The 55,551-nt window shown below is 69.3% G+C and carries 54 protein-coding genes and 1 pseudogene (2 of these 55 running past the window's edge); 24 read left to right on the plus strand and 31 right to left on the minus strand.

Annotation, left to right across the window (positions count from 1 at the left end):
• From NL115_RS05510 to NL115_RS05520, 3 genes are all read right to left on the minus strand, one after another.
• Window positions 1-1,631 carry the 5' portion of a heavy metal translocating P-type ATPase gene (locus tag NL115_RS05510; RefSeq protein WP_254832197.1) on the minus strand. Its footprint begins 892 nt before the window's first position, so only the first 1,631 of its 2,523 coding nucleotides appear in the window; its start codon is at window positions 1,629-1,631; its stop codon lies beyond the left edge, outside the window.
• Window positions 1,632-2,429, minus strand: coding sequence for a sulfite exporter TauE/SafE family protein (locus NL115_RS05515; protein ID WP_254832198.1), 798 nt, complete (start codon window positions 2,427-2,429; stop codon window positions 1,632-1,634).
• 64 nt (window positions 2,430-2,493) lie between these two features.
• Window positions 2,494-2,688, minus strand: a complete 195-nt coding sequence (locus tag NL115_RS05520) for a DUF8131 family protein (protein WP_254832199.1) — start codon at window positions 2,686-2,688, stop codon at window positions 2,494-2,496.
• A gap of 107 nt (window positions 2,689-2,795) precedes the next feature.
• Here NL115_RS05520 and NL115_RS05525 point away from each other — a divergent pair, with 107 nt between their 5' ends.
• The 8 genes from NL115_RS05525 (at window position 2,796) to NL115_RS05560 (ending at window position 10,291) form a co-directional block, all read left to right on the plus strand.
• Complete coding sequence (locus NL115_RS05525) at window positions 2,796-3,614, plus strand: halocyanin domain-containing protein (RefSeq protein ID WP_254832200.1); 819 nt, start codon at window positions 2,796-2,798, stop codon at window positions 3,612-3,614.
• 7 nt (window positions 3,615-3,621) lie between these two features.
• A complete protein-coding gene (locus NL115_RS05530) occupies window positions 3,622-4,194 on the plus strand; it encodes a cytochrome c oxidase subunit II (protein ID WP_254832201.1) in 573 nt (190 codons plus the stop codon).
• Window positions 4,194-5,966: a b(o/a)3-type cytochrome-c oxidase subunit 1 gene (locus tag NL115_RS05535; RefSeq protein ID WP_254832202.1), complete on the plus strand. Its 1,773-nt coding sequence runs from the start codon at window positions 4,194-4,196 to the stop codon at window positions 5,964-5,966. The genes NL115_RS05530 and NL115_RS05535 overlap by 1 nt, the downstream gene beginning before the upstream one ends.
• A gap of 111 nt (window positions 5,967-6,077) precedes the next feature.
• Complete coding sequence (locus NL115_RS05540; protein WP_254832203.1) at window positions 6,078-6,260, plus strand: hypothetical protein; 183 nt, start codon at window positions 6,078-6,080, stop codon at window positions 6,258-6,260.
• Window positions 6,261-6,973: 713 nt separating this feature from the next.
• Window positions 6,974-7,672, plus strand: coding sequence for a potassium channel family protein (locus NL115_RS05545; RefSeq protein ID WP_254832204.1), 699 nt, complete (start codon window positions 6,974-6,976; stop codon window positions 7,670-7,672).
• 2 nt (window positions 7,673-7,674) lie between these two features.
• The gene (locus NL115_RS05550; protein ID WP_254832205.1) at window positions 7,675-7,905 is read left to right on the plus strand and encodes an Lrp/AsnC family transcriptional regulator; all 231 of its coding nucleotides are present in this window, start codon (window positions 7,675-7,677) and stop codon (window positions 7,903-7,905) included.
• A gap of 82 nt (window positions 7,906-7,987) precedes the next feature.
• Complete coding sequence (locus tag NL115_RS05555; protein WP_254832206.1) at window positions 7,988-9,361, plus strand: aryl-sulfate sulfotransferase; 1,374 nt, start codon at window positions 7,988-7,990, stop codon at window positions 9,359-9,361.
• Between the two features lie 48 nt (window positions 9,362-9,409).
• Window positions 9,410-10,291, plus strand: a complete 882-nt coding sequence (locus NL115_RS05560) for a DUF4097 family beta strand repeat-containing protein (RefSeq protein ID WP_254832207.1) — start codon at window positions 9,410-9,412, stop codon at window positions 10,289-10,291.
• Between the two features lie 48 nt (window positions 10,292-10,339).
• Here NL115_RS05560 and NL115_RS05565 read toward each other — a convergent pair whose 3' ends face one another.
• Complete coding sequence (locus tag NL115_RS05565; RefSeq protein WP_254832208.1) at window positions 10,340-11,275, minus strand: acyltransferase; 936 nt, start codon at window positions 11,273-11,275, stop codon at window positions 10,340-10,342.
• A gap of 210 nt (window positions 11,276-11,485) precedes the next feature.
• On the opposite strand from NL115_RS05565, the gene NL115_RS05570 reads away from it, so the two are divergent.
• Together NL115_RS05570 and NL115_RS05575 are read left to right on the plus strand one after the other, a co-directional pair.
• A complete protein-coding gene (locus tag NL115_RS05570; protein WP_254832209.1) occupies window positions 11,486-12,550 on the plus strand; it encodes an aldo/keto reductase in 1,065 nt (354 codons plus the stop codon).
• Window positions 12,551-13,062: 512 nt separating this feature from the next.
• Window positions 13,063-14,385 carry an MFS transporter gene (locus NL115_RS05575; RefSeq protein ID WP_254832210.1) on the plus strand — a complete coding sequence of 441 codons (1,323 nt, stop codon included), beginning with the start codon at window positions 13,063-13,065 and terminating at the stop codon, window positions 14,383-14,385.
• A 48-nt stretch (window positions 14,386-14,433) separates the two neighbouring features.
• Here the strand turns inward: NL115_RS05575 and mfnA are convergent, their stop codons facing one another.
• The 10 genes from mfnA to NL115_RS05625 all read right to left on the minus strand — a co-directional run bounded on the left by mfnA (window position 14,434) and on the right by NL115_RS05625 (window position 27,005).
• Window positions 14,434-15,519, minus strand: a complete 1,086-nt coding sequence (gene mfnA / locus NL115_RS05580; protein WP_254823779.1) for a tyrosine decarboxylase MfnA — start codon at window positions 15,517-15,519, stop codon at window positions 14,434-14,436.
• A gap of 146 nt (window positions 15,520-15,665) precedes the next feature.
• The gene (locus tag NL115_RS05585; protein ID WP_254832211.1) at window positions 15,666-16,469 is read right to left on the minus strand and encodes a DUF7537 family lipoprotein; all 804 of its coding nucleotides are present in this window, start codon (window positions 16,467-16,469) and stop codon (window positions 15,666-15,668) included.
• A 102-nt stretch (window positions 16,470-16,571) separates the two neighbouring features.
• A complete protein-coding gene (ppsA, locus tag NL115_RS05590; protein ID WP_254832212.1) occupies window positions 16,572-18,878 on the minus strand; it encodes a phosphoenolpyruvate synthase in 2,307 nt (768 codons plus the stop codon).
• A 298-nt stretch (window positions 18,879-19,176) separates the two neighbouring features.
• Window positions 19,177-19,335: a hypothetical protein gene (locus NL115_RS05595; RefSeq protein WP_254832213.1), complete on the minus strand. Its 159-nt coding sequence runs from the start codon at window positions 19,333-19,335 to the stop codon at window positions 19,177-19,179.
• Between the two features lie 7 nt (window positions 19,336-19,342).
• Window positions 19,343-19,729: a SipW-dependent-type signal peptide-containing protein gene (locus tag NL115_RS05600; RefSeq protein WP_254832214.1), complete on the minus strand. Its 387-nt coding sequence runs from the start codon at window positions 19,727-19,729 to the stop codon at window positions 19,343-19,345.
• The gene (locus tag NL115_RS05605) at window positions 19,722-21,173 is read right to left on the minus strand and encodes a signal peptidase I (protein WP_254832215.1); all 1,452 of its coding nucleotides are present in this window, start codon (window positions 21,171-21,173) and stop codon (window positions 19,722-19,724) included. Before NL115_RS05605 ends, NL115_RS05600 begins: the two co-directional genes overlap by 8 nt.
• Window positions 21,170-22,156: a hypothetical protein gene (locus NL115_RS05610; RefSeq protein ID WP_254832216.1), complete on the minus strand. Its 987-nt coding sequence runs from the start codon at window positions 22,154-22,156 to the stop codon at window positions 21,170-21,172. The genes NL115_RS05605 and NL115_RS05610 overlap by 4 nt, the downstream gene beginning before the upstream one ends.
• Window positions 22,157-22,466: 310 nt before the next feature.
• Window positions 22,467-24,269, minus strand: coding sequence for a SipW-dependent-type signal peptide-containing protein (locus NL115_RS05615; protein ID WP_254832217.1), 1,803 nt, complete (start codon window positions 24,267-24,269; stop codon window positions 22,467-22,469).
• A gap of 97 nt (window positions 24,270-24,366) precedes the next feature.
• Window positions 24,367-26,007 carry a vWA domain-containing protein gene (locus NL115_RS05620; protein ID WP_254832218.1) on the minus strand — a complete coding sequence of 547 codons (1,641 nt, stop codon included), beginning with the start codon at window positions 26,005-26,007 and terminating at the stop codon, window positions 24,367-24,369.
• Between the two features lie 92 nt (window positions 26,008-26,099).
• Window positions 26,100-27,005: a SipW-dependent-type signal peptide-containing protein gene (locus NL115_RS05625; protein WP_254832219.1), complete on the minus strand. Its 906-nt coding sequence runs from the start codon at window positions 27,003-27,005 to the stop codon at window positions 26,100-26,102.
• A gap of 369 nt (window positions 27,006-27,374) precedes the next feature.
• Between NL115_RS05625 and NL115_RS05630 the strand changes: the two genes are divergently transcribed.
• Window positions 27,375-27,917, plus strand: coding sequence for a DUF7344 domain-containing protein (locus tag NL115_RS05630; protein WP_254832220.1), 543 nt, complete (start codon window positions 27,375-27,377; stop codon window positions 27,915-27,917).
• A gap of 26 nt (window positions 27,918-27,943) precedes the next feature.
• Here NL115_RS05630 and NL115_RS05635 read toward each other — a convergent pair whose 3' ends face one another.
• On the minus strand, window positions 27,944-28,603 hold the full coding sequence (locus tag NL115_RS05635; protein ID WP_254832221.1) for a helix-turn-helix domain-containing protein: 660 nt from the start codon (window positions 28,601-28,603) through the stop codon (window positions 27,944-27,946).
• 148 nt (window positions 28,604-28,751) lie between these two features.
• Between NL115_RS05635 and NL115_RS05640 the strand changes: the two genes are divergently transcribed.
• From NL115_RS05640 to NL115_RS05650, 3 genes are all read left to right on the plus strand, one after another.
• Window positions 28,752-29,930 (plus strand): hypothetical protein, encoded by a 1,179-nt coding sequence (locus NL115_RS05640; RefSeq protein WP_254832222.1) that lies wholly within the window; start codon window positions 28,752-28,754, stop codon window positions 29,928-29,930.
• A gap of 63 nt (window positions 29,931-29,993) precedes the next feature.
• On the plus strand, window positions 29,994-30,170 hold the full coding sequence (locus NL115_RS05645; protein ID WP_254823792.1) for a DUF5786 family protein: 177 nt from the start codon (window positions 29,994-29,996) through the stop codon (window positions 30,168-30,170).
• 390 nt (window positions 30,171-30,560) lie between these two features.
• A complete protein-coding gene (locus NL115_RS05650; protein ID WP_254832223.1) occupies window positions 30,561-31,670 on the plus strand; it encodes a glycosyltransferase family protein in 1,110 nt (369 codons plus the stop codon).
• A gap of 69 nt (window positions 31,671-31,739) precedes the next feature.
• Here NL115_RS05650 and NL115_RS05655 read toward each other — a convergent pair whose 3' ends face one another.
• Both NL115_RS05655 and NL115_RS05660 read right to left on the minus strand, forming a co-directional pair.
• Window positions 31,740-33,185 carry an aryl-sulfate sulfotransferase gene (locus NL115_RS05655; protein ID WP_254832224.1) on the minus strand — a complete coding sequence of 482 codons (1,446 nt, stop codon included), beginning with the start codon at window positions 33,183-33,185 and terminating at the stop codon, window positions 31,740-31,742.
• A 198-nt stretch (window positions 33,186-33,383) separates the two neighbouring features.
• The gene (locus NL115_RS05660; protein ID WP_254832225.1) at window positions 33,384-34,301 is read right to left on the minus strand and encodes a PhzF family phenazine biosynthesis protein; all 918 of its coding nucleotides are present in this window, start codon (window positions 34,299-34,301) and stop codon (window positions 33,384-33,386) included.
• An 829-nt stretch (window positions 34,302-35,130) separates the two neighbouring features.
• Here NL115_RS05660 and NL115_RS05665 point away from each other — a divergent pair.
• The gene (locus NL115_RS05665; protein WP_254832226.1) at window positions 35,131-35,958 is read left to right on the plus strand and encodes a hypothetical protein; all 828 of its coding nucleotides are present in this window, start codon (window positions 35,131-35,133) and stop codon (window positions 35,956-35,958) included.
• Here NL115_RS05665 and NL115_RS05670 read toward each other — a convergent pair.
• The 3 genes and pseudogenes from NL115_RS05670 to NL115_RS05680 all read right to left on the minus strand — a co-directional run bounded on the left by NL115_RS05670 (window position 35,950) and on the right by NL115_RS05680 (window position 38,398).
• Window positions 35,950-36,270 carry a DUF952 domain-containing protein gene (locus NL115_RS05670; RefSeq protein WP_434084014.1) on the minus strand — a complete coding sequence of 107 codons (321 nt, stop codon included), beginning with the start codon at window positions 36,268-36,270 and terminating at the stop codon, window positions 35,950-35,952. The two genes, NL115_RS05665 and NL115_RS05670, sit on opposite strands and share 9 nt — an antisense overlap.
• A gap of 21 nt (window positions 36,271-36,291) precedes the next feature.
• Window positions 36,292-37,608: pseudogene (larC, locus tag NL115_RS05675) on the minus strand (nickel pincer cofactor biosynthesis protein LarC); the annotation flags it as partial.
• A 55-nt stretch (window positions 37,609-37,663) separates the two neighbouring features.
• Window positions 37,664-38,398, minus strand: coding sequence for a DUF547 domain-containing protein (locus tag NL115_RS05680; RefSeq protein ID WP_254832227.1), 735 nt, complete (start codon window positions 38,396-38,398; stop codon window positions 37,664-37,666).
• Window positions 38,399-38,498: 100 nt separating this feature from the next.
• On the opposite strand from NL115_RS05680, the gene NL115_RS05685 reads away from it, so the two are divergent.
• Entirely contained in the window at window positions 38,499-39,281 is a 783-nt protein-coding gene (locus tag NL115_RS05685) for a DUF1405 domain-containing protein (protein WP_254832228.1), read from the plus strand.
• A 10-nt stretch (window positions 39,282-39,291) separates the two neighbouring features.
• Here NL115_RS05685 and NL115_RS05690 read toward each other — a convergent pair whose 3' ends face one another.
• On the minus strand, window positions 39,292-40,212 hold the full coding sequence (locus NL115_RS05690; RefSeq protein ID WP_254832229.1) for an HFX_2341 family transcriptional regulator: 921 nt from the start codon (window positions 40,210-40,212) through the stop codon (window positions 39,292-39,294).
• 107 nt (window positions 40,213-40,319) lie between these two features.
• On the opposite strand from NL115_RS05690, the gene NL115_RS05695 reads away from it, so the two are divergent.
• Window positions 40,320-40,469, plus strand: a complete 150-nt coding sequence (locus NL115_RS05695) for a hypothetical protein (RefSeq protein ID WP_254832230.1) — start codon at window positions 40,320-40,322, stop codon at window positions 40,467-40,469.
• 21 nt (window positions 40,470-40,490) lie between these two features.
• Here NL115_RS05695 and NL115_RS05700 read toward each other — a convergent pair whose 3' ends face one another.
• Window positions 40,491-40,838, minus strand: coding sequence for a tRNA-binding protein (locus NL115_RS05700; RefSeq protein ID WP_254832231.1), 348 nt, complete (start codon window positions 40,836-40,838; stop codon window positions 40,491-40,493).
• Between the two features lie 239 nt (window positions 40,839-41,077).
• On the opposite strand from NL115_RS05700, the gene dnaG reads away from it, so the two are divergent.
• A complete protein-coding gene (gene dnaG, locus NL115_RS05705; protein WP_254832232.1) occupies window positions 41,078-42,553 on the plus strand; it encodes a DNA primase DnaG in 1,476 nt (491 codons plus the stop codon).
• Here dnaG and NL115_RS05710 read toward each other — a convergent pair.
• From NL115_RS05710 to NL115_RS05720, 3 genes are all read right to left on the minus strand, one after another.
• Window positions 42,530-43,036, minus strand: a complete 507-nt coding sequence (locus NL115_RS05710; RefSeq protein WP_254832233.1) for a GNAT family N-acetyltransferase — start codon at window positions 43,034-43,036, stop codon at window positions 42,530-42,532. The two genes, dnaG and NL115_RS05710, sit on opposite strands and share 24 nt — an antisense overlap.
• Window positions 43,033-44,376: a DUF92 domain-containing protein gene (locus tag NL115_RS05715; RefSeq protein ID WP_254832234.1), complete on the minus strand. Its 1,344-nt coding sequence runs from the start codon at window positions 44,374-44,376 to the stop codon at window positions 43,033-43,035. Before NL115_RS05715 ends, NL115_RS05710 begins: the two co-directional genes overlap by 4 nt.
• Before the next feature lie 168 nt (window positions 44,377-44,544).
• Window positions 44,545-47,112 (minus strand): PAS domain S-box protein, encoded by a 2,568-nt coding sequence (locus NL115_RS05720; RefSeq protein WP_254832235.1) that lies wholly within the window; start codon window positions 47,110-47,112, stop codon window positions 44,545-44,547.
• 187 nt (window positions 47,113-47,299) lie between these two features.
• Between NL115_RS05720 and NL115_RS05725 the strand changes: the two genes are divergently transcribed.
• On the plus strand, window positions 47,300-47,908 hold the full coding sequence (locus NL115_RS05725; protein ID WP_254832236.1) for an undecaprenyl diphosphate synthase family protein: 609 nt from the start codon (window positions 47,300-47,302) through the stop codon (window positions 47,906-47,908).
• Window positions 47,909-48,013: 105 nt separating this feature from the next.
• Window positions 48,014-48,340, plus strand: a complete 327-nt coding sequence (locus NL115_RS05730; RefSeq protein WP_254832237.1) for a DUF5783 family protein — start codon at window positions 48,014-48,016, stop codon at window positions 48,338-48,340.
• Window positions 48,341-48,359: 19 nt separating this feature from the next.
• Here NL115_RS05730 and NL115_RS05735 read toward each other — a convergent pair whose 3' ends face one another.
• Together NL115_RS05735 and NL115_RS05740 are read right to left on the minus strand one after the other, a co-directional pair.
• Complete coding sequence (locus NL115_RS05735; RefSeq protein WP_254832238.1) at window positions 48,360-49,178, minus strand: ABC transporter permease; 819 nt, start codon at window positions 49,176-49,178, stop codon at window positions 48,360-48,362.
• A complete protein-coding gene (locus NL115_RS05740; protein WP_254832239.1) occupies window positions 49,175-50,161 on the minus strand; it encodes an ABC transporter ATP-binding protein in 987 nt (328 codons plus the stop codon). Before NL115_RS05740 ends, NL115_RS05735 begins: the two co-directional genes overlap by 4 nt.
• Window positions 50,162-50,329: 168 nt before the next feature.
• Between NL115_RS05740 and NL115_RS05745 the strand changes: the two genes are divergently transcribed.
• On the plus strand, window positions 50,330-51,847 hold the full coding sequence (locus tag NL115_RS05745) for a sodium:solute symporter family transporter (protein WP_254832240.1): 1,518 nt from the start codon (window positions 50,330-50,332) through the stop codon (window positions 51,845-51,847).
• A gap of 118 nt (window positions 51,848-51,965) precedes the next feature.
• The gene (locus NL115_RS05750; RefSeq protein ID WP_254832241.1) at window positions 51,966-52,136 is read left to right on the plus strand and encodes a hypothetical protein; all 171 of its coding nucleotides are present in this window, start codon (window positions 51,966-51,968) and stop codon (window positions 52,134-52,136) included.
• A gap of 106 nt (window positions 52,137-52,242) precedes the next feature.
• On the opposite strand, the gene NL115_RS05755 is transcribed toward NL115_RS05750, so the two are convergent.
• On the minus strand, window positions 52,243-53,154 hold the full coding sequence (locus tag NL115_RS05755; protein ID WP_254832242.1) for a DUF8155 domain-containing protein: 912 nt from the start codon (window positions 53,152-53,154) through the stop codon (window positions 52,243-52,245).
• A 109-nt stretch (window positions 53,155-53,263) separates the two neighbouring features.
• On the opposite strand from NL115_RS05755, the gene NL115_RS05760 reads away from it, so the two are divergent.
• The gene (locus NL115_RS05760; RefSeq protein WP_254832243.1) at window positions 53,264-53,617 is read left to right on the plus strand and encodes a hypothetical protein; all 354 of its coding nucleotides are present in this window, start codon (window positions 53,264-53,266) and stop codon (window positions 53,615-53,617) included.
• A 13-nt stretch (window positions 53,618-53,630) separates the two neighbouring features.
• Here NL115_RS05760 and NL115_RS05765 read toward each other — a convergent pair whose 3' ends face one another.
• Entirely contained in the window at window positions 53,631-54,041 is a 411-nt protein-coding gene (locus tag NL115_RS05765; protein WP_254832244.1) for a hypothetical protein, read from the minus strand.
• Window positions 54,042-54,083: 42 nt separating this feature from the next.
• Window positions 54,084-54,404, minus strand: a complete 321-nt coding sequence (locus NL115_RS05770; protein WP_254832245.1) for a hypothetical protein — start codon at window positions 54,402-54,404, stop codon at window positions 54,084-54,086.
• 129 nt (window positions 54,405-54,533) lie between these two features.
• Between NL115_RS05770 and NL115_RS05775 the strand changes: the two genes are divergently transcribed.
• Entirely contained in the window at window positions 54,534-54,704 is a 171-nt protein-coding gene (locus NL115_RS05775; RefSeq protein ID WP_254832246.1) for a hypothetical protein, read from the plus strand.
• 45 nt (window positions 54,705-54,749) lie between these two features.
• Here NL115_RS05775 and NL115_RS05780 read toward each other — a convergent pair whose 3' ends face one another.
• Window positions 54,750-55,551, minus strand: the end of a protein-coding gene (locus tag NL115_RS05780; protein WP_254832247.1) for a DEAD/DEAH box helicase. The gene runs 1,238 nt beyond the window's last position; 802 of the gene's 2,040 nt are visible here — the last part of the coding sequence; its start codon lies beyond the right edge, outside the window; it ends in the stop codon at window positions 54,750-54,752.

Raw genomic sequence — 55,551 nt, forward strand, 5'->3', positions numbered from 1 at the left:
CGCGTCTCGACCGCGGCCGCCCGCGCCAGCGCCTCGCGGTCGCCGGCGTGGTCGACCAGCGAGGGGTCGGCCTCGGTGAGCGTCCCCGTCTTGTCCAGCACCACGGTGTCGGCGGCGACGGCCGTCTCGAACACGGACGGGTCCGTCACCACGACGCCGCGTTCGAGCGCGTCCCGGACGCCGGCCGCGACGGCGAGCGGGGTCGCCAGCCCCATCGCACACGGGCAGGAGACGACCAGCACGGCCAGGCCCGTCAGCAGCGCCCCCGTCGGCGTGCCGCCAGTCAGGAGCGTCGCGGCGAACGCCAGCACCGCCACCACGACGACCAGCGGGACGAACACGGCCGCCACTCTGTCGGCGACTCGCTGGGCGCCCGGCGTGGCGGCCTGCACGTCCCAGAGGTGGTGGGCCAGGCGGTCGACCGTGCTGGTCCCGTCGCTCTCGACGCGCAGGGTGCCGTCCGTGACGAGCGCGCCGCCCAGCACCTCGGCACCCGGTTCGACCCGACGGGGCGCCGCCTCGCCGGTCACGAGCGACTCGTCCACGCCCGCACGACCGCGCACGACCGTCCCGTCCGTCGGCAGGCGCTCGCCCGGCTCCACGACGAGGCGGTCACCCGCCGACACCTCGTCGACCGGAACCGTCTCGGTTGCTGCGTCAGAGCCAGCCGCCCCGTCACCCACCACCCGCCGCGCGGTCTCGACGCGCTCGGTCGTCAGGTCGGTGAGGCGGTCGGCTGCGCGCCGGCGGATGCGCCGCTCGTAGTAGCCGCCGATGGTCACCGCGACCAGCACGACCACGCTCACGTCGAAGTAGACGTCGACGCCGCCGGTCAGGAGGACGGCTGTACTGTACAGATAGGCGGTGACGGCCGCCGTCGCGACGAGCAGGTCCATGTTCGGCCGGGCCGCACGCAGACTCACGAGCGCACCGCGGAGAATCGGCGCGCCGGTGTACCCCAGCACGATGGTCGCGAACGCCCAGACGTTCCACAGCAGGTACCCGCCCGCCCCACCGTTGACGTCCAGCAGCAGCGATTCGGAGGGGAGCCCCAGATAGGTCGGGTAGAGGAACAGGACGTACCAGGCCATCACCATCATGCCGAGGAAGCCACCGACGAGGAGTCGCCCCAGCGACTCGTGGTCATCGGCCGGGCCCTGGTCGGCGGGCCGGGCCCGGTAGCCCGGCGCGTCGAGCAGCGCAGCCGCCCGTTCGTCGGCACCGGTTCCGGCGCCATCACCCTCCCCGCCGAGTTCGTCGGGGGCGTACGCGACCCGGACGAGTTCCGAGGCGTAGCTGGCCTCGGCACGGTGGACGCCGGGCGTGGACTCGGCGCGTGACTCGAGGAACGCCTCGCAACTGGTGCAGTGCATCCCGTCCACCCGGACGAACGCCGTCTCGGCGTCGTCCGGGACGGGGCGGTCATCGGAGCCCCGGACGGCCTCGCGAGCAGCGTCCGCGTCCGTCGCGACCGGGTCGTCGAGCGTCCGCGCGACGGCGAGACACCCCTGACAGCAGTACGCTCCGGGAACGTCGTCGTCCGTCACGGACGGGTCCGGTGTCGGCAGGTCACAGAGGTCACAGCCATCGGTGCCATCGACATCGCCCGGCGGGGTCGGCGGGTCGCTCATCTACGCGACCCCCAGCAGCGCGAGCGGTCGGACACCGAGACTCCGCAGCCCCATCCGGAGTGGGAGGACCGCGAGCAGGACGAACGCCGCGCCGAGGACGCGGTGGAGCCGCCGCTTCGTCTCCGGCCCGAGCGACCCGACCGCGAGTCCCGTCGCGAACAGCGTCGGGACGGTGCCGGCCCCGAGCGCCGCGAGCGCGACGCCGCCGCGGACGGGCGAGGCCGTCGCCAGCGCGTAGAGGAACGCCGGGTAGAGCAGCGGACACGGCAGCAGGCCGTGCGCGGCACCGAGACCGACGATGCGGGGGCCGCGGGTCCACCGCTCCGCGCGGGCCTGGAGCCACGTCACAACGCCAGAGAGAGCCGCTCCGCCGACACGGAACGGTCGGCCGAGCGCACCCACGAGGCGGCCACCGCCGCTGTCGGCGGCGAGGTAGCCGACCCCGAGCGCGAGGACGAGCAGCCCGACGGCGATGCCGACGACGCCACGGACGAGCCGCGCGGCCGAGAGCAGGCCGCCCGCGTCGACGAGGACGGAACCGAGGGCACCGAACAGGACGCCGAGGGCGGCGTACGAGACGGTCCGGCCGGCGTTGAACAGCAGGTGCTGGCGGATGGCGGGCCACTCGGTGGCGTCGTGCCCGCGCGACTGGATGCCCTCGGCGTACGTCGAGACGAGCGGTCCACACATCCCCAGGCAGTGGACGCTGCCGAGCGCGCCGAGCAGCAAGAAGGCGGCGACCTCGAGACCACCGGCTCCGGCGTCCGGGACGAATCCGGCGAAAGGACTGGCTGTCATGGGTGTTGGACCGCAGTCGGTGCTCGGTCGTCAGGTCCGTTCCGAGTGGGCGCTGGCGCCACCGTCAGGCGTGGTGGGCACCGTGCCCGCCACTGCCCTCGCGGGTGACGACGTACAGCAGACTCCCGGCGATGAGCAGGGTGTTCACCGCAGCAACCGCGATGAACGGCTCGCCGCGGCTCAGGAAGAACACCGCGACCGACGGGAGTGCGAGCAGCCCTACCAGCGGGGCAAGCGAGTCGGGAAGGGAGTCCAGCATTGCTACACGTGCGTTCGGTCGCCAGCACATAAACGGCGGGGACGGTTCCCGGGCGTCCGGAAGGTAGTATACCTTTTTGTTCAGGGCGGTCCCAGCGCACACCCGAAATGTCGAACGGAACCTCCGGACGGCGGAGCATCAGTCGGCGGGCGGTTCTTCGGGGCGCTGTCGGCGCTACAGCCACGGCCACGGGCGCGTCGGCGCTCGCGGGCCCGGCCGCGGCCCAGTCCCAGCCCTCGTTCGGTGGCTGGCTCTCCGACGTCCAGAACTACAACGGCGTCATCGACCGGACCGGCCGCGACGAGGTGACCGTCCGGGTCGGTGTCGACAACGGCGGGCAGCCGTACGGGTTCGGGCCCGCGGCGATCCAGATAGACCCCGGGACGACCGTCGTCTGGGAGTGGACCGGGCGTGGGAACCAGCACAACGTCGTCGACCTCGACGGTGCGTTCGAGTCCGAACTCGCGGCCGAGGCGGGGTTCACCTTCGAGCAGACGTTCGAGGACGAAGGGGTGACGAAGTACTACTGCCAGCCCCACCGTGCGCTCGGGATGAAGGGCGTCGTCGTGACCGGCGATGTCGAGCTGGGCGGGGGCGGCCAGCCGTTCGAGCCCCCGGGCGGCGCCTTCGGCCTGACCTTCATGGGCGTCCTCCTCGGCCTGAGCGGCCTCGCCGGGGCGGCCATCCTCGGCGCCGACGGCTACCGCTCGTACGGCGCCTGGAAGGAGAAGGTGACCGACGTCGAGGGGCCGGCCGTGGAGTCCGCACCCGCGGAGGACAGCGCCGAGCGGACCATCGGCCACGACGCGTTCGACCCGACCGGGACCGCGGCCCTGCTCATCGGGTACTTCATCATCCTGGTCGTGCTGTGGATACTGATGTACTTCGTCGAGTTCCTCGGCGGCGGACCGACCATTATCGGGTGATTCAGCTATGGAGATACACAGATACGAGAAGGCGTGGTTCGTGGCGGGGATGGTGCTCATCGTTGGATTCATCGCCACCATCGCGTACGGGGCGGTCGGCCCGGGTATCGCGATGGTGGACGACTCGGGTGGCACCGTCGGTGCCGACCCCATCGCGAACGGGAACTGGAACTCGACTGACGCGTTCCGCGAACCCGGCGTCTACCGGACCGGCGAGAACAGCTTCGACGTCTACATCGTCGCCCAGCGGTTCGCGTTCAACCCGGGGACGGGTGAACCGGTTCGACTACCGACGGGGAGCGAGGTGACGTTCTACGTCGCCTCCGCCGACGTCATGCACGGGTTCAACATCGCCGGGACGAACGTGAACGTCATGGTCGCCCCCGGACAGGTTTCGGAGATGACCGCCCGGTTCGACGAGGCCGGGACCTACGGCATCGTCTGTCACGAGTACTGCGGCGCCGGCCACCACGACATGGCCGGCACGCTCGAGGTCGTCCCGCAGTCGGAGTACGATTACGAGGCGGCCAACAGCGAGCAGCGCGAGCAACTGCGGACCCTGCAGGGAGGTGACCGATAATGGCGACCATCACTCCCGACGAGACCGACACCGCGGCCGAGACGGACGAACAGGTCCTCGACGAGGAGCGTGACGCATTCGTCGACAAGTTCCCCACCGAGGCCCGTCTGACCCGCTGGACGTTCCTCGTGGCGTTCGTCGCGCTCGGCATCGGAGGCCTGTTCGGCCTCATCCAGGCGCTCCACCGGACCGGCGCCTTCCGCGGGTTCGTCTCCTCGGCCGACTACTACACCATCCTCACCGGCCACGGTGTCCTGCTGGTGCTGGTGTTCACGACGTTCTTCATCAGCGGCTTCTTCAACTGGGCCATCACCCGCTCGCTCGACCGGGGAAGCGTCGACCCGCGCGTCGAGTACGGCGGCTTCGCCATGCTCCTCGTCGGGACAGTCCTGGCGGCGGTGGCCATCCTCGGCGGCCTGTTCGACAGCGTGCCGCTGTCGGCGGACGTGCTGTTCACGTTCTACCCGCCGCTGCAGGCCCACCCCGCCTTCTACATCGGCGCGGCGCTCATCGTCGTCGGCTCCTGGGTCGTCGGCCTGGGCTGGTTCCGCCGGTTCTGGGCGTGGCGCAAGAACAACGCCGACGAGCGCATCCCGCTCCAGGCGTTCATGGTCCTGACGACGATGGTGATGTGGTACGTCGCCACCATCGGCGTCGCCATCGAGGTGGTCGTCTTCCTCATCCCGTGGTCGCTGGGGCTCATCCAGACGGTCGACCCCATCCTGGCCCGGACGCTGTTCTGGTTCTTCGGCCACCCGGTCGTCTACTTCTGGCTCCTCCCGGCCTACCTGGCGTGGTACACCATCATGCCGAAACTCGCGGGCGGGCGGCTGTTCAGCGACCCGCTCGCGCGCATCGTCTTCGTGCTGTTCGTCCTGCTGTCGACGCCGGTCGGCTTCCACCACCAGTACGTCGACCCCGGCATCCCCGAGGGCTTCAAGTTCGTCGCCATGACGAACACGATGTTCCTCCTGTTGCCGTCGCTGCTGACGGCGTTCACCGTCGTCGCCAGCCTCGAACACGCCGGCCGCCAGCAGGGTGGTTCGGGACGGCTGGGCTGGCTGAAGACGCTTCCCTGGGGCAAGCCCGCGTTCTCCGGGATGGCGCTGGCGGGCCTGATGTTCGCCGCCGGCGGCTTCTCGGGCATGATCAACGCCGGGATGAACATCAACTACCTCGTCCACAACACGCTCTGGGTGCCCGGCCACTTCCACCTCACCGTCGGCACCGCGTTCGCGCTGACGGCGATGGCTGCGAGCTACTGGCTCGTCCCGCAGATAACCGGCAAGCGGCTCCAGCTCCGTGGCGTCGCGGCCATCCAGCCGTACATGTGGTTCCTCGGCATGACGCTGATGTCGAACGCGATGCACCGCGCGGGGCTCATCGGCGTCCCGCGACGCACCGCCGAACCCCAGTACGAGGCGTTCAACTACGCCCAGACGGTCGGCGGATACGGCGAGATGCGCATCCAGATCGCGCTCGGCGGCACCCTGCTGTTCGTCGCCCTGGTGATGTTCCTCGCCGTGATGTTCGCGACCATCCTCGCGGGGAAGGGCGGCAACCTCCGGGTCAACAGCGAGTTCCCCGAACCGCTCTCGGGCGCCGACGATGCCCCGAAGGTGCTCGACAACCTGCGCCTGTGGGCCGTCTTCGCGCTGCTGCTGGTCGCGCTGGCCTACGGCTTCCCGATCTACTCGATGATACAGAGCGGGGCGCTCGACCCGAGCATCCCCGCCGTGCCGGTGTCGCTCGCTGGGTGGTTGCCGATATGACGTAAGTCGATATCCGACCGAGCCTCATCTGAATCCAGTATTTATACGCCTGGTGGAGCATCCGCGCCGATACACGAGTAGAGTGAAGCCGGATTCGGCCGAGTATTCTCCATGGACCTCCGGCGCAATCTCTACGTGGCCGCGTTTATCGGGGCGTCACTGTCGTACATTTTCAACGTCCTCGCCTTCACGGGTACGTTCGACGTATTTCGGTGGTCCGTGTTCGCCGTCATCTTCCTCGGATTCACATACGGCTTCGAGAAGTTCATCAGTTGGCAAACCGACTCGGATTGATGCCCGCTGCTGACTGCGCCCGCCGGATTCAGCACGGCCGGAGCTGCGACCACGTTCCAGTTACCGGGATAGATACATTTTATATGAACAATTCGAGATGTCGTGTTATGGGAGTTCATAACGAACGTGTTGGTGACGAGGGGCCTGCCACGCTTCCAGATGTGGTGCCATTCGGTCTGTCCCATCGAACCCGACAGAGCTGGGAATTAGGCAAACTCGCCGTTCAGGATGAGCAAGCGGCGATTCTCAGCGAATGGACACATCAGGATGGACAGTGGCGGCTGTCGATGTTCGAGGTTACGAGTGAAACCGCCATCATCTGTCTCCGGACTCCTGTCGGCCGAGAACGGTTTTATGGGGCGATCCAATCGGAGCTCCGAACCGCTATTCGAGAACTCGAAGCGAATCCGTCCTGGCAGCGTGTTACGTGAACACACCTGTACCAACTCCGGATTCCTGTCGTTGTGAGGTTCACAGGCCGACCCCACGGAAAGTCCCCGCCGGCTGGAACGAAACGGAATCGTCGAGGGACGTCCGGAGGGCCCCGGTGACGCTCTCGGTCCGGTTCCGGTGCGCCAACTTCGCTGCGATATCGGCCGCCTCGACCATCCCACCGGCTCCGGGAGTAGCGCCCCTGCCGTGACCCACTCACCCCTGGACGCGACTCCCCGCCCGGAGAAAGCTACTTGCCGGCGGCCGGTGAACGGGTCCGTATGCGATTCGTTATCGTCGGTGCTGGGCGCGTCGGGATGCGGACGGCGCGCGTGCTCCGCGAGGAGGGCCACGATGTGGTCATCGTCGAGCCGGACCGGACGAAGGTCGAGCGCCTCCGCGAGGAGGGGTTCGCCGTCGTCGAGGGGGACGGCTCACAGGAGGAACTGCTGCTCGATCTCGATCTCGAGGAGATCGACGGGCTCGCGGCACTGACGCCGGACCTCGTCGTCAACTTCACCGCCTGCATGATCGCGAAGGACCACGGCTGCCGGACGGTTCTGCGGGCCGACGACGACTACCGCGAGTACGTCATCCGGAAGTACGCTAGCGACGTGGACGAGGTCGTCTATCCGGAGCGGCTGGGCGCCGTGCTGGCGAAGAACGCGCTGCTCGGCGGGAACATCCACGCCATCGCGGACATCGCCCAGGAGGTCCAGCTCGTGGAGCTGACGGTGACCGAGGAGTCGCCGATGCGGGGCTACACGCTCTCGGAGCTGGAGATGCCCGCCAACTCCCGGCTGCTCGCGTTCGGCAAGGCCGGCAGCCCGGTCGAGATCCCCGAGCCCGACCAGTCCCTGGAGGAGGGCGACCGGCTCGTCGTCATCGCCGGGTTCGACGTGCTGGGTGACGTCCGGCACCTCATCGTCGGGGGGAGCGACGCACAGCAGGTGGCCGCCGCGGCCGCCGGAGGTGAGTGAGGATGGTGCGCGCCTACGTGATGGTGAAGGCCCACACCGGGGAGGCCGACCGACTGCTCCGGGAGGTCGAGTCCATCGAGGGGGTCGTCGACGCGGCCGTCGTCGCGGGCGATGTCGACCTCATCGCGACACTGGATGTCCCCTCGCCGGCGGAGGTCAAGACCGTCGCCGCCGACTCCATCCAGAACATCGACGGCGTCGAGGACACACAGACCTACGTCGCGATGGAGTAGCTGCGGGCCGGTCCCGACCGGGCGGGACCGTGTCCTACCCGTGACCGTCACGCCTATGCGCGGTGACGCGTAGTCGGCGTGTATGAACCGCCGCCTGTTGGTCCCCGCGGTCGTTCTCCTCCTCTCGGTGGTCCTGCTCGTCGGGCAGGCCGCCACAGCCCCCGCGCCCGGCGCACAGCCAGCAACGCCCGACACCCCCGAGGGCGGCGAGGGCGCCTACCCCGGCAAGACGCTCATCTCGGTGCAGGTGTACGGCTGGTTCACCGAGGACAACGGACAGGCGATAATCGTCGACCGGAACGGCACGCGAACCTGGACCTACGACCCGCCCCACGCCTACGTGTTCGACGCCGAGGCGCTCGACAACGGGAACGTACAGGTCGCGTTCGGGCAGAACCCGCTCGCCGAGAACGTCCGCTGCCCGGACGAGTACTACAACGGCGAGCGCCCGGCCGGCAAGAACGGCTGCATCTACAACCGTGTCGTCGAGGTGAACCCCGAGACGAACGAGGTCGTCTGGGAGCACTCCTGGTACGACGCCTTCCCGACCCACCACGAGGTTCACGACGCCGACCGGCTCCCGAGCGGGGAGACCGTCATCATCGACATGGGCAACGACCGGACGTTCACCGTCGACCAGTCCGGCAAGATAACGTGGGAGTGGTACGCCGAGAACCACCTCACCGAGGGCACCGAGTTCTGGAACGAGTACGTCGCCCCGCTGCCCGAGGAGGAACAGGAGGAGTTCCGGCGGAAGGGCCCCGAGAGCGACTGGACCCACATGAACGACGTGGACCTGCTGGAGAACGGCAACTTCCAGATGTCCATCCGGAACTTCGACACCACCATCGAGGTCGAGCGTCCCTCCGGAGACATCGTCGGCGTCGTGGGGGCGCCCACGCGCCACGAGGTGATGAACGAGCAGCACAACCCCAACCGGCTGGAGCGCCACGATACCCTGCTCGTCGCGGATTCGGAGAACGACCGCATCGTCGAGGTCCACGCCTCGAACGGCTCCGTCGTCTGGGAGTACGACGGGACGGGGTCGGGTGAGAAGCTGGCCTGGCCGCGGGACGCCGACCGCCTCCCCAACGGGAACACCCTCGTCACCGACTCACGGAACTTCCGGGTGCTGGAGGTCGGTCCCAACGGGAGCGTCGTCTGGTCGCACTCGCTGGCCGACCGCAAGGGCATCGTCTACGAGGCCGACCGCCTCGGGACCGGCGACGAGCCGCTGGCCGAGGAGCCCGACGACGTACCGGCGGGCGGCAAGCTGCAGAGCCGCTCCACGGGTGGCGTCGGGGACACCATCGCCACCGTCGAGTCCTGGCTGGGCTTCGTCTTCCCGCCCTGGGTCGGCATCATGGAGGTCCTGACGGGGCTCGTCGGCCTCGTCGCCGGTGTGGCGCTCGTCTGGGAGGGGTACCGCGACGGCTGGTTCGCGGACATCGCCTGAGAGCCACCGAAAACCGTTTTCCGCCGGGGCGTGCCGGGGTACTCGAAGATGCCCTCCGACGACCGCAGCCACGACACCGGTCACAGCCACGACACCGCCACGACCCACTCGCCGACCCGTCGAGCGTTCCTCGCCACCGGGGCAGTCGCCACGACGGCGGCACTCGCTGGCTGTGCCTTCGGCACCGGGGTGCTGGAGATCGAGCGCTCGACGAACGTCTACAGCATCCCGGCCGACACCGCCATCGACGTCTCGAACGCGAACGGTGACATCGTCGTCGAGCAGATGCCGGAGGGCGACGACGTGGAGGTCGCCATCGTGAAGCGCACCCGGGGGAACCGCGACCGTTTCGACCGCGTCTCGGTCGTCTCGGGGGTCGAGGACGGCACGCTCGAACTCGAGACGGACTACGAGGATGCCCTGGCCCCAGGGCGCGTCTCGGTGGACCTGACCGTCCGGGTGCCCGACGGGTACCCGCTCGTCGCGGCCAGTACCGGCAACGGCGACGTGACCGTCTCGGGCGTGGCGGGCGACGCGACGCTCCGGTCGGCCAACGGTGATGTCACCGCCGATGACATCGACGGCGCCCCGGAACTGGAGACGGCTAACGGCGATGTCGAGGCGACCGGGACGACCGGCCTGGCGGGCGCGCGGAGCGCCAACGGTGACGTGGCGGTCGAGCTGTTCACCCTCTTCGAGGCGCTGACCTGTTCCTCGGGCAACGGCGACGTCGATATCGGCGTCCCGGGCTACCTCCCGGCCGATGTGGAGCTCTCGGTCGGGAACGGCGACATCATCGTCGAGGGGGTCGACCTGCAGAACCGCTCGGGGAGCGGGAACCGCGTCACTGGCCAACTCGCCGGGGGCGGGCACGAACTGACCTGCGAGTCGGGCAACGGCGACGTACGGCTGTACGACCTCTTCGAGTGACGGACGGCCGATAGACGATGGACGGCCGACAGGTCGCAGTGGCGGGCGTCAGTCGTCGTCCGCGTCGGCGGTCGCGTCGGGGCGGTCCGGCGGCTGCAGGTCCCGCTGGAACTCGTCGAACTGCTCCAGGTCGTCGGGCAGGTCGTAGTCGATGCAGCGGCCCTCCTTCCCGCGCTCGTGGTCCGCATCGACCGGTTCGGCGACGGACTCCCAGCCGGGTTTCACCTTCACGCTCTTGGCGGGCGTCCCGACGGCGATGTGGTGGGCCGGGATATCGTCCTGCACGACCGCGCGCGAGCCGACGACGGCGTTCTCGCCGACCCTGCAGCCGGCCTGGACGACGGCGTCGTAGGTGAGGCGGACGTCGTCCTCGACGATGGTGTGGTAGTTGTCCACGTGGGTCTGGTCGACGATGTCGTGGTCGTGGCTGTAGACGTGGACGCCGTCGCTGATGGAGACGCGGTCGCCGATGGTGAGCTGCCCGCGGTCGTCGAGGTGGACGTCGTCGTGGATGACGACGTTGTCGCCGACCTCGATGTTGTGGCCGTAGGTCATCGAGATGCCCTTGAAGAAGCGGCAGTTCTCCCCGCAGTCCTCGAAGAGGTGATTCGCGAGCATCCGACGGAAGCGGAGCGCGAACTCCACGTTGTCGGCCATCGGCGTGGCGTCGAACTGTCTCCAGAGCCACTGCAGGTACTTCGACGCCTGGAACCGGTCCTCGTCCTTCTCGGCGTAGTACTCCGACTCGAGCGTGGCGTTACAGGGGTCGTAGCCCTGCAACCGGACGCGTTCGGCGGGCGAGACCTCCTCGCCGGCCTGCCAGCGGTCGTAGGCGTCGCGGTCGCCGAACAGGTCGACGAGCGTCTCCGTGACGACCGCGCAGGTGTCCTCCTCGGGGTCGCCGAGCCGCCGGTCCACGTCCTCCAGGAACGCCTGAAGGCCCTCCTCGGCCTCGACCGGCAGGCGGACGTGACGTTTGGTCATACCCGCCCGGTAGTCGGTCCGGCGGCATAGGGGTTGCCGTTACGTCGGTGTAACCGGCGCCGTGGCGCGGTTTCCGCACGACCGCGCTCGCGGCGGGAGGCCGTCCCGCCGTCAAGCCGGTGCTACTCCACCCCACGGTGCCACCCCACCGTCCCCACGAGCCGGGAACTGACCGCATCCGCTAAGTGCGACCGCGCCCGAACGGGGCGTATGAACCATCGAGAACTCGGCGGCTCCGGCGTCGAGGTCAGCGAGGTCAGCTTCGGCGCGTGGGTCGTCGGTACGGACTGGTGGGGCGACCGCACCGAGGAGCAGGCCGTCGAGATGGTCCAGCACGCGCTGGACCGGGGTATCACCTACTTCGACACGAGCGACGTGTACGGTCACGGCGACTCCGAGCGGCTGCTGGGGCGCGCGCTCGCCGAGCACCGCGACGAGGTCGTCCTCGGCACGAAGGTCGGCTACGACTTCTACAACAACCCGCAGGCCGGCCACGGCGAACTGCCGAAGGAGCTGGACGTGGAGTACCTCGACGAGGCGTTCGAGAAGAGCCTCGACCGGCTCGGCACGGACCACGTCGAACTGCTCCAGCTCCACAACGCCAACGCCGACGAGGTCGACGAGGAGGTGCTGGAGTGGCTCGACCAGCAGCGCGAGCAGGGCCGCGTCGACGCGATTGGGTGGGCGCTCGGCCCCTCCATCGGCTGGCTCGCCGAGGGGGACGCCGCCGTCGCCCACGAGTTCGACGTCGTCCAGACCGTCTTCAACATGTTCGAGCAGACGCCCGGCCGGCACTTCATCGAGACCATCCGCGCCGAGAACGCCGACACGAGCGTGATGGCCCGGGTGCCGCACTCCTCCGGGCTCCTGAACGAGCAGGTGACACCCGAGACGGAACTCGACGAGGGAGACCACCGCGGCCACCGCCCGACCGCGTGGTACGAGGCCGGCTGGGAGAAGGTCGAGAACGTCCGCTTCCTCGAGCGCGATGGGGCACGGACGCTCGGGCAGGCTGCCATCCAGTGGCTCCTCTCGTTCGACGAGATGGCCACCGTCACGCCGACGTTCCGCACGAGCGACGACATCGACGAGTGGGCCGCCGCACCCGACACGCCCGCACTCGACGACGAGGAGCTCCAGCGCGTCGAGGAACTCTACGCCGAGAACTTCGGCGCCACGCAGGACGACGGCATGGACGCCTCCGACCTGCGGACCTCCGTCGGCGGCGAGGACCTCCGCGACGCGGGTGTGCTGTCGAGCGCGGCCGGGGACTGAACAGCACACCGCAGATATCTGAATTTTCGAACCGTTTCTATACATCAGCTATCCGCCAGCATAAACCAATAATTTCGCAATTGTTTCGAATATCGGCAACAATATATAGAATAATTCGCCCGGTGGCGTGCCACGAACGGTCGCCCGTCGACAGCCACGGCGTGGTGTGGAGTCTCGTAACGGGGCACCCCTAGACCTATACCGGTCGTGCGATACGAACCCGACGAAGCGTCCCATGACCCACCGGCCCGCGTGTCGTCCGGTGTTCGACCCCCTCTCGCCTCCTGCCGCGCGGCGGGCCCGATAGCTGCAGCACCCGGGTTCGCGCCGCTCCGCTACGTCCTGTAGCCGCAGTTCATCCACCGAACACACGCGCACATGCCACTCTCCGACGAGTCGCTGGCACACCGCCAGGGCTCACGCGACCACGTATCGCCGTTCGCACGGACACATCGCTCGCAGTCGCCCCAGCCATCCGGCCGAGGAGTCGCCACCACCGGTGGTGGTCGGCGATGACCACCACCGACACAGCCGACGCCAGCGACACCACCCACGCCGACGGGGAGGTGTCGTCCCTGTGGCGGAACCGCGACTTCCGGCGGTTCTTCGCGGGGCAGTTCGTGACCAACGCCGGGGACAGTCTCTACACCGTCGCCGTCCTGTGGCTGGTCTTCGAGCTCAGCGGCTCGACGGTCCTGACGGGGGTCACGAACGCGCTGCTGTTGCTGCCGTGGCTCCTGCAAATCCTCGCGGGGCCGCTCGTGGACCGACTCCCGCTGCGACCCGTGCTGGTCGGGTCGCAGGTCCTGCAGGGGGTCGTCGTCCTCCTGATACCGCTCGCGGCGGTGACGGGGCATTTGAGCGTCGGCGTCATCCTCGCGGTGGTGCCGCTGCTGACGCTGGCGACGCTGCTGATGGCGCCGATGCAGGCGACGCTCGTCCCCCGCATCGTCGACGACGGCCGGCTGTCGCAGGCCAACTCCGCGCTCGCGACCGTGACGCTCGGACTGGACATGGTGTTCGACGCGCTCGGCGGCGCCTTCATCGCCGTCTTCGGCGCGACGACGCTGTTCCTGTTCGACTCGGCGACGTTCGCCGTCGCGAGCCTGCTGTTCGCCGGTATCGCCGTCACCGCGACCGGCGAGCCGGACCCCGGGACCGAGCAGCCGCGCGACTCCGTGCTCGGGTCGTACGTGGCCGACCTGCGAGACGGCATCGAGGTGCTCCGGGGGACCGTCTTCGTCGAGCTGGTCCTGATGACCGCGGTCGCCAACCTGGCGACCGGCGTGACGCTGGCCATCCTGCCGGCGTTCGGCGACGCGCTCGGCGGCCCCGCCGCCTACGGCCTCATGCTCGGCGCGCTCGGCATCGGTCGGCTCGTCGGCTCCCTCATCGCGCCGTCCCTGGAGGGTGTCCCGTACGGCTGGCTGCTGCTGGTCGGCCACTCGCTGGCCGCCGGCTGCTGGCTCGCTGCCGTGTACGCACCGTCGGCCGCGCTCACCGTCACCCTGTTCGGGCTCGCGTGGGTGCCCGCCGGCGCCAGCGGCGTGCTCACGGCGACGCTGAACCAGACCGTCTTCCCGACCGACCTGCTCGGCCGCGTCTCGTCCATCAAGGGCACCGCGTCGGGCGCCACACTCCCGCTCGGCTCGCTGGTCGGCGGCCTCGTCGCCGCGGTGCTGGGAACGACCACGACGATGGGGCTGGCCGCCTTCGGCTTCGGGTTCACCGGGCTCTACGTCCTGTTGCGGCCACGGGTCCGGCACCTCCCCGCGGTCGCGGACGCCGACCCGGACGCGTTCGACGTGGTGCCGCCATCAGGCGACGAGGGGTAGCGCGGCTCACGACGCTCGGGTGGTCGATGGAGCCGTCGCGAGAACCGCTCACCGCCCGATATCGAACTCGGCGAAGATGTCGTCGATGTCGGAGACGAACTCCCGGAGCATCGAGCGGTCGACGTGGGGCATCATCACGACGCGGGCCTCGTCGGTTCCCGTGCGCGAGAGCCGCCAGCCGCGGTCGCGCAGGGTGTCGATGAGGCGGTCGGGCATGTCCGCCGCGACGATGGGGAGGACGGGCGGCACCACCTCGCAGCCCCGGGTGCGGAGTTTCTTGGCGAGCCACTCGGCGTTGGCCTGGGACTCGTAGTACTGCTCGCGGTAGCCGTCGGGCCACAGTGTCTCCATCGCCGCCACTGCAGAGGCGACGCCCGCACCGGAGCGGGTTCCGGTGAGCGTCACCTGCGAGGTCGATTCGAGGTAGGGCGTATCGATGGCGAGTTCGTCGAGGAACTCGGGACCGCGCGCGAGCAGGCCGCCCGCGGGGACGGCCGCCTGCCCCATCTTGTGCGGGTCGATGGTCATCGTGTCGACGTCGGCGGAGGCGAAGTTCCAGTCGTGGCTGGTGAACGGCAGGACGAACCCACCCCACGCGGCGTCGACGTGACAGAGTGCGCCGACGTCGGCCGCGATGTCGGCCAGCGCCGGGATGTCGTCGACGCGACCGTACTCGGTGGAGCCGGCGACGCCGACGACGGCGATGGTGTCCTCGTCGACCTGTTGCTTGATGGCCTCGAGGTTGGCCGTGTAGTTCGACAGCGGCGCCGTCCGCAACTCGACGCCGAGTACGTCGGCGGCCTTCCAGAAGGAGAAGTGTGCGTGCTGGGGCGCGACGACGTTCGGGTTCCGGGTGTCGGTCTCGAAGCGGTTGCGCGCGATGCGGACCGCCTGGATGTTAGCCTCGGTGCCGCCCGAGGCGACGTAGCCCGCGACGTCCGGCAGGCCGACGATCTCCCCGAGCAGGTCCACCGCACGGCGTTCCAGCTTGGCGACGGTCTCGTACGTCCCCGGGTCTCCCGGGTTGGTCGCGAGGAACCGCTCGGCCGCGTCCCGCGCAGCCGGGTGCGGCTCCGTGCACATCGACGAGAGAACTTGCCCGAAGTCCTGTGGATCCTGTTCGACCCGCTGCATCTAGACACGTACCAGTGGAGGCGTTCTCTTAGGTATTGCGCCACGGACTGGCGGGGGGTATACAACCCCGCTGGCGTGGTTCACTCGCGCTCTCCGGATGGGGCCGTCGCTACCGAGGGGCGGACCTCGATTGACCGGTCGGAGCCTCAGCCACTCCCGTTCTGCAGGGCCTGACTTGCCCAGTCGGGCTGGGACACGGACCGGTCACCGAGCCCGACGGTCCGGTAGCCGACGGAGAACGTGCTGGATTCACCCTGGATATCGTACGTCCCCCGGGCGACCAGTGCGTGAATCCGGCCCTGCGAGTCGGCCACGAACCGGAGCCGGTAGTCGCGGACGTTCGTCGCGTTGTCTGGGAGGGCGTCGGGGTCCGTCGGCGGTGTGGTCGTCTCGAAGGTGGCCAGCGTCAGCCCGTCGCGCTCGCTGACGTTCGTGACGGTCGCCGCCGAACCGTTGATGTAGTTCGTCATGATGCCGCTGATGGTGAGCCCGCCCGTCCCGGCCGACCGGTCACGAACCTGGTAGGTCGTCCGGTCCCCGAGCGTCCCCCGGGAGACCCAGATGGACTCGTTGCCCCAGTGGTCGAACCGGACACCGCTACCACCTTGCTGATTGACCACCCGGAAGCGGTACGCGCTCGCCCCGGGTTCGGTGATGACCCGTTTCTCCCGGACCGATTTCACCGGTTCCCCTCGGTACGAGATGGTCGCGTTCAGCTGGAGCCGGTTCTCGAAGCCCGCAGCCACCAGGCCCCGCTCGTGAGCCGCCAGCAACGCCGTCGCGTTCGTCACCTGGCCGTTCTCGACGCCGGGCACCGTGTTCGCCGTGTCGCCGTCGGCCGGCGTCGGCTCGGCGGGAGAGGTCGCGCCGTCACCGCCGAACACGCCGCTACAGCCGGCCGTCACCAGCAGGACGGCGAGCGCCACTGTCGCGAGCGGGGACCGTTGCATGGCTCCCGGTCGGCGATGGTGCGGTAAAAGCCTCGTGACTCGTGGTGAACGTTCTGCCCTGCCGACACGTGCCGCACGTGGCCGGAAAGAGCGCGACCCGGATTACCGCACGGAGTCGAGCAGGAGCTTCTGCTCGACGCGCTTGACCTCGTGCTGGACATCGCGCACCGCGTCGATGTTGGCCGAGATGGACGACACCCCCTCGTTGACGAGGAAGCGCGCCATCTCCGGCTTCGAGCCGGCCTGCCCACAGATGGAGGTCGCCACGTCGTGCTCGCGGCAGGTCTCGATGACCTCCCCGATGAGTTCGAGGACTGCGGGGTGGAGTTCGTCGAACCGGTCGGCGACGTTGCCGTTGTTCCGGTCGACCGCGAGCGTGTACTGGGTCAGGTCGTTCGTCCCGAAGGAGGCGAAGTCGATGCCGTGCTCGACCATCGACTCGACGGTGAGCGCGGCGGCGGGCGTCTCGATCATCACGCCCCAGTTGCGCTTCTCCCAGTCGATGCCGGCCTCCTCCATCAGGTTCCGGGCCTGGATGACGTCCTCGGCGTCGTTGACCAGCGGGAGCATCAGCTCGACGTTGTCGTAGCCCATCTCCCAGAGCCGGCGGAACGCCTCCAGCTCGTGGGCGAACACGTCCGGCCGGTCGAGCGAGCGCCGGACGCCACGATAGCCCAGCATCGGGTTGTGCTCGTGGGGCTCGTCGTCGCCGCCCTCCAGCTGGCGGAACTCGTCGGTCGGGGCGTCGAGGGTGCGGACCCGGACCGGGCGCGGGTAGAACTCGTCGGCGACACCGCGCACGCCGTTGATTATCTCGTCGATGTAGGCGTCCTCGCCGTGGTTCTCGATGTAGTGCTCGGGCGTCTCGTTCGTCGAGAGGATCATGTGCTCCATCCGGAGCAGCCCCACGCCGTCGGCGCCGGTCTGGGCCGCGCGCTCGGCGGCCTCGGGGATGGAGACGTTCACCTTGACCTCCGTCGCGGTCATCGGCTTGACGGGGTTCTGCGGGCGGACCTCCTCCAGGCGGTCCTCCTTGGTGGTCTCCTCGTCGGCGCTCCCCTCCGTGACGGTCCCCTTGTCCCCGTCGATGGTGATGAGCTGGCCGTCACCCAGCACCTCCGAGCCGGTACCGGTGCCGACCACGGCGGGAACGCCGAGCTCGCGCGAGACGATGGCGGCGTGAGAGGTCATCCCGCCCTCGTCGGTGACGATGCCGGCGGCGCGCTTCATCGCGGGCACCATGTCCGGCGTCGTCATCTCGGTGACGATGATGTCGCCCTCGCCGACCTTGTCGAGCCCGTCGAGCTTGCGGACGACGCGGGCCGCGCCGCTCACGATACCGGGCGAGGCGCCCAGCCCCTTCAGCAGGACGTCGTCGTCCTCGCCGTTCCCACTTCCGTCGCTTACGGCCGCATCAGCGCCTGCCCCGGCGCTCGCGTCGCTGATGGTCGTGATGGGCCGGGACTGGAGCATGAACACGCCCTCGTCCGTGATGGCCCACTCGACGTCCTGGGGGTCGTCGTAGTGGTCCTCGGCGCGCTCGCCGATATCGATGAGCAGCTCGATCTCGTTCTCGTCGAGGACCTGCGCCTCACGCAGTTCCTCGTCTACCTCGCGCTCGATGGTCGACCCCGTCTCGGGGTCCTTCTCCATCATGGTCTTCTTGTCCGCGATAGTGGCGTCGAGCACCTCGCCCGTCTCGCGGTCGATGACGTAGTTGTCGGGGGAGACCGACCCCGAGACGACGGCCTCGCCGAGCCCCCACGCGGCCTCGATGATGATCTTCGGCTCACCCGTGGAGGGATGCGAGGTGAACATGACGCCGGACTTCTCGGCGTCGACCATCCGCTGGACGACGACCGCGATGTCGACCTTGTCGTGGGCGAAGCCCTGCTCCTGCCGGTAGTAGATGGCGCGCTGCGTAAAGAGGGAGGCCCAGCACCGCTTCACGCGGTCGATGAGGTCCTCACCGGTGATGTTGAGGAAGGTCTCCTGCTGGCCGGCGAAGGAGGCGTCCGGGAGGTCCTCGGCGGTCGCCGAGGACCGCACCGCGACGAACGCCTCGCCGTCGTCGAGGGCGGCGTACGCATCGAGGATGCCCTGGCGCATCTCCTCGGGCATCTCCGTCTCGAGGATGAGCTCTTTGGCGTGGGCCTCGGCCTCGGCGAGCGCGGTCGAGTCCTCGGCGTCCACGTCGACGGCCTCGAACAGTTCCTCGTCGATACCCGTGGACTCGATGAACTCGCGATAGCTGCCCGCGGTCACCACGAACCCCGGCGGGACGGGGAGGCCGGCAGCGGTCATCTCCCCGAGAGAGGCGCCCTTGCCGCCGACCAGATCGAGGTCGTCTGACCCGATCTCGTCCAGCCAGAGGACGAACTCGTTCGCACCCGAATCCGGTGTAGCCATTTGGTCGTTATCTTGCCAGCCCCGGTGATAGGTGCTTCGTTACTCGCCGGTGACCGAGGTCGGCCGAGAGCGCCGAATATCGCCGCCTCGGTGGGCGAAGCACCGAGAATCTTTGGACGGGAAGGACTGTCCGTAGCCACTCGCGGTCAGGGGTGTCGACGCGGCCGCTAGGCCCCAGATAACAAAGGTCACTCCCGGCCGACCCTTGATGTTCGGACACCTGTTCCCCGAGGGCCGGCCGCCTGCCCCCTGCAGCAGGGACATCGACGTGACCGTCCTGTCGGTGGCTCTTGGCTACTCAGCGCAGAATCGTGGGCATGCCGATGCCTGTCGCGGACAGCACGACGAACGACACGAGGAGATAGACGAGTAACACCAGCACGTTGCGCTTGTGCGTTCCAGGGGCCATCCCCGGGACGAGGGCAGCGATGGATGGATTGGGAATCCGGAGGAGCATCCGGCGATCAGCCCGATTCGGTGATCTGCTCGCCACCGTCGGGGGACTCCGGCATCGGTGTCGGCGAGTCGGTGGCCGTGGGGGTCGGGGTCGAAGCCGTGCCGGTCTTCGTCTCGGTGTCGCCTGTCACGGTGCCCGTCTCGGTCGCCGGCGATTCCGGGGGTGGAGTCGGAGTCGGAGCGGTGATGGAGGAACCCTTACCGCCCGACTCCTCGGCGAACACCGAGACGCCGGAAGTACCGCTGTTGCCGCCGCCGGACCCCCCGAGCGCGGACGCGTCGATGGTGACCGACACCTCCTCCTCATCGGTGAACGCGGCGTAGGTGTGTCCGCCAGCGATGCTCAGCCCGAACACCAGCACGACCACCAGGACGGCCCTTCGGCGGTCAGTCATCCGAACCACCCCCGCGGACGGCGGATAGTCGCCGATAGACGAATCGAGTCGGCTCTACGACCGCGTACCCGACGTAGTAGAGCAGGACGAACGGGACCGCGATCAGCGGGTTCTTCGACGGGGGCTGTGCCCCCCCGCGGCCCGTCTCCTCCGTCTCGGCTGTCGGAGTACTATCGGCGGGTCCGTCCACGGGCGGACCCGATAGCGAATCCAGGTCGACAGGTACGATAGCCGGTTCCAGCTGGTCGGGCGTGACGACTGGTGCCGGAGCAGGGGCCGACTCCGCCTCGGAGACTGCCGGTTCGGTGGTCCCGGTCGGCGACCGGGGCACGACCACATCGGCGCCGTCTCGGCCGGGAGCCGCCTCTCCGGGCACCGCTCCATCGAGCGGTTCCCCGAAGACGGGGCCGTCGGTCCCCGTCCGGAGAGTTCCGGCGCCTCGCACGGCAGCTCGCTCGGTCCCGCCATCGTGGACCGCCTCGTGACGACGCTCTGATGTCCTCGCGGCGGTGGCGGGGACGGTCGCCGGAGCATCGGCGCCCGACCGCGTTTCCGTCTCGGGTGGTGAGCCCCCGAACAGGTACATCGCCCCGACGAGGACGAGCGTCGCGCCAACGGTCGTGGCGCCCGTCACGGCCCAGACCTCCAGGGTCGCGTAGGCCACCCACACGGCGTACGCCGTGAACAGGAACAGGACTCCGACCGTCAGCCGGAGGTCCATCGGGGTCAGCGTGAACCCGCCGTCCTCGTTCGCCGCGTCGGCGGGCGCGGCGTCCCCGTCGGCTGTCGCCGCCGTGGTTCCGGTCGTCGCTATGGGGTCGGGCTCGGTGGACGCACCCGGTTCGGGGTCGCCCGGCTCCTCGCTGGCGCCGTCCCCGCCGCGACTGGACCGCACGAGCACGTACGCCTCCGAGAGTACCAGCAACACCAGCGGCGCGACGAGGAGCGTGAGGATTCCCGTGGTGGTCCCGGCGAACTGGATGACGTAGCCGACCAGCGGGATGACGAACAGGTGGCCCCCGACGGTCGGCACCACACCGCGGACCTGGTCGGCAGTCACCAGTGCCGGGTCGGGGTCCTCGTTCGCGTCCCCCGCGGTCCGGAACGCGAGCCCCTGCTCGGTCTCGACCACCTCGATGACCCGGTGGGTCGTCGGTCGCGTCTCGCCCGCCGCCGCGAAGGTCACCACGTCGCCCGCCGAGATGGTCGACGGCGGCGCCGCGTCGACGACGATGACATCGCCCGCACTCATCGCCGGCTCCATGCTCCCCGAGAGCACGACGTAGCTCGCGTCGGCGCCGACGACGCCCGGCACTGCGTAGACGACGAACGGCAGGACGAGGGCGACGACGAGGAGTGTCCCCACCACCGACAGTAGCCGCCGCCAGGGTACTGATCCGAGCACGTCGTCGCCGCCGTCACGTTCGAGTTCGGTGTCTGTCATTCTTCGCACCCCTTCGATTCCGGCGTCTGGAACGTTCTCTCGTACTTCAGCCCGCACATGCCGGGGCACGGTTCCGAGTTTGTCCGGCCGCTGCCGGGAAACGAGTTGCCGCTCTTGTCGTAGGTCGTCCCGCCCGTCGCCGTGGTGAAGGTGCCCGACGTACCTGGGTCGGTGAAGACCCGAATCTCGGGGCCGTACTTCAGCACCACGGTCTCCAGCGTCGACGGTGCGCTCGTCAGGTCGAGGGTGTCCCCGCTCACGGTGAACACCAGGTCGCCGTCCGTCAGGGTCTCTCCGTCCGCCGCGCAGAACGCGACCCAGCTGATATCCTTCCCCGACGACACGGGACACGACAGCGGCTCGTACGGGTTCGTCGGTGCGTCGTTGTTGCGACACTGCTCGGCGAAGAACTCCAGGTCGAAGTCCGTCTCGTCGAACTCCGCGGAGTCCTCGGTGTACTCCCACCCGACGAGGAGGTATCGAGTCGTGTCCGCGTCCAGACATCCGTCGTCGCCGAACTGGAGCTTCGTTCCCGGCTGTTCGGCGAGGTCACGGAGGGTCCGGCCGTCGATGGCCACTCCGTCGGCGTCCAGGACGTGGTCGCCTGGCGTCCCCTGTGCGTCGGCGTAGCGGACGGAGAGTTCCAGCGCGTCGGCGAGCCCGGCTGCGGATTCGGGCGGACAGGTCGGCTGGAACCAGACGTGCGCCGGGTTGTTCTCCGAACCCGGGAGCGAGATATCCAGAAGCTCCTGTCCGCTCGTGTTGCCCGTCTCGAGCTTCGCAGTCAGGTTCTCGCCGTCGGTGTTGTTCCAGGCGACATCCAGCTCTAACGAGCCGCTCTCGAACAGGCCACTGAAGGACTCCTCGTCCCGGAGGAGCGCCGCGCTCCCGACGCCGCCGACGACCCCGAGCCCGCCCGCCCCAGCCGCGGCTGCCAGTACCTTCCGGCGGGCGATTCCCCGGTCGCCGTCATCGTTGGTCATCTTGTCCCCCCTCCGAGCGTCGGACCCCCCGGTCGTTCGGCTCTGCCGTGTCATGCGATGACCAATAGCATAAACCCCCTGAAAAGTAATTCATCAGACAGGTCGACCGCCCGAGCCGACTCTCGACCCTCTGGGCGTCTCTCGGCATGGAGGACCTGTTGCTCCGGCAGGGGTACTGCGCGCTCGACGGGTGCGGTCCCGCCGGGCATCGTCCGCCAGCCGATTCGTGTGTCATGTGTTGTGCCTCGTTCGAGGCCCACCGGCGGAGTCGAACCGCCGAGATGCCGAGCGTGGGTTGCGTTAAGCGTACCTACTGCGGGACGATTGCCTGGAGATATGCCCCGAACGGCCCGCCCGACGTCACCGCCACGTCGTAGGAGTTGTCGGCGATGAACGTCCCGATTGGTGCGTTCCCGGTCTGATCGCCGAGGTAGAGCGGCGGGACGCTCGGGTTGTTGGTGTTGTTGACGCTGTTGTCGATGTTGCTGATGCTGTTCTCGAGCAGGGTCAGCTCCGTCGCAGCCCCCTTCAACTCAACTCCGATATTGATATTGTTGATGGTATTGTTGCGGGCCAGGTAGTTCGGCCCGGTCGCATCAACGGCGCATCCAACGCCAAGATACTGAGTACTATCACTGGCGAGAACCGATGAGATATCGTTGTCGACGATGTCGACGTTCTTTGGGTCGACACCATGGTTACCGGTCCCGCGAATTATCACACCGAACGCATAGGAATTGACCGGATTTCCGGACGTATCCACGCCTATCTCCTCAATTGTGTTACCCTTGACCGTCGCCCCATCCACGTTCCCCTGGATGCTGACTCCGGTCGAACCACCAGAGACGGAGTTGTAGACGTTCCGGACCGTATTGTCCCGAACGGTCACGTTGTTGATTGTATCCGAAGGGGAGTTATCTTGACCGCCGAACACGTTGATTCCGTCCGTGCCGAAGAACCCGCTCGAACCGGGAGCACGACGAAAGTTCTCCACGATATTATTGACGATTGTCACGTCGTCCGGGCTGGGACTGACCCTGATTGCTTCGTCTTCCCCAGCGGTTGAAGTCGCATCCGGCGGCGAGACGGTGAACCCACAGAGGGTCGCCCCGTCCGCGCTCACGACGACCTGGTCGGTGATGGTCGTCGCGGCCGGGTCCCGCGAGAACAGCAGGAGGTCCGGCACGTCGACCGTCACCTGCTCAGCGTACGTCCCGGGTTTGACCATGATGACATCGCCGGGGGAGGCGGCGTCGATGGCAGCCTGGATGGAGTCGCCCGAGGAAACCACCGCGTCGACGAACGGGTTGGCCGGGTCGGGGTTGTTCCGCGCCTGCTGGGCGACGAACTGGAAGCTGAACTCGATGGCGTCGGACTGGATCTCGTTGCCGACGTCCGTCGGCACCTCCCACTCGATGCAGAGACACGGCCCCTGCTGGTCGTCGGCGCCGCTGGAGCCGGGATACGGCGTCGCCGAACCGTCGTCGTTCACCGGCTCGTCCCCGTCGAGCGGGAAGCCGGTCTCTAGCTCCTTCGAAAGGTCGGCCAGCGTGTAGTCGTCAGGATTGTTCAGCTCTCGGGGGTTGCTGCAGACCACCTGATCGCCGTCGAGACTCGCGCTCTCGGCATACGAGACCGTCACATCCATCGCACAGCTCAGATCGCCAGCGCCCGCGCCGTCGTTCGTCCCGTTCAGGCTGCCGCCGGGCGTGGCGTCGACGCCACCCTCCGGCTCGGTCTGTCCGTTCTCGTAGTCGGTCACACCGTCGGAACCGACCCAGAGCCACCCGGGATTCGTGACGAGCTTCGGGCAGAACACGAGCGTCCCGCTGTCGCCCGGCTTCACGTCCGAGACGGTGTAGTCGTACACCGTTGTCCCGTCGCCGTTGACCTCGCCGCTCTGGCTACTGGAGCCGAACGACCCCTGGTCCGTACTGGTGTAGTAGTCGACCACGAGGTCGAGCGTCCCCGCCTGCAAGATGTTGTCGTCGAACGATTCGGTGTCGCTGAACAGGGCGCTCGTGCCCAGTCCAGCGCCCGCTCCAGCGGCGCCCACCGTAGCGAGCCCCGCGAGTGCCTTCCGCCGCGTGAGTTCGAAGTCCCGGTCTGTCATGATTACCCCCCAGTCGGGAGAGGCCCACCGGCGGAGTCGAACCGCCGTGATGCACCAGCGTGGGTGGGTCGCGGATGAGGGGACGTTCGGCTCGGAGCTACTCGGTCGATATCGGCGTCGAGGCTCCGTTGTTCCGGCATTGCTCGGTGTAGAAGCCGAGATCGAACGCCACCGAGTCGCTCTGGACCAGATTCCCGACCTCCGCCGGGAGCTCCCACCGGAAGCCGAGACACTGCGTCATCTCGGGCATGTAGCAGCTCCGCACCTCCGTGATGCGGTTGGCATCGAGTGGAATCCCGTCCCCGTCCGACAGTTTAGTCAGCGCCTCCGCGAGCGTCCCCTCGAAGAACGCCTCCTCCGGGAGGAAGAGCAGCGCGACCTGCTGGAACAGCTGTGGGATGGAGTTCGAGTCGGTCAGTTCGAACAGGTAGCTCGCGTCGCCGCCGCCCGAGTCGGCGGGGCCCGCCATGGATTCGAGGAGGTCCTGAGCGTCCGCATTGCTCGTCTGATCGCCGATGACGTACAGGTCCGTGGCGGGAGCTGGATCGTCGCTACGGGCGTCGTCGGCCGCACCCTCCACGCCATCGAAGTACGACTGCTGGAGCGAGCCGCCGCGGTAGGGCTCACCGTCGGTGAAGACGACGTTGACCGCCCCCACCCCACGACCGTTATTGTCGAGTTCCTGCTGGGCCTGCTCGATGCCCGGCTCCAGCGCCGTCCCGGTGCTGATGCCACCGCCGTCGCTCGGGGTCGGGCCGCCGCCGGTGAGGGTGGCGACGGTGTCTCGGAAGTTCCCGAGCGTCGAGCGCAGGTTCGATGGGGTGTCGAGCCCGAACAGCTGGGTCTGCGGGTGGTCGAGGGTTCCGTCGTCGGGGTCGAAGCCGTCGAAGAACAGCACGCCGACCTCGATGTTCACGTCCCCGCCGGCGTCGACGAGCGCGTCGAGGAACTGGCGGACCCCCCGCTCGACGAGGTCGATCTTCGTCGTCTCGGACCGCGTGTCACCGCCGACGGTGATTGGGTCGTCGCTGACGACACCGCCGTACTGGTCGTAGAACATCGATCCGGAGGCGTCGAGGGTGAACATGATATCGGCGTCCTCTCCCCCGCCGAGGCCGTTGTCGCAGTCCCGGTCGTACCACATTTCGACCTCGATGTTCTCGGCGAGTTCACCCCGGCCGTCCGGGTCGTCCGGGTCGATGTCGCCATCCTCCGAGGATGTCGGCTCCGGCTCCGTGTAGCCCCGCTCGGAGTTCGAAACCTCCGCGCCCTGCATCCAGATGTAGCCAGGATTGTCACAGAGGTGGAGGCTGAACGTAATCTCGCCGGAGTCGCCGGGCTTGACGTCGGTCAGCTCCACGAGCGACCCCTGCTCGCCGGCGCCGTCGAAGTCGTAGTCGTCGTCGAACGCCGGCGTGTCGCAGGTGAGATACTCGACGAGGTTCCGCTCCGTGTACTCGACCGCGTACTCCTCGGTCGGGTGGAGGACCGACTGGCGTCCGTCCCCATCGTGGTCCGGGTGGGCGTTGACGTACATGGGGTCGCCGGCCCCGTCGTAGGTCTGTTGCCAGTCGACCAGGAGGTCGAGATTGCCGGCCGCGAGCGTGTTGCCGACGAACTCCTCGGTGTCGCCGAACAGCGCACTCGTGCCGAAGCCCGCGCCGAGGCCGGCCGCGCCGACCGCCCCCAGTGCTCCGAGCACCTTCCGTCGCGTGATGTCGATTTTACGGTTGCTCATGTCATCGCCCCCTCCGGGCAGGACCCACCGGCGGAGTCGAACCGCCGTGATGCACCAGCATGGGTCGGCCTACCGCCACCTCGAACTCGGCGCTATGTGCCTCCCCCGGACGGGTCTCCCGGGCTCCCGGACTCGAACGGCCACTCGGCGTCGTCGAGCGGGCTCGGCGGGTCGTTGTTCCGGGCCTGCTCGGCCTCCCAGCCGAAGTCGAACTGCACGGAGTCGCTCTGGATCTCGTTGCCGACCGTGTCGGGAATCTCGAACCGCGTGTAGTTGGTCACGCAGCCGACATCCGGGTTCAGGCCGGAGGTGGTCCCGTTCGCGCCACCGATCTTGGTCGGGTCGGTGAAGCCACCCTCTCCGGACTCCAGGTCCCCGTGCCCGTCTCCTCCCCGGTAGATGATGCCGGTACTCAGGGCGCCGAGGTAGCTCTGCAGGCTCTGTGTCGCGAACTCGACCGTGCCGCCCCCACCGCTTGTCCAGTCACCCTCGTAGACGGTGACCTCGACGTTCTGTGCCAGCTCCCCGCTCCCGTCGATGTCGCCGTCCGGGTCGACAGTGGAGTTGTTGGGGTCGTCACCGGCCTCGGGTTCGGTCACGGAGTTCTCGTCGTTGCTGTCGAGACCGCCCACGCCCTGCACGTAGCCCGCGTTGCCCTCGATACAGACCGCCTGCCTGATGACGAACCAGTCGCCGGGCTTCGCGTCGGCGATCGCGAAGCTGACCTCGTCACCGTCGAAGGTGTAGCTCTCACCCGGCTCGATGGAGTTCCCATTCCCCCAGGTCAGTCCGGCGGCAGCGAACTCGTCGCTGGTCTCGACGAGTTCCAGCTCCACCGTCATGTTCAGCGTCCCCGCGGTGATCGAGTTGTCCTCGAACGATTCCGTGTCGCTGAACAGGGCACTCGTGCCCAGTCCAGCGCCCGCCCCCGCGGCCCCCACAGTTGCGAGCCCCGCGAGCGCCTTCCGCCGCGTCAGTTGATAGCGTTCGTCTGTCATGGTCTCGGTCCAGGGCCCGTCGGGACGCCCGGACTTGCCCAAGCCACTACCCCCCATCCACTAAGCTAATGGCGCACCCTCGAGGAAAAACGGGTAGTTCGGCGGCTCTAACCCCAAATTCGAGACCCCATTCGGGTCGTTATCCGACTCGAATCGGTCGTTGAGCGCGCTGAAAGCATCGGTTAATCGTCCCGTCACACGGGGGAGAGCCCCCCTCCACCGCGAACCGCGGACGGAGCCAAACGTCTGAAAAAATATTCACAAACGACCTCATGATTTATACAGTGTCAAGCGCACCAGATACTCACTGACTGCCACGGCAGCATCCGGCATCGCCGGTGCCAGCGTCAGACCGAGGGAGGGGGGACGATGAAGGTACTACCGACATACAACAACGGCATCGACAGGGGTGAGGTGCACGAGATACTCCGGAACGACCGGCGTCGCGCGACGGTCGAGGTGCTCCGGGCGAAGCTGGGGTCGGTCTCGCTGCGGAATCTCTCGGAGGCAATCGCCGAGCGCGAGGCCGGCGAGTCGCCGCCACCGCGCAAGGTCCGGCAGAGCGTCTACAACTCGTTGCACCAGACGCATCTCCCGAAACTCGACGAGCGGGGCGTCATCGAGTACGACCGGGACCGGAAGACGGTCCAGCTCGAGGAGGGGGCGCGTCACGTGTACGTCCACATGGAGGTCGTCAACGAGTACGGCATCACGTGGGCGGACTACTACCGCTCGCTGGGCGTGCTCGCGCTGATGACCGTTGTCGCCGCCGGCCTCGGGACGCCGTTCCTGTCGTCGGTCGAGCCGATGCTCATCGCGAGCGTCTTCCTCGTACTTTTCGCGCTCTCGACGGCCCGCCAGCTGTGGGTCAACCGCTGGCTCTACCTCCGGGCACTCCTCCCGGACGAGTAGGGCCCGTCGGGGTGCTGGTCGGTCGCTCACCCGTCGCCGAGCAGCGCCCCCATCACCTTCGTCTCCGCGTTCCGGAGGTGGTGGCCGACGGTCCCCGCCGCGCAGTCGACGGCGGCCGCCACGTCCTCGTAGGTCGCCTCGCGCGGGTTCCGGTAGTAGCCGAGCTCGACGGCGGCCCGGAGCGTCTCGCGCTCCCGGGGCGTCAGCCGCGCCAGGAGCCGGTCGGACCCCGGCCGGTACTCCCCCGTCCGCTCGACCTGTACCTGGACCCCCGCCGGGACCGCGTCGATAGCGCCCTGGAGTTCGGCGTCGTCACCCACCAGCGTCAGCACGACCTCGCGCCCGTCGACGAGACGGATGGGCCAGTCGACGACCACCGTCCACTCGTCGAGGACGCCGAGGATGGCGGCCGTCATCGCGCTCGGGGTCGTGTTGGCGTACATCAGCTGCCGGCCACTCAGCTCGGTCACCTGCCAGCTCACCGCCCCGTCGAGGCGGTCGGCCGCGAGCCGCTCGGCCATCGTCCGGTCGCCCGTGTACTCGTACAGCAGCACCGAGGAGCCGTCGGCCAGGAGTCGCAGGGCGTGAACGGCCCGGATGGAGATATCGTCGGCCTCGGCAGCGGCGCGATGGAACGGGCCGAACCACCCCCGTTCGGGCTGGATACGGACCCGGATGGCCCTCATACGCCGCCGCTCATCGTCCATCCGCAAGAAACCCCCGGCGCCAGCCGACATAACTCGGGGCATCGAGCCGGCTGCTGACGGTCGGTGATGGGGGGCTCACATCTGAGACCGAAACTACTCCCCCGAATGAGTACCGTCAACTGGTGGCATGACAGAAGACCGACCCAGCATCTCGCGGCGCCGCGTACTGAAGTCGACCGGGGCCGCCACGGCCGGGCTCGCACTCGCCGGGCGTGGGGCGGCCGAGGAGGGCCACGACACCTCGAACTGCCCGGGCTACTACAGCAACGCCGAGAAGGGCGGCGGCCACCACGGCGGGAGCCAGGACCAGCTCCAGCAGCAGCTCTGTCCGAACCATCCGGACGCGACGACCGGCCCCGGGCACACGAACAACCACTCCAACGGCGGGTCGAGCGCCTGTCCGGCGAGTCACGGGCTGGACCCGGAGACCTGCACGGCAGCTGAGTGGCCGGACTGTACGAACTGGCCGGAGCCGACGAAGGAGATAATCCGGGAGTCACGCGACTCGCTGACGACCAACTTCGACGACGTGGGAACGCTGCTGGCGAAAGGGTACATCCCCTACTTCGACGTCGTCCTGCCGGGCGTGAACGGCGGGGTCTCCCACTGGCTCAATCCCGAGTTCATCGACGACGGGACCGTCGACGCCGACCCCGCGAAGCCCGAATCGATCATCATGGACAACCAGTACTGGCGGCCGCTGGGACCGATGTACATCGCGACGAAGCACGGCGACCGCGTCTGGGCCGACGAGGAGGCCGAGATTCAGGCGGTTCGCCAGCTCTGGGGCTACGAGAACGAGTGTGGCACCTGCATCCCCTGGCACTCCCACGCCGGGATGCCCGGGCGCTTCGCGTGGTGGTACTACCGGCAGGTCCACGAGGGCGACTACGCGGGCGGCGAGGCCGAGGACCTCACACTGCCCTGTTACACACCGCCGATGATGCACGCGTGGATCTACCCGACGCCGCACGGGCCCCACAGCGCCACCTCGGGTGCGCCGCCGCGGCGCCACCGCCCGAGCGAGCCGGGGGTCCCGGGCTACCCCACGCCGGCGGTGCCGGGGCAGGACCAGCTCTCCTACGAGGCGCTGCCCGACGCGGTGGCCGAAGCCGCGATGCCGGAGCGGCTGGAGCGTGAGCTCCAGGTCATCGCGGCGCTCCCGGACGAGACCCTGCGGACGGCCACCGTCGCGGAACTCGAGGACATCATGACCGCACGGCTCGGCCCCGTCGGAGATTCGCTGGACGGCCTGGGCGCTGTCGGCACGGTGACCGAGGGGCTCGGCGACATCGCCGGGCTGTGAATCCGTCACGCACATCGGACCGACCCCCGCGACTTATCCGTCCCTGTCCCGTGCGTCGGGTGTATGGGCTTTGGCAGCTACGATGAATCCGAACAGGAGAATCAGCAGCAATCCACCGACGACGAGGACGTCGAGGCCGTCAACGTCCACGAACACGACCACGACGGCGAGGTCAGCTTCGAGAACGACGCCGGAACCGACGAGCTCCTGGACCGACTCCAGGAGATGAAAGAGGACTGAACCGGCACCGGCACTCAAGAAGCAGCGTATTGTTCGGCGGAACCGGCTCGCTTTTCGACCGGAAAGACGCCCAGCAACGGGGATGACCGACGACGAGCGCGAGCCCCGGACGGACGGGGACTCGGGGGTAGGAGGGACACGGGAGACGCGGGAGACGAGGAGGACCACCGTCCCCGGTATCGTGGGCTCACCCAGCGGGTCGCCGCGGCCGCCCCCGGCACGGCGCTCGAACGCCTCCGTGACCGGCTTCCGACCCCGTCGCGAGCGGACGCGTTCCCCATCAGCATCCAGCGCCGGGGGGCCTTCTCCCCGGACCGGCTGCTCGCGTCGCTGGTCGTCCTCCTCGGGACCGGCGGCATCCTCCTGGCGCTGGGGTACGCCCGCATCCTCGTGCTCCCGCCACCGCTCGGGGAATGGATACTCTGGGCGGTCTACGTCGGTCTCTGGTCGTTCGTCGGTATCTACGCCGCCGCGACGTGTATCTGGTCGGTCGAGGCGCTCCTGGCCCAGCGCTACGACTCGCCACCGCTCGTCTACGGCCCCGAGGACGTGCAGGTCCGGGTTCTCACCATCGCCGCCGAGGACGTGGTGCAGGCGACGGTCGATGCGCTCCCCGAGCGGCTCGACGACCGCCACGTCATCGCCGAGGAACCCATCGATATCGGCGGCGCGACGGTCCACGTCGTCCCCGACGGGTTCGCATGCGAGGCAACCGACAAGGGGCGGGCACTGGAGTGGGCCCGCCGGAACGTCGCCTGTGACCGCGAGTGGGTCCTCTTCCTCGACGAGGACACCATCGTCACGGAGTTCCCGGGGCTGCCCGACGCCGACATCACGCAGTTCCAGGAGTGGCCGATGTACACCGGCTCGCTCGTCACGTACTGGGCCGAGGTGCTCCGGATGGGCTACCAGACCGAGCTACGGGCGTTCGCCCGGCTCTCGGTCCCGCTGTACGCGTGGGGCGGCGGCATCGCGGTCCGGCAGTCGGTCGAGGACGACGTGACGTGGAACTACGAGACGCTCATCGAGGACACGGTCTTCGCGTGGCTCGCGACCGAACGGGGTACGACTACGAGGTGCTGGACACGAAGTTCCGGAACCAGGCACCGCCGTCGCTGGCGGAGATGGTCTCCCAGCGCCGGCGCTGGATGTCCGGCTCGCTGGCGCGCGAGGACATCCTCCCGTTGCACTACCGGGGGCTGTACGTGCTCCGGAACGTGGCGTGGGCGTTCTCGCCGCTGTCGCCGTTCCTGGTCGCGTTCGCCGGCCTGCTGCCCGAGACGGTGCCCGGCGTCGGCCTGCTCCGCGCACTCGGGGTCGCTCATGCTCCTGTTCACGTTCGTCTGGGTGTGGCGGGGCTGGCGCTACTACGAGGGCCCGTCGCTCCGGACGCTGCCCGTCTTCCTCCTCAACCCCGTCGTCGTGGCGCTGCACTCGCTCGGCGCGGCGTACGGGCTGGTGAGTCCGGCCGAGGAGTTCCAGGCCACCGAGAAGGAGTAGGCCACCCGGATAGGTCACGGGCGGCCCCGCATCAGGTCACTCGTGGAGTCGGACGCGGCTCTGACGCGCTCACTCGGGAGCCCGGTCGCGGCCGCGAAGCGTCGCCAGCCGACGGCGGAGCCAGTCCCGCGCCAGCCACACCTCCACGACACCCCAGCACAGCACCAGGAGGCCGGCCGTCGCGAACAGGAGGAAGGCGCTCGGGGGCATCCAGACGGGGCGGAGCCACGGCAACACGCCCTGGACGGTCTCGCCGGCAGCGACGACGAGTCCGTGGCCAGGGAGCCTCGCGAGGACGGACTCCTCGTCCGTGTCGACGGGCGTCGCCCCGGCGTCGTGGACGGCGAACGTCCCCGAGACGTTCCGGTCATGCATCGTCGGGCCGCCGGCCTCCCGGCCGTGGACGGGCCGCTCGGCGTCGTACGGGAGCCAGGGGGCGTGGGACTCCCAGACCACCTCGCCACGCGGAGTCACCTCGACCACGCGGTGGTTGATGGTGTCCGTGACGAGCGTGTTGCCGTTCGGGAGCCGGTCGGCGTCGCGGGGCCACTCGAACCCGCCGACCGACCAGGTCCGCTCCCAGTCGCAGTTGGGCTCCATATCTCCGTCGAGCGGGTGGTCCGGGTCGGCACGGTCGCAGGTGTACTCGACGACGCGGTCGTTCTCGGAGTCGGCCACCAGCAGCGCGGGCGCGCCGGCCTCGGTCTGCAGGTACGAGGGGTTGTGCTGCTCGTCGAGCACCGAGTGGTTCCCGTCCGCGCCGAACCGCATGACGATCTCGTCGGTCGAACGGTTCACCACGATGACCTGGTCGAAGTTGCGCGGCGACAGCAGGTAGAGGTCCTCGGCGATGACGTCCACGTCGTTGACGTGGGTCCAGTCGCCCGACGAGACGCCCTCGTCCGTGTCGGCAGGGTAGTGCTCCCGGAAGGTCCACTCCCACGCCACCTCGTCGGTCGTCCGGTTGTAGACGAAGACGCGGTCGTCGCTCGTCCCGTTGTTGGTGTTCCGCATGTTCGCGACCAGCAGGTTCCCCTCCGCGGTGAGGGTCACGTCGTGGGTGTCCCACAGGGGGAGGGTCTCGACCCACTCGACTTCGCGGGTGTCGCCGTCCAGTCGGATGACCTGCGTCCGCCGGTCGACGGTCCCGACCACGAGCAGGTCGCCGTCGGGCAGCGGGTCCACGTCGTAGAACCAGGAGACGTTCAGCGCTGACTGCGCGACCTGCCAGTTCGTCTCGCCACGCGGGCCGACGCCGACGAGCCGGGCGGGCTTGTTCGGGTTCACGTCCCCACCGATGTTGTCCCCCTGGACGGAGATGACCGTCTCGCCGGCGGCCGGCGCCTCGATGGTTCCGGGGGCGACCTGCGGCCGGTCGTAGACCGCCGTGTCGGCGAGACCGGTGCCGGCCAGCGACATCGCGAGCAGGAGGACCGCGAGGCGAGCGGCCGTCCAGCGGCCGTCGAGGCGGTCCGCGAAGCGTTCGCGTGGACGGCCGCGCGGGTCGTCGCTCACGACGCGACCAGCCGACCGGGGAGCCGGCGCGGGAATCGACGACCCCGTCGGCGAGGGAGGCGACGAGGGAGGCGACGAGGGAGGCGACGAGGGAGGGGTGTCGGGGACGTTTCGGCGGGCATCTACCGCCCCGGTAGCGCGAGCCGGTACAAAAGTTCCGTGTCGTGGGGCGGCGAGCCCAGAGACGCAGATGACGGGTCAGGCCTCGATGATGTCGTCGCTCTCCGGTTCGGGCACCGCAACCGCCCCATCGAGCGCGACGACGGCCTCGCCGCCGACGCGGACGCGACCCTCTGTCGTCGCGTCGCTGGCCTCGACGTGGACGATGCCGTCGCGGTCCATGAAGTGGCCCTGCTCGAAGCGCATCCGCTCGGGCGTCGGGTCGAGCGCGCCGAACCGGTCGAGATACGCCCCGCAGGCGCCCGACGCGGTCCCCGTCACGGGGTCCTCGGGGACGCCCGCGCCGGGCGCGAACATCCGCGCGTGGAGCGTCGATTCGGCGTCCAGCGTGTCGAACGTGAACGCGTAGACGCCGGCGCAGTCGTGCTCCTCCGAGAGGGCCTCGATGGCCGTCATGTCGGGGTCCATCTCGCTGAGGTCCGCGAGGTACTCGACCGGAATCATCAGGAACGGGAGCCCGGTCGTCGCGCGGGCCAGCGGCAGGTCCGCCGAGAGCCCCGTGAGCGCTGACTCGCGCACGCCGAGCGCGTCGGCCGCGCGCTCGTAGTCCAGGTCCTCCAGTTCGCGGATTTCGGGCGGGTTCTGGGTCATCCACACCGTCTCGCCGTCGACCTCGATATCGAGCACGCCGACGTTCGTCTCCAGGGTGTGCTCGCCCTCGTCGAGCTGGCCCTCCATCGCGAGCAGTCCGTGCGAGCCGATGGTGGCGTGCCCGCAGAGGTCGACCTCCTGGCTCGGCGTGAAGTAGCGGACCCGCCGGTCGGCCTCGTCGCTGGGCGTGAGGAAGGCGGTCTCGCTGGCGCCGAGTTCCGTCGCGATGGCCTGCATCTGCTCGGTGTCGAGGTCGCTCGCGTCCGGGACGACGCCGGCCGCGTTGCCCGTGAGCGGCGTGTTGGTGAACGCGTCAACGAGGAGCGCGCGTCGAGTGTCGGTCATGCTTGGTGTCGGTGTCACGGGGCACCCGGAAAACTCCGGGTGGTCGCTAGCAAGGGATTGGCGTGGTTGATTGAGAGGGAATGTCTCGAACACCGACCGTGGAAACGACTCGGACGTCTACGGAGCCCTCGCGCACTACCACGACAACGACACCTACGAAGCCCTCGCGCGCTCAGGTACCCGCGACTCGCTGTGCTCCTCGCTCCGGTCGCTTCGCTCCCTCCGCTGCGGTGCTTGCGTCGTCGGGGGCACGCTGAGCGCGCTCGCCCTTCGAGTCCGCCAGGACGCTGCCAGCGGCACGGGCGCTGTAGCCCTGCCCTTCCCCGCGTCGCGCGGGCCTCGCTGACGCTCGGCCACGCACTCCCGGCCGAGGAACGGTTGCTCGGCCGGCCGGTTCCGAGAACAGGAAGCGCGCTCGCGCCTCTCCGACGAACCCGCGAGCAACGCGAGCGTGGTGAGTCGACCCGGCGCGAGCGCGGGGAGGTGTGGGGACACTAGCACCCCAGTGGAACCCCCACGTGCGTCGCTCGACTCGAAACACTGCCCCTGGTGGAATCGAAGGGCGAGCGCTCTCGGGGAAGCACGCCGACGCAAGCACCGCAGGGAGCGAACGAAGTGAGCGACCGAGGAGCGCAGCGAGGCGCGCGACCCGAGAGCGCGAGGGCTTCGTAGCCGTTCTCCTGCCCATCGCTAACAACGTCTCCAACAACACCCCGCACCCGCCGGAGTTAAGCGCGAACGCACCCAGGTACGAGCATCCAGCGACCAGCGGATTACACCCGATAACCCAACACAGTACAACAAACCCGGATATTACCAGATAATCCGAATGATAGTCGTCAAAACGGACAACTTCGAGGTGTACCACGGTGTCGTCACGGAACTCCGCGAGCGCGGCGTGACGTTCACCACCCTCGACGCGGCCGCGGACGAGCCCCTGCCGGAGGGCACGCAGGCGCTCATCGTCGGCCCCGACGAGGACGTGGCCGTCGAGGACCCCGTCGAGTTCGTCCGCGCGGACCCCGAGAACCCGCGGGCGGCCGTGGACCACGCGCTCCGATTGCTGCGCGGCGGCGGCGAGCGGACGGTCGTCGGCGTCGACCCCGGCGAGCACCCGGGCATCGCCGTCCTCTCCGGCGACACCGTGGTCGCGGCGTTCGCCGTCCCGCTCGCGGACGCGGCCGACGTCGTCACGGAGGAACTCGACGAGGCGGCCGGCTCGGACCCCGTCGTCCGGGTCGGCGACGGCGCCCGACTGCAGGGCGCACAGATCATCGACGGCCTCTCCGACGATATCCGCGTCGAACTCGTCGACGAGACGGGCACGACGCCCTACCTCGGCCAGGGCGCGCGCGGGATGGGCGACGTGCTGGCGGCGGTCAACATCGCGCGCATCGAGGGCGAACCCGTCGACTCGCGGGACGTGGAGCCGACCCCCGGCGAGATACGGGTGGTCAAGACGCGCTCGCGGGAGGTCTCTCCCGAGAACCGCGAACTCCCGGACGACCTGGCGCGGCGCGTGGCGCTGGGCGAACTGGACGTGGACGAGGCGCTGGCCGAACACCGGGGGGACCCGGACGGAGAGCGCGCTGTCGGGGCCAACACCGACGACGACGACGACGACGACGCGGCGCGGGACGACGAGTCCTCAGCGTAGCGCCCCGGGCAGGACGTAGCGCCCGTCCTCCCGTGGGAGCGAGAGCACGTCGACGACCGCCTCGCGCTCGAGCGGACCGTAGACATGTGGATACGCGCGGTCGGCCATCTCCTCGTAGCGGACCTCGCTTCCCAGCGCCCCCGGGTCGACGACTAGCAACACCGGGTCGTCGGCGTCCGGGTGATTGGACGCCGCGACGCCGAGCACCTCGTCGACGGCCGAGCAGTGGACGAAGCCGCCCTCGTCGAGCGATGCTGGACGGTAGTTCGCATCGACGGCGGCCCACCGCTCTCGCTCGACGATGTGGACGATGTGGTCGTCGAGCGCGCCGGCCTCGCGGGCAGCCGTCTCCGCCCGACGCATCGCCTCACGCACGGGGACACCCGTCGATTCGGCGACCGCGAACGCCTCGTCGAACTCCGCACTGACATCGTACACGTCGCCGGCGTCGTCGCTCGCCAGCTTCACCGTCACCGCGTGGCGCTCCCCGTCCACGTCGAGCGTGCTGGTCACGAACCGGCGCCGGGCCACCCAGCGGTGGTCGGCGCTCGTCTCGCGCACCCCGAGCGTGCCCGTCTCCTCGGCCAGAGCGCGCGCCACCTCCTGCACGTCGGGGGGCTTGACGACCACCTTCACCAGATGTCCCGGCCGCGACTTCTTCATCGTCGCCGGCAGCACCGTCACGTCGCGCGCGCCGGCCTCCTTCAGTCGGTCCTGGAGGCCGCCCAGCAACTCGGGCGCGGCGTCGTCGACGTTCGTCTCCAGCACCCGCACCCCGTCGCGGACGAGGCCGCCGCGCTGTGCGCCGAGCGTGGCGCGCAGGACGTTCGGGTGCGCGTCGAAGGTGTAGCCGCCGGCGCCGTAGCCCGTCACCTCGACCCGAAGCGGGGGGAACGAGTCGACGCCGTCGGCGAAGTGGGCCAGAATCGCGGCGCCCGTCGGCGTGAGCAACTCGGCGTCGACGGGTCCGCCCTGCAGTTCCCACGACGCCTCGGCCGCGATATCGACCACGGCGGGCGTCGGCACGGGGTAGGTCCCGTGGCTCATCTCGACGGTACCGCCACCGGTCGCGAGCGGCGTCGTCACGACGCGCTCGACGCCGAGGTCATCGAGCAGGAGACAGGCGCCGACCACGTCCGCGATGGCGTCGTCGGCCCCGACCTCGTGGAACGCGGTGTCGCCGAGGTCGGTCCCGTGGACCGCGGCCTCGGCCTTCCCGAGGATGGTGAATATCCGGCGCGCATCGCGAGCGACATCCCCCGGCAGGTCCAGCTCGTCCACGAGGTCGACCACCTCGCGGTACGTCCGCGTGTGGCCGTGGCCCTCGGCGTGGGTGTGGTCGTGTGAGTGGCCGTCGTGCTCGTGCGAGTGGTCGTGCGAGTAGTCGTGTCCCCCATCCTCGTGCGAGTGGCCGTGCTCCGCCTCGTCCGCCCCGTCACCGTCCTCCGTCTCGTCACCAGCGTCGGTCAACAGGACATCGACCGTCGTCGCGCGAATCCCGTTCTTCGTCGTCCGGTCCACCGCGTACCGGACGTCGAGTGCGTCCTCGACGGGCGCGAGGGCGTCGCGGTCGGCGCCCGCCGCCAGCAACGCGGCCAGTATCATGTCGCCGGAGGCGCCCATTCCCCCGTCGAACGCGAGCGTCTGCATACCCGGATGCGGGACGCGAACGGCGAAAAGCGTGTGGCTCCGGAGCGACCGCGGGCTACCACTCCGCTGGGTCGGCGAACGCACCGAGTTCGAACGACCAGTCGTAGTCCCGGAACCGCAGGCTCGGGTCGGCCGTCTTCGGGAACACGCCATGTGCACGGAGGAACTCCTTCGCCCCGCTCGGCCCACCGAAGTCGCCGACGAACCAGAGCAGCAGGCGGGGCGCCCGAACCAGGTCGGCGTCGGGCTCGTAGACGGCCTCCTGCTCGAGGTACGAGCGGGTCGCCAGCTCCAGTTCGCGGTCGATGTCCTCGCGCGAGTAGGACGCGATGGGCGGGCAGGCCGCGGCGCCGCAGTTGAGCGCGAAGTGGATGCGCGGGTCCCGCTCGCGGACGCCGAACCGAGTGAGGAACGCCGAGGGCCACGGGTTCCGGACGTAGCCCAGCCCCCACTTCGACCGCGCACCGCGCAGCAGGCCGTGTTCCACGTCGTCCAGCGAGAGGGCCCGACCCGCCACGGTCACGATGTCGGCACCGAAGAAACTCGACCTGTCCGCGAAGGTCTCGGGTGCAGCAGCGAGCAGGTCACGGGCCGCGGCGTTGTAGACGTTCACCCAGAACGCGAGCCGGGCGTCGTCGGTGTCGAGGCCCCGCGCGAGCGCCTCTCGGTCGAGGTCACGGAGCCGCGAGGCGACCGGGTGCGTTGACTCGCCGGTCCGCACCCGTCGGAGGAACTCGCGGGAGAGCGCGACCGGGTCGGCCGCCGTCGCGTCGGGCGAGGTCGTCGTCACTGCCCGTGGCTTCGCCCGCCCGGACTAAGGCGTTCGGCCCGGCGGGCACCACGCTCGCACGACCGGCAGGCTTGTGTCGGCGGCCCGCACACGCCCGAACATGAGCGGCGCCTCGGCCACCGACCGCGTCCGCCGTGCCTACGACCGGTGGTTCCCGGCGGACGACCTGCCCGAGCAGCGCGACCTCCCGCGGTTCGTCGCCCCCCTCCCCGACTGGCTGGAGGACCTCGGTCTGCGGCTGGTGTGGCTGGTCGTCCTCGTCAACCTCGCCGGGACCGCCTTCGGCTTCTGGTTCTACGGCTTCCAGTTCACCATCACCGAGCCCGTGATGTGGCCGTTCGTGCCGGACTCGCCGATGGCGACGCTGTTCATCGCCCTCTCGCTGGCGTCGTGGAAGCTGGGCTACGCCGACCGGGTGCCGTGGCTCCACGCGCTCGCGTTCTTCGGTTGCATCAAGCTCGGCGCGTGGACGCCCGTCGTTCTCACCGTCTTCCCGGTCGAGTACCCCGGCGGCTCGCTGGCCGCACTCGGGACACTCGGCTTCCTCTGGGAGTACGGCCTCTACAGCTTCCTCGTGGTCAGCCACCTCGCGATGGTGGTCGAGGCGTTCCTCGTCCACCGGTACGCCTCGTTCTCCGCGGGGGCGGTCGCCGTGGCGGCCGCGTGGTACACGCTCAACGACGTGCTGGACTACCTCGTCCCCGTCGTGGGCGAGCCACACCACACCGTGCTGAACGCCGAGCCGTTCCTCGGGAGCGGCTTCGACCACTCCGTCCCGGCCCACGACATCGCCGCGGCGGTCGCCATCGCGCTGACCGTGGCCTGCGTGTTCCTCGCGCTCTCGACGCGGGCCGCGAAACTGCGGGCGGAGTTGGAGGGCTGACCGCGGCCCCCTACCACTCGAACCGCTCGGAGTCGTCGGCGTGGCTCCGGACCCACAGCTCCCCGATGCGCGAGAGCCGGGTCCGATACGACTTGCCGTGTGACTCCTGCTCGACGTACCCCTTCCCGCCAGGGCCGAGGCGGTCGACGTTGTAGATGACCTTCGAGCGGAAGGCGTCGGTGTACTCCTCGCCGAGTTCCCGCGCGAGGGTCTGTGCAAGCTCGGAGACGGACTCGAACTCGCCGTGCTCGCCGAGCGTGAACAGGATGAGCTCCTCGAACGGCTTCACGTTCGAGAACGACGCGACCGGCAGCTCGACGATGTGGGCGTCGCCGATGCGCTTGGCGCCGATGGTCGTCCCACGCTCGTCGAACTCGCCGAGCAGGTCGCGGGCACTCTCCAGGCGCTCGCGCATCCGCTCGTCGGCCACGTCGTCGACGGCCCCGCCGTCCAGCAGGTCCTCGAGCAGGTCGGCCTGCGTCCGGAGTTCCTCCGCGAGTTCCGTCTCCAGGTACTTCTCCGGGACCGTGTAGTAGGTGTGGATGCGGTTTCGGTCGCCCTCGCGCTCGACCATGATGGAGTGGGCCGCCGTCGCGAACGCGAACGACACCGTCCGGGGCATCGAGGAGACGTTCACCCACACCTCGGCGTCACCGCGGTCGAGTTCGGCCTCGATGAGTGCGTACGCCGTCTCGAACGCCGCGTCGTAGTCGTAGACGTCCTCCACGACGAACCGCTCCGTGCTCGCCCCGAGCAGGTTCTGGAAGTCCTGCTCCAGCTTGGTCGCGAGGTTCCGCGAGTACTCCACGTTGGCCTCGCTCCCCACCGCCCCCTCCAGCAGGACGACCCGGTCGACATCGAGCTGATCGCGCACGAGCGGCGCGATGAGCCGGTCGTAATCGAATCCGACCGGGACGATGTGCGTCTGCATGGCCGAGTCTTCGCCGGACTGGGTGAAAAGCCGTCGGGTGTCGAGAGGAGGCCGGCCCGACCGATGTCTGACGAAGCTACTCGTACCAGCGGCCACAGGGAGAGCATATGCAGGACGCACCTGGCGTCAACTGTGGCTGCGGCGACGAATCGACCCGGCGCGAACGCGCCAACGTGTGTTCGGTCTGTGGGAGCCACAAGGAGTGGGTTTCGCACGGCCCCAGCGCCGTCGTGTTCGAGTGCCCCGACTGCGGGTGATGGGGAAGCAGGCTCGCCGACCTAGTACACTCGCGTTCCCTCGGGCACCTCCCGCTCCGGTTGCAGGTGGACCACGTCGCCGTCCCCGTCGTCGACGCCGACCACGAGGCACTGCGACTCGAACCCCGCGATGGTGACGGTGCCGAGGTTGACGACGGCGACGACCTGCCGGCCCTCCAGTTCGGCCTTCGTGTAGTTGTCCGTCAGTCCGGCGGCCGATTGGAGGATTTCGGAGCCGAAGTCCACCTCCAGTTTGTACACGTCCTTGCGCGCTTCCGGGAACGCCGCGACCGAACGGACGGTGCCGACGCGCATCTCCACGTCCTCCAGAAACGCCGTCGGGTCGATATCGGGTTCCTCGATACCCATACTGCGGGCGTCACGGAGCGACACAAAGAGCATTCGGGCAACGGCAGGTTCCAACGAGCACGGGCCTGCGAACCGCTTCTCGTGGCGTCGGCATCGTGCCGACCCTTTTAACCGTCGAGTGCGTGACGAACAGTTGCACATGGGGCCACTCATGGGCGCATCACCATCACGCGGTTCACCATCACGCGGTTCACCATCACGCGGTTCACCAACCAGCCCCACGCCGGGGCAGTTCGCACATGCCGGATACAGCCAAATACCTCATCCACGCACGCATCAGCGCCGACGGAGTGGTCGAACGGAACGACGTCGTCGGGGCGGTCTTCGGACAGACCGAGGGCCTCCTGGGCGACGACCTCGATTTACGGGACCTCCAGGAGTCCTCGAAGGTCGGCCGCATCGACGTCGAGATCGACTCCGAGGGCGGCCAGTCCTTCGGCCACCTGACCATCGCCACCAGCCTCGACAAGGTCGAGACGGCCATCCTCGCCGCGGGGCTGGAAACCATCGACCGGGTCGGCCCCTGCCGGGCTGACCTCGAGGTCACCAGTATCGAGGATGTCCGAGCCGCCAAGCGCCGCGAGGTGGTCGACCGGGCCAAGGAGCTGCTCGGCGAGGCGTTCGAGGGCGCGATGATGTCCTCGGAGGAACTCGTAGAGGAGGTCCGGCGCTCCATCCGCGTCGAGGACATGGCCGAGTACGAGGGCTACCCCGCCGGCCCCAACGTCGGCGACAGCGACGCCGTCATCGTCGTCGAGGGGCGCGCGGACGTGACCCAGCTGCTGGGCTACGGCATCAAGAACGCCGTCGCCGTCGAGGGGACGAACGTCCCCGAGGAGGTGGCCGACCTGACCCGACACAAGACCGTCACGGCCTTCCTCGACGGCGATCGCGGTGGCGACCTCATCCTGAAGGAACTGGTCCAGGTTGGCGAGGTCGACTACGTCGCGTTCGCCCCCGAGGGCCAGTCCGTCGAGGACCTCTCGCGCCACGAGGTGATGGCTGCGCTCCGTGACAAGGTCCCGTACGAGACCATCGCCGACCGCGAGGCCGGCGCGCACGAGGTCGCCGCCACCGACGGATCGAGCCGGCCCGCCCCCGACAGCGAGGACGCCACCGCCGGGACGACAGCCGCCACGGAGACGCCACCGACAGCCCCGTCCACGCCGGACGAGTCGATTCCGGAGGCGCCCGCGGACCTCGAGACCGGGCCGCCCGCAAACGAGTGTGCGGCCCCCGAGGCCGACCAGCCACTCGTCGACGAGCCGGACACGGACGGGGCAGGTGTCGCCGATGCGGAGGCAGAGGGAACGGCGACCGACGAGGAAGCGGTCGGCGAGAGCGCGGCCGACACCGAGGCAGCGGTCGACGACGACACGGAGGCCGAGAGCGAGGAGCATGAACCCGACGAACCGGAGACCCTCCGGGGGCACGTCCGCGCCACTGTCGGTACCGGGGAGGTCCGGCTGCTCGACGGCGAGATGGCGGCGCTCGCGGTCGCCCCCGTCGACGAGGCGTTCGGCCGCGTGGAGGACGCCGACCCGGTTCCGACGGCCGTCGTCCTCGACGGCGAACTGAGCCAGCGACTCCTCGACGTCTGTGCCCAGCGTGGTGTCGACCAGATCGTCGCGTCCTCGCTCGGCGAGCTCGTCAAGCGACCGACCGGCGTCCGCATCCGCACCACCGACGACCTACTCGAGGTCGCGGACCAGTAACACGCCGTCGGCCGGGTCGGGACCGTCGGCATCCTCGTCCCCGTAGTACCCCGGCAGTTCCTCGACCTCGCGGAAGCCCAGCGACGCGTAGAACGACCGCGCGGCCTCGTTGTCGGCCCGGGTGGTGAGCCGCAGTTGCTCGCGGTCCGGGTACCGGGCGGCCACCGCGGCCAGCAGCCGGGCACCATGGCCCCGGCGCCGGTGGCCCGGGGAAACGGCCAGCTCGGCCACGTACACGGAGTCCCCGTCGGCCGTGAACAGCGCGTAGCCGACCGGGTCCGGGGCAGCGACGCCGCCGCCGGACGCGACCGGGCCGTCGACCGCGACCAGCGCGAGTCTCGCGCGGACGGCGCTCCGCAGTAACGTCCGCTGGGGGTCGGGAAACGCCGCTGCCTGGATAGCCAGCAGTCGCGAGCGGTCGTCGTCCCGGGCGGCGCGGACCGTCGGGGCCGCCGGCACGGGGCCGTCGGGGCCGTCACTCATGCCAGACCCAGCGCGAGCGCGAGCGCCGCGCTGACGATGGCGCCGGCGAGCGTGGCGAGCAGGTTGACCCCCTGGTTGCCCAGCACCGGCCCCTCCAGCGTGGCGCCGAGCAGGCTGTCGGCGAGCGTGCCGGCGAACCCGCCCACGACGACGAGACCGGTCGCGACCGGACCGAGGTCGAAGAAGACCGCGGCGATGCCCGCGATGATGCCGGCCCCGGCGAGCCCCGCGACCTGGCCCTGCCAGGTGACCGCGCCGTCGGTGCCGGGCTCGACGCGTTCGAGCGTCGTGACCAGCCGCGGCCCGTCGAACAGGCCACCGATCTCGCTCGAGAGGGTGTCGGCCATCGCGGTGGCGACGCTCCCGGCGAACGCGTACCGGAACAGTTCGGGCGGCATCCCCACCCGCGCGGAGGCCGCGAACAGGACCACGGCGACCAGCGCGACCGCCGAGTTGGCGAGGACGTTCCCGCCACCGCGGGCGCCCTCGTTGTCCTCGGCGATGCCGCGTGCGGCCTTCTCCTCGTAGCGGAACTTCGAGGAGAGCCCACCGAGCCCGAAGAAGGTTATCAGGAGCGCGAACCAGCCGTAGCCGCCGAGCACGATGGCCAGCAGCGCGAGCAGCACGCCCGTCAGCATCCCGGTGAGCGAGGCGGTTCCGAGCGCGAACGCGACGTAGCCCAGCAGCGCCGAGACGCCGATACCGACACCGACGCGTATCGTGGGTGCGGCGATACCGAGTTCGAGAAAGCCCCACAGCAACAGCGCCACGGAGACGAGGACGAGCGGGTCGTCGCGCTCGAACAGCGCGGCCCGCAGGAGCGCCGCCGCGAGCGCGGCGACCGCCGCGAGGAACGCCACGAGTGGGAGTGCGAGCCGTCCGCCGGCGATCTCCCCCACGGCGAGGAAGGCCGCCACCGCGGCCACCAGCCCACCGAGGGTGAAGCCCGTCGTCACGGCGAACGGGTCGGTCGTCCGGAGCCGGACGAGTTCGGCGGTCACGTTCCCGACGACCAGGGCGGCCACGCTGCCGACGAACGCCGTCGGCGGGAGGCCGAACTGCCGGAGCGGGACGAGCAGCGCGAGGCCCGCGCAGGCGAAGGCGAAGGCCGCGAGGCCGAACAGCCGCCCCTCCTCGTAGTCGCCCGGGCGCGCCAGCAGGTCGAACAGCGGCCCCTCGTCGACGACGTACAGCGCGGCCAGCCCGACCGCGACGAAGGGGAGTGCCGCAGCACCGGCGGTGGTCAGGGGGTCGAGCCCCCGTCCGGCGAGCACCGGTACCACCAGCGCCAGCGAGCCGACGAGGGCATACGCCCCCGCCCGCCGCACGTTCCCCGTCACGACCCGCCCGTTCCCGCGACGCGCACTTAACGCTCCCGAACAGGCTGGTCCATCGGACCGGCTTTCGAAGGCGATGGTGCTCCGGACTACCTTACAACAGGCTGGTCCTCTCGACCACCTCGCGAAGCGGTCGTCCGTCGGCCGGTGGCTGGCGGCCCCGATACCCGGCTACTCGGCGATGAACGTGACGCCGGTGATCTCGAACCGGGCGCCACCCTCGGTGCCCTCGGAGACGCGGATGTCCCAGCCGTGGGCGTCGGCCACCTGCTTGACGATGGTGAGCCCGAATCCGGTTCCCTCCTGGCCGGTTGAGTAGCCGGCGGCGAACACGTCATCGCGCGACGACGCCGGGATACCGGGACCGTCGTCCTCGACGTAGAAGCCGTCGTCCAGCGCACCGACGGCGACGGTCACGTCGTCACCACCGTGTTCGAGCGCGTTCCGCAGCAGGTTCTCCAGGAGCTGCCGGAGGCGGTCGCGGTCGGCCTCGATGGTGGCTCCGGCGAGGTTCTCGTCGGCGAAGCGAAGCTCGGCCCGGTCCGCCTCGTCCGCCACCAGCTCCCACGCGGCGTTGGCGGCGTCCTGGACCGCGACGGCGTCCATCGACCCGACCTCCCGCCCCTTGCGGGCCAGCCAGAGCACGTCCTCGATGATGCGCCCCATCCGGTCGACCGCGGTGTCGATGGCGTCCAGATGCTCGCTGTCGCACTCCTCCCGTGCCATCTCCAGCCGCCCCTCGACGACGTTCAGGGGGGTCCGGAGGTCGTGGCTGACGACGCCGGCGAACTCGTCGAGCCGGTCGCGTTCCCGCTGGACGGCCTGCTCGCGCTCGACCCGCTCGGTGATATCCCGGCTGTTCGTCACGATGCCCTCGATGGCGTCGTGGTCGAGCTGGTTCGTGCCGTGGACCTCGAGCCAGCGCCACTCGTCGGCGGCCGTCCGGAACCGGCACTCGACGGTGACCGTGGCGTCGGGGGCGGAGACGAGGTCAGCGAACGCCTCGCGCATCTGTGGCACGTCGTCGGGGTGGACGAGGTCGAACCCGTCCTGGCCGACCAGCTCCGACTGCTCGTAGCCAAGGACCCGCTCGACGGCGGGGCTCTGGTACTCTATCACCCCGGACTCGTCGAGCACGGTGATGATGTCGGTCGACTCCTTGAGGTACGCGCCGTACTGCTCCAGTTCGCGCTCCCGCTGTTTCCGTTCGGTGACATCACGGTCCGAGATGAGGAGGGAGACGACATCCCCGTCGTCGTTCGTGACCGGTCTGAACACGCCCTCTATCGTGTAGGGCTCGCCGTCGGGCCGCAGGAGGTCGGCCTCGAACTCGACGTACTCGCCCCGCAGTGCGCGGTCGATCCACTCCCGGACCTCCTCCTGGACGGACGCCGAATGGGCGAACCACGGCGTCTCCCAGAACGGGGTGCCCACGAGCTCGTCGGACGTGACATCGACGTACTCCATCGCGGTTCGGTTGATATCGAGCACGGTCCCGTCCGTGTCGAGCAGCCCGACGAGGATGTTCGGGTCGTCGAAGACCGCCTGATAGCGGCGTTCAGTCCGGCTGAGCTCGCGCTCGCGCTCCTTGCGGTCGGTGATGTCCTGCTGGAACCCGACGTAGTTCACGACCGTCCCGTCCTCGTCACGCACGGGGGCGATGGAGACGCGGTTCCAGAACTCCGTCCCGTCCTTCCGGTAGTTCCGGAGTTCGACCGTCACGCGGCGTTCCTCGTCGATCGCCTCCCGCATCGCGGCGACCGGCTCGGGGTCGGTGTGCTCCCCCTGGAGGAGCCGACAGTTCCGCCCGCGGACATCCGCCTCGGAGTACCCCGTCAGCTCCCGGAACCGGTCGTTCGCGTAGATGAGCGGGTTGTCCTCCCGCGAGGGGTCGGAGATGGTGATGCCGACCGGCGCCTCGTCCATCGCCCGCTCGTTCCGGTGGAGTTCCTCCTGGCGCTCCGTGCTGTCGGTGATGTCGCGGGCGACGCCGACGACTCCCTCGACGGCGCCGTCGACCAGCAGCGGGGTCAGCTGGTACTCAAGCACGGCGTACCCGTGTCCGGGGACCTCCGCCTCGACCTCGCCGGAGAGCTGCTCGCGCCGCCCGTCGAGGAGCGCCCGATACGGGTCGTCGTCGCCCCGTTCCCGGACCGATGGGATGAGGTTGCTCGACTCCCCTTCGAGCGCCTCCCGGGTCGTGTCGTACCAGTCCGCCAGGTACTCGTTCACCACCACGAACCGGCCGTCCGCGTCGTAGATGCAGGCGGCCTCCTCCATCGAGTTGATCATGTGCTCGTACCGGCGCAGGTCACGGTTCCGCGCGGCGAGCGCCCGCCGTGACCGGTACGACTCGACGGCGTTGGTAATCCGGTTGGCGAGAACAGTGTACTGGTCGGTGCCGCTCCCCTTCTGGAGGTAGTCGGTGACGCCCGCCGAGATGGCCGCGGATGCGACCTCCTCGCTCCCCTTCCCGGTGTAGAGGATGAACGGGAGGTCGGGGAACTCCTCGCGGACCGCCTCGAGGAACGCGATGCCGTTCCGGCCGGGCATGTCGTAGTCCGAGACGATACACTCGATGTCGTGGGCGGCCAGCGTGTCGAGCCCCTCGTCGGCACTCGTCGCGGTCCGGACCGTGAGCCGTTCGTCCTCGCGTTCGAGATACGTCGCGACCAGTTCGGCCAGGTCCGGCTCGTCGTCGACGTGGAGGACGTGAACCGTATCGTCGATAGCGCTCATTCGGATACTCGGAAACTGATCGATATCAGTGTCGCTGACTCATAAGTGGTGGCCCGTAATCGAGGGACTGACCGCCGATGCCCCACGCCCGCATCCATCTCCTGTGCGAGGGATGGTGGAGCTACCCGACCGTGCCACACCAATCCGGAAGCACACGGTTTACGGCTGGGGGTGGTCATCCCCGGGCGTGGGCATCTACGACCGGTATCTCGAGGCACGCATCCGCACCAGCGACGCCGACCGGCCCGACCACGTCGCGCTCGTCATCACGGAGCGGGACCTCCTGGAGCCGGGCGCCTACGAGACGCTCGCGGACTTCTTCGGCTGGGCGTTCGACCTCGGCGCCGAACGCGTCACCGTCTACGTGAGCGTCATCGACGAGGACGCCGTCCCGACGCTGCGCCGGGCGTTCGACGAGGTCGAGGCGCCCCGCGAGGTCGCGGTCCGGGGCCCGGGCGACGAGGAGCGCGCCGACACACCCATCCGCGTCTCGATGGGGCTGGGCGGCCGCGACGAGTTCGCCGCCGCCGTCCGGGGGGTCGCCGAGGAGGTGCAGGCGGGCGACCTCGACCCCGAGGACATCACCGAGAGCGACATCGAGGACCGACTCGTCTTCCCCGAACCGCCGGATATCGTCCTGAAGACCGGCGCAGAGCGCCTCTCCGATTTCATGATCTGGCAGTCCGTCTACTCGGAACTCTACTTCACGGACGTCAACTGGCGGGACTTCCGCTACCGCGACTACCTCCGGGCAGTCCGGGATTTCCAGGAGCGTCAGCGGCGGTTCGGCCGGTAGGCCGAACGCCGTCGCGAGCGCCAGCGAAGCGACGGACGTTCGGGCGCTGGTCCGGAGCTCGCCCCGCGCCACAACCGTTTCCCGGGCGCGCCGCCACGCCACCGTATGACCGAGTTCGACCCCGAGAAGTTCGAGGCCAAGTACGTCCACTATTTCGAGGAACTGGAGTCGGCGTACACAGCCGCGTATCAGGACCTGCACGGCGAGGTCGACTCCGCCGTACTGCGCCCCATCGACCGGCGAGTGCTGTCGGGGAGCGAGCCGTTCTACGAGGGCGACGGCGAGTTCCGCGTCGAGTTGCCCGACGAACCGTACGAGCGGGCGGGCCAGCCGGGCGACCGGGAGCGGTTCGAGGCTGTGCTCGACGACCTGGTCGCTGCCATCGAGCGCGAACTCCGCGCGGAGTTCGGGTTCGCGGACGGGTCGGAGTAGTCCGGACGGGCGGCAGCGTTCACCCGATGTCGGCGGTCCCGAACCGACGGGCCCCGACCAGCAGGCCGACGGCAGCCAGCGCCAGCAGGACCAGCGCCGAGACGGCCGCCGGGCCGGCACCGGCCTCGGCGGACATCGGCGTCGAGGCGGCCACGAGCCAGCGACTCACCACGCTCAGCGCCAGCGTCGGGTTGAGCGCCGGGACGTAGGCGGACAGCGCAGAGGGCAGGACCGCCCGGAGTCCAGGTTCCAGCACCGCCTTCCAGACCGGCGCGTTCCACGCCAGGACGACGTACGTCCCGGCGATGGCGGCCAGCGCGCGGTACTGGGAGGCGAACGCCGCCGACAGCCCGACCGCGAACGTGGTCCAGGCGGCGCCGTACAGCAGCACCCACCCACCGACCAGCAGGAACGGGACGACGGCCAGGCGCTCGTTGACGGCGAGCATCCCGGCCATGACGACCAGCAGTGTGGCGAAGACGGCGACGAGGAGCGCGACACGGGCCAGCAGTTTCCCCAGGAGCACGTCACGGCGGGTGCCCGAGAGCCCGAGCAGCAGCCGGATGGAGCCGGACTCGCGCTCGGCGGCGACGGCACCGTACGCCAGCGCAGCCACCACCAGGAACAGGTACGTCGACAGGTAGCCCGGGACGAGCAGGACGCCCTCGACGGCCGGTGGCGGCCCGCCCTCGACTGCGCGGAGCGCCCCCGTCCGGCTCCAGAAGGTGGGAAGCACGAGCAGCGCCACCAGGACGAGCGCACCCCACACCAGCCGGCTCCGCCGCGCGTGGCGGAGGTCCTCGCGGGTGACGGTCGGCACGCGCGTGGTCGCCGTCATGGGTCGGGCACCTCCGTTGCGACCGATGTGGTCGCGTCGGCGGCCCTGGACGGTCCGCTCTCGGGCGGTCCGCTCTCGGCGGCAGCACCCCCCGTGAGTTCGACGAACAGTCGCTCCAGCGACGCGCCGGCCGGTCCGACCCGGGTCACGGTCGCGCCGGCAGCTGTCAGGTCGGTAACGACGGGCCCGGTGACCGCCGCGTCCGCACAGCGGACCCGGACCCGGCCCTCGTCGCGCGCCGCCCGGACCACGCCGTCGCGAGCGGAGAGGTCGACGCCCTCGGGGACGGCCGTCGCAACGACGACGTGCTCGGCACGGCCGTCCAGCCGCTCGCGGAGGCCGGCCACGGTGTCGACGGCGACCAGTTCTCCGCCGTGCAGCACGCCCAGCCGGTCACAGAGCGTCTCGACCTGCCCGGTGATATGGCTGGAGAGGAACACCGCGGCACCGCGGTCGCGCTCCTCGCGGACGACCTGCCGGACCCGGCGGGCCCCCTCGGGGTCGAGACCGGCCAGCGGCTCGTCGAGGACGAGCAGGTCCGGCTCGTTGACGAGGGCGAGCGCCAGCGCCAGCCGCTGACGCATCCCCGTCGAGAACCCGTCGACGGCGCGGTCCGCCGCGTCCGCGATGCCGACGCGCTCCAGCAGCGCCTCGGCGTCGTCGTCGGCCCGCTGCATCTCGATGGCCAGTCGCACGTGGTCGCGGGCGGTGGCGCGCCCGTAGAAGCCCGTCCCCTCCGCGACCACGCCGACCCGCTCGCGGACGGCCCGTGGCGCCGCGTGCGGGTCCCGACCGAGCACGCGGACGGTGCCGTCGCTCGGGGCGGCGAACCCCAGCAGCAGATCGATGGTCGTGGACTTGCCCGCACCGTTCGGCCCGAGGAAGCCGAACACCTCGCCCCGCTCGACAGTCAGGTCCAGCGACCGAACCGCCGTGACCGACCCGTACTGCTTCGTCAGCGACTCCGTCTCGATAGCGACCATACGTCACGCTCGGACCGGTCCGTGGCTAAACCCACCGCACGGTTCAACACCCATTTCAGTCTCTCCGCCCGAGATATAATCGAGTTATACCACCAGATTTTACCCTCGTGGGGTGGACCAGCCAGCCATGTACGGAGTCTCCTCGGCGGCGAACGGAGGGATGCACGGATGGCGGTGAGCAGCACGGTGGCGCTGGGTGCGACCGTCGTCACGCTCGCGGTCTTCGCGGCCATCGGCATCTACTACAGCCGCGGCGACGGGAGCGTCGAGTCGTTCATCAGCGCCCGCGACAGCGTCGGCGGCTACCGGATGGGTGCCACGGTCCTGGCATCGAGCATGGGCGCGTGGATTCTGTTCTCGCCGGCCGAGGCCGGCGCCGCGTTCGGCGGCATCACCGCCGTCGCGGGCTACGCCGCCGGGAGCGCGCTCGCGCTGCTGGCGTACGTGAAGCTGGGGCCACGCATCCGCGAACTGATTCCGGAGGGCCACTCACTGACCGAGTACGCCTACGTCAGGTACGGGCCCGCAGCGTACGCGTACGTGCTCGTGGTGAGCGTCGCCTACATGTTCGTCTTCCTCGCGGCCGAGTTCACCGGCATCGCGGGCGCGCTCTCGCTGGTCGCGGGCGTCCCGGCGTGGCAGACCGCCGCGCTCGTCGGCGGGTTCGTCTTGCTGTACACGGGCTACGGCGGCCTGCGAGCGAGCATCGTCACCGACACGGTACAGACGGCTGTCCTGCTCCCGCTCGTCGCGGTGGGCTTCGCCGGCGCCGTCTTCGCGCTCGGCGGCCCCGGCGAGCTCGTCCGGGAGACGACCGCCTCGAACCCAGACCTCCTCGACCTCGGCTTCCTCCCCGGGCTCCAGTTCGGGGTCTACGTCGTGGTCGCCGTCGTGGGCGCGGAACTGGTCAACCAGGCGTGGTGGCAGCGAATCTACGCCGCGGCCGACGACACGTCGCTCCGGCGCGGGTTCGGCCTCGGCGCGGCACTCGTGGTCCCGATGGTGCTGTTCGCCGGACTGTTCGGTGTCTTCGCGGCCGGTACCGGCGCGCTCGCCGAAGGCGAGGCCTCCATCGCCTTCTTCGTCCTGCTCCAGCAGTCGTTCCCCGACTGGGTCGTGCTGGTCGTCGTCCTCGTAGCAGTGCTGCTGGTGACGAGTTCGGCGGACACGCTGTTCAACGCCATCGCCAGTCTCGTCACCTCGGACCTGCCGCGGTTGCTGGACGACCCCTCGGGCGACCGACTCACGGCGGCCGCACGCGGGCTCACAGCGGTCGTCGCGCTCGCCGCGACGGTCATCGGCGCACAGGAGTACAGCGTCCTGGCCATCTTCCTCACGGCGGACCTGCTGGCGGCGGCGACGTTCGGCCCGCTACTGTCCGGTCTCTACACCCCGCGGCTATCCGGCGGGGGGCTGCTCGTCTCCAGCGTCGCGGGGCTGCTCGTCGGCCTCCTGTTCTTCCCGACCGCCCGCGGCGTCCTCACGGGGCTCCCGGGCGCGAGCGCGCTTCCCGAAGCGTCGTTCCTCTACAGTTTCCTCGGAGCGGCCGTCGTCTCGCTGGGGCTGGCGGCGCTCGCGACGCGGGTCGCGCCCGCTGACTACGACCTCGACCGGCTCTCGCGGGAGATACAGACACTGGACAGGGGGAGAGGTGGCCGGGAGGAGACCGCCCCCGCCGACGACTGAGACGCCCACGGGCCCCGGACGAGGCCCCGACGCCGGGGACCCGACGACCATCCCGGCCTGGTTCCCGAATTCCAGGATTCGTAGATAAATCCATCAACACCTGCAAGAAGCAGTCTTCATGAGCGACGTTTGTGCGAACTGTTCCGAGGCTGCCAGCATCATCTGCACGTACTCGGTCCACAACGGTGGAACGGTCACGGAGCCGCTGTGCGAGGAATGTGCGAGTGTCCTGGCCGGGCTGGCATCGGTCGGCAATATCGAAACCACGGAGTACCTCGGCGACGAGTAATCAGAGTAATCAGAGGAATAAGAACTTTATTTGGATACTAACATATCTTTACGGACTATAATAGAATTAAACCGAGAACAATGATATAGAACGCGATATTCGGAACCTACCCCAGTCGAGCCGGGTCATCGGTCGGAACCACGTCCACGACGACCTCATCCCCGACGGCGTGGTCGTGCCCGCGGGCGACCACCTTCGCGCCCAGTTCCTCGCGGCCGACGAACAGCGACAGGCCCGTGACCGGCTCCCCATCGAGGCGGACCGCCACGTCGCCCCACGTCACGTCCCGGTCGCGGGCGACACCGACGCGCTGGCCGAGCAGGGTGACGGGTTCCTCTCGGCCGCCGGCTGCGGGCGCGTTCGACCCGAAACGCCCCCCGCCGGCGTAGTGGCGCAACCCCCCATCCAGCGGGCGCCCCTCGTCGCTGGCGAGGGCGGCCCAGCCGTCGCCCGGATGCGCGGGGCGGTCCAGCCGGACGTACGTCTCGCCGACCTCGACGACGGTACCGTGCCCGTCCCAGCCGATGGGCGTGATGCCGACATCCGCGCCGAGCGAGAGCCGCGGCGACCCACGCGCCCGGAGCAGGTTCGCGCCGCGATGCCGGAGTTCGAGATGGACGTGGTTGGCGACCCACGGCGCGAAGAAGCCCGAACGGACGAGTCGACCCAGCGGCTCCCCCGGCTCGACCCGGTCGCCCGGCGCCACCGCAGGGTCGACGTGGAGGACCCGGGCGACCCACTCCTCGTCGTACTCGTTGCCGTCGAGGGTGAGGCCGGGTGTCGCCTCCTCCTCGACCGACAGGAGCAGGACCGTGTCGGTGGCCTCGGCGTACGTCTTCTCGGGAACGCGGCGCTCCTGGATGTCGAGGACGGTCCCCGCAACCGGCGAGGGCGCCAGGTCGTCGTCACGGTCCGGATACAGGTCGACCGCACAGCCGAGGTCGTGCGCCGGATACGGGGAGTTGTACAGCGAGAAGCGCGGATAGCGCGAGAGGAGGGCATCCCCCAGCGTTGGCATACCCGCCGTTGGGGCGTCCGTCGTTTAGCGCCGTCGCTACCCGACCGGGGACCGGCACCGTGCTACCCAGTGCCACAGATATATCGATGCCGAGCGCTATCCACCGGGCATGGGGCGCCTCTCGGAACTCGTCTCCCTGGCGGTCAGCGCGGTCGCGGTCCCGTTCCGCCTGGCGGGCCGAGCGGCCGGCTACCTCGTGGCACTTGGGCTCGTGGCGGCAGCGGCGGCGGTCGTCGTGGCAGCCTGCACGTTCGGTTGGCTGCTCGTCCTCTCCGTCGTCGACCTGACCGTGGGCGTTCCACTGGAACCACTCGGACTCGTGACGGTGGTCGGACTTCCCGCGGCCGTGAACGGCGTACCGCTGCTGTATCCCGTGGTACTGGGAGTACTGACCAGCGTCGGGCTGGGATGGCCGAGCGTGGACCGTGAGACGGAGTTCTCGCCGCCGATAACGCCGCCGTAGGGGCCTCCGACCGCTACACCAGCCCGATCTCCTCGGCCACCTCACGGTACGTCTCGTAGAAGGCGGCGGGTTCGGCCAGTGCGCCGGCCGCGACGCCGAAGACGTTCACGGTGGCCTCGCCGGCGGGGCCCTCCAGCGCAACCGACCAGTTCAGCCGACCCTGCTGCCACTCGCCGTCGTGGCTCCGCACCAGGGTCTCGCCGAAGTAGCTCCCGAACTGGACGGCCACGCCGGAGAGGGCATCCGGGTCGCTGTCGGCAGCGTCGGCCGCATCCTCGGGCCCGTAGTACGTGTCGACCAGCGAGTCCAGATGCCGGAGCGACTCGGGCGTGAAGTCGAGCGGGTAGTCGTCCCAGTAGTCGGCGCACTGCTCGGCGGCGACACGGAACGACTCGGGTGGGTCGGGGTCGGCATCCGCTGACACGTCCCGACCTGCGGGCGCGAGCGCCGAAGCCCTTGCGCTCGACTACTCGAACAGCGAGCCCTCGGTGACGGGGATGTCGGTCGGGCCGTCGGCGGGCCCGCCGGTCGCATCGACCGCGTCGGTCGGCCGGACTGCGTCGTCGACGACCTCGCCACCGTCCGGGACAACCGTCGGCGTCGCCTGCTGCCTGGCGCTGTCGAGCAGGCTCCCGCCGACGTAGCCCAGCGCGGCCCCGAGCCCGGCGTTGAACCCGGTCGCGAAGGGGCCGCCGTGTTTCGAACCGACCTTCGTCCCGAGGTACGCGCCGGTCTGTGCGCCGTAGCGGGCGCCGCGGTCGCTGCGCTTGCACGGGCAGAGCTTCATACACACCCTTGGGACGGGACGGGTTTCAATCCGTCCCCGAACGGAGGTCGGAACCGCCAGACGGCGGACTGTCGAGCTTCCGCAAGGGCGACCCCAGTATTATCAGCGTCCCGGGCAAAATCCACAGCTATGCCCGTTCGCAACACGGCCTGCCCGGTCTGTGGGGCGGAGGCGCTGGTGAACGTACCCGACGCCGATACGAAGATACGGAAGGTCGAGCCCCCGGACATGAACTCCTATCCGGACACGAAGGCAGCGTGCAAGGAGTGCGGCGACACGTTCTACGCGTGGTACAGTTGACCCGGTGCCGGGGCTCCAGTCGTGCGCGTGGCGCAGAGCGAACGGTCAGTGCTCGTCCATCAGCTCGATGTCGGCGACGAGCTGGTCGGGCGAGCGGCCCTTGCGGATGCCATCCAGCATCGTGAACGCCTGGTCCGGCGCGAGGAAGTGCCGGCAGACGACCTGCCCCATGTCCGTCGGTTCGAGGCCGCTGATGAAGTCGTACTCCAGCAGCTTCCCGAGGGCGTGCTTCGTCGGCACCTCGCCGACCATCCGGGCGTTGAGCCGCTTCGCCTGGTCGCCGCCCACGACGAGGTTGGCCAGCGTCTCCTCGACGGCGGCGCCCTCGTCGTAGGTCGTCACGACCGGCTCCATCTCCCCCTTCAGGAGCTTGAACGCCACCTCGTCCTCGGTCATCTCCATCGAGTTGTGGTAGGAGCCGTCCGGCTCCACGAGCAGGTAGACGGTCCCCTTGTCGTGGTAGTCCGGGCGGCCCGCGCGCCCGAGCATCTGCGAGAACTCCTGCACCGAGAGCCACTCGATACCCATCGCCAGCGAGTCGAAGATGACCTGCGAGGCGGGGAAGTCGACCCCGGCTGCGAGCGCAGCCGTCGTGACGACCGCGGCGAGGTCCTGGTCGCCGAACTGCCGTTCGACCTTCTTGCGGCGCTTGTAATCGAGCCCGGCGTGGTACGGCGCCGAATCGTACTGCAACCGCCGCGAGACCTCGTGGCACCGCCGCCGCGAGTTGGTGAAGATGATGGTCTGTCCGCGATACCCCTTGCTCGATTTCGTGTCGAACGCGCGCTTGACCAGCCGGTCCTCGATGTCGACCTTCTCCTGGTCGTCGGCGAAGGTGACGTGGCGC

The organism is Haloglomus salinum, assembly GCF_024298825.1.
GTDB lineage: Archaea > Halobacteriota > Halobacteria > Halobacteriales > Haloarculaceae > Haloglomus > Haloglomus salinum.

Excerpts from the sequence above, each read along its gene's own strand:
- NL115_RS05620 (WP_254832218.1), bottom strand. The coding sequence starts at position 26,007 with ATGAGCAACCGTAAAATCGACATCACGCGACGGAAGGTGCTCGGAGCA.
- NL115_RS05610 (WP_254832216.1), bottom strand. The coding sequence starts at position 22,156 with ATGACCAACGATGACGGCGACCGGGGAATCGCCCGCCGGAAGGTACTG.
- NL115_RS05575 (WP_254832210.1), top strand. The coding sequence starts at position 13,063 with ATGACCACCACCGACACAGCCGACGCCAGCGACACCACCCACGCCGAC.
- NL115_RS05540 (WP_254832203.1), top strand. The coding sequence starts at position 6,078 with ATGGACCTCCGGCGCAATCTCTACGTGGCCGCGTTTATCGGGGCGTCA.
- NL115_RS05555 (WP_254832206.1), top strand. The coding sequence starts at position 7,988 with ATGAACCGCCGCCTGTTGGTCCCCGCGGTCGTTCTCCTCCTCTCGGTG.
- NL115_RS05630 (WP_254832220.1), top strand. The coding sequence starts at position 27,375 with ATGAAGGTACTACCGACATACAACAACGGCATCGACAGGGGTGAGGTG.
- NL115_RS05700 (WP_254832231.1), bottom strand. The coding sequence starts at position 40,838 with ATGGGTATCGAGGAACCCGATATCGACCCGACGGCGTTTCTGGAGGAC.
- NL115_RS05595 (WP_254832213.1), bottom strand. The coding sequence starts at position 19,335 with ATGCTCCTCCGGATTCCCAATCCATCCATCGCTGCCCTCGTCCCGGGG.
- NL115_RS05525 (WP_254832200.1), top strand. The coding sequence starts at position 2,796 with ATGTCGAACGGAACCTCCGGACGGCGGAGCATCAGTCGGCGGGCGGTT.
- ppsA (WP_254832212.1), bottom strand. The coding sequence starts at position 18,878 with ATGGCTACACCGGATTCGGGTGCGAACGAGTTCGTCCTCTGGCTGGAC.
- NL115_RS05740 (WP_254832239.1), bottom strand. The coding sequence starts at position 50,161 with ATGGTCGCTATCGAGACGGAGTCGCTGACGAAGCAGTACGGGTCGGTC.
- NL115_RS05745 (WP_254832240.1), top strand. The coding sequence starts at position 50,330 with ATGGCGGTGAGCAGCACGGTGGCGCTGGGTGCGACCGTCGTCACGCTC.
- NL115_RS05755 (WP_254832242.1), bottom strand. The coding sequence starts at position 53,154 with ATGCCAACGCTGGGGGATGCCCTCCTCTCGCGCTATCCGCGCTTCTCG.
- NL115_RS05535 (WP_254832202.1), top strand. The coding sequence starts at position 4,194 with ATGGCGACCATCACTCCCGACGAGACCGACACCGCGGCCGAGACGGAC.
- NL115_RS05690 (WP_254832229.1), bottom strand. The coding sequence starts at position 40,212 with ATGCAGACGCACATCGTCCCGGTCGGATTCGATTACGACCGGCTCATC.
- NL115_RS05770 (WP_254832245.1), bottom strand. The coding sequence starts at position 54,404 with ATGAAGCTCTGCCCGTGCAAGCGCAGCGACCGCGGCGCCCGCTACGGC.
- NL115_RS05545 (WP_254832204.1), top strand. The coding sequence starts at position 6,974 with ATGCGATTCGTTATCGTCGGTGCTGGGCGCGTCGGGATGCGGACGGCG.
- NL115_RS05695 (WP_254832230.1), top strand. The coding sequence starts at position 40,320 with ATGCAGGACGCACCTGGCGTCAACTGTGGCTGCGGCGACGAATCGACC.
- NL115_RS05645 (WP_254823792.1), top strand. The coding sequence starts at position 29,994 with ATGGGCTTTGGCAGCTACGATGAATCCGAACAGGAGAATCAGCAGCAA.
- mfnA (WP_254823779.1), bottom strand. The coding sequence starts at position 15,519 with ATGCAGCGGGTCGAACAGGATCCACAGGACTTCGGGCAAGTTCTCTCG.
- NL115_RS05710 (WP_254832233.1), bottom strand. The coding sequence starts at position 43,036 with ATGAGTGACGGCCCCGACGGCCCCGTGCCGGCGGCCCCGACGGTCCGC.
- NL115_RS05760 (WP_254832243.1), top strand. The coding sequence starts at position 53,264 with ATGGGGCGCCTCTCGGAACTCGTCTCCCTGGCGGTCAGCGCGGTCGCG.
- NL115_RS05685 (WP_254832228.1), top strand. The coding sequence starts at position 38,499 with ATGAGCGGCGCCTCGGCCACCGACCGCGTCCGCCGTGCCTACGACCGG.
- NL115_RS05565 (WP_254832208.1), bottom strand. The coding sequence starts at position 11,275 with ATGACCAAACGTCACGTCCGCCTGCCGGTCGAGGCCGAGGAGGGCCTT.
- NL115_RS05560 (WP_254832207.1), top strand. The coding sequence starts at position 9,410 with ATGCCCTCCGACGACCGCAGCCACGACACCGGTCACAGCCACGACACC.
- NL115_RS05530 (WP_254832201.1), top strand. The coding sequence starts at position 3,622 with ATGGAGATACACAGATACGAGAAGGCGTGGTTCGTGGCGGGGATGGTG.
- NL115_RS05550 (WP_254832205.1), top strand. The coding sequence starts at position 7,675 with ATGGTGCGCGCCTACGTGATGGTGAAGGCCCACACCGGGGAGGCCGAC.
- NL115_RS05585 (WP_254832211.1), bottom strand. The coding sequence starts at position 16,469 with ATGCAACGGTCCCCGCTCGCGACAGTGGCGCTCGCCGTCCTGCTGGTG.
- dnaG (WP_254832232.1), top strand. The coding sequence starts at position 41,078 with ATGCCGGATACAGCCAAATACCTCATCCACGCACGCATCAGCGCCGAC.
- NL115_RS05520 (WP_254832199.1), bottom strand. The coding sequence starts at position 2,688 with ATGCTGGACTCCCTTCCCGACTCGCTTGCCCCGCTGGTAGGGCTGCTC.
- NL115_RS05640 (WP_254832222.1), top strand. The coding sequence starts at position 28,752 with ATGACAGAAGACCGACCCAGCATCTCGCGGCGCCGCGTACTGAAGTCG.
- NL115_RS05635 (WP_254832221.1), bottom strand. The coding sequence starts at position 28,603 with ATGAGGGCCATCCGGGTCCGTATCCAGCCCGAACGGGGGTGGTTCGGC.
- NL115_RS05750 (WP_254832241.1), top strand. The coding sequence starts at position 51,966 with ATGAGCGACGTTTGTGCGAACTGTTCCGAGGCTGCCAGCATCATCTGC.
- NL115_RS05775 (WP_254832246.1), top strand. The coding sequence starts at position 54,534 with ATGCCCGTTCGCAACACGGCCTGCCCGGTCTGTGGGGCGGAGGCGCTG.
- NL115_RS05570 (WP_254832209.1), top strand. The coding sequence starts at position 11,486 with ATGAACCATCGAGAACTCGGCGGCTCCGGCGTCGAGGTCAGCGAGGTC.
- NL115_RS05600 (WP_254832214.1), bottom strand. The coding sequence starts at position 19,729 with ATGACTGACCGCCGAAGGGCCGTCCTGGTGGTCGTGCTGGTGTTCGGG.
- NL115_RS05625 (WP_254832219.1), bottom strand. The coding sequence starts at position 27,005 with ATGACAGACGAACGCTATCAACTGACGCGGCGGAAGGCGCTCGCGGGG.
- NL115_RS05665 (WP_254832226.1), top strand. The coding sequence starts at position 35,131 with ATGATAGTCGTCAAAACGGACAACTTCGAGGTGTACCACGGTGTCGTC.
- NL115_RS05660 (WP_254832225.1), bottom strand. The coding sequence starts at position 34,301 with ATGACCGACACTCGACGCGCGCTCCTCGTTGACGCGTTCACCAACACG.
- NL115_RS05720 (WP_254832235.1), bottom strand. The coding sequence starts at position 47,112 with ATGAGCGCTATCGACGATACGGTTCACGTCCTCCACGTCGACGACGAG.
- NL115_RS05605 (WP_254832215.1), bottom strand. The coding sequence starts at position 21,173 with ATGACAGACACCGAACTCGAACGTGACGGCGGCGACGACGTGCTCGGA.
- NL115_RS05615 (WP_254832217.1), bottom strand. The coding sequence starts at position 24,269 with ATGACAGACCGGGACTTCGAACTCACGCGGCGGAAGGCACTCGCGGGG.
- NL115_RS05515 (WP_254832198.1), bottom strand. The coding sequence starts at position 2,429 with ATGACAGCCAGTCCTTTCGCCGGATTCGTCCCGGACGCCGGAGCCGGT.
- NL115_RS05730 (WP_254832237.1), top strand. The coding sequence starts at position 48,014 with ATGACCGAGTTCGACCCCGAGAAGTTCGAGGCCAAGTACGTCCACTAT.
- NL115_RS05735 (WP_254832238.1), bottom strand. The coding sequence starts at position 49,178 with ATGACGGCGACCACGCGCGTGCCGACCGTCACCCGCGAGGACCTCCGC.